Source organism: Pseudomonas sp. O39, assembly GCF_045447295.1.
Taxonomy (GTDB): domain Bacteria; phylum Pseudomonadota; class Gammaproteobacteria; order Pseudomonadales; family Pseudomonadaceae; genus Aquipseudomonas; species Aquipseudomonas antarctica_A.
On sequence record NZ_JBJGXV010000007.1, the window covers coordinates 1 to 57671 of the forward strand.

General features: G+C 60.0%; 47 protein-coding genes and 1 pseudogene (1 of these 48 running past the window's edge). 20 read left to right on the forward strand and 28 right to left on the reverse strand.

Annotation, left to right across the window (positions count from 1 at the left end; all coding sequences use genetic code 11):
• The first annotated feature begins 420 nt into the window (after window positions 1–420).
• The 6 genes from ACI77D_RS12335 to ACI77D_RS12360 all read left to right on the forward strand — a co-directional run bounded on the left by ACI77D_RS12335 (window position 421) and on the right by ACI77D_RS12360 (window position 12323).
• Window positions 421–6690 carry an amino acid adenylation domain-containing protein gene (locus tag ACI77D_RS12335; RefSeq protein ID WP_407016643.1) on the forward strand — a complete coding sequence of 2090 codons (6270 nt, stop codon included), beginning with the start codon at window positions 421–423 and terminating at the stop codon, window positions 6688–6690.
• Between the two features lie 1318 nt (window positions 6691–8008).
• Complete coding sequence (locus ACI77D_RS12340) at window positions 8009–8866, forward strand: McbB family protein (protein WP_407016644.1); 858 nt, start codon at window positions 8009–8011, stop codon at window positions 8864–8866.
• On the forward strand, window positions 8863–9669 hold the full coding sequence (locus ACI77D_RS12345; protein WP_407016645.1) for a SagB/ThcOx family dehydrogenase: 807 nt from the start codon (window positions 8863–8865) through the stop codon (window positions 9667–9669). Before ACI77D_RS12340 ends, ACI77D_RS12345 begins: the two co-directional genes overlap by 4 nt.
• Complete coding sequence (locus ACI77D_RS12350) at window positions 9656–10849, forward strand: YcaO-like family protein (RefSeq protein ID WP_407016647.1); 1194 nt, start codon at window positions 9656–9658, stop codon at window positions 10847–10849. Before ACI77D_RS12345 ends, ACI77D_RS12350 begins: the two co-directional genes overlap by 14 nt.
• 8 nt (window positions 10850–10857) lie before the next feature.
• On the forward strand, window positions 10858–11610 hold the full coding sequence (locus ACI77D_RS12355; RefSeq protein ID WP_407016648.1) for an ABC transporter permease: 753 nt from the start codon (window positions 10858–10860) through the stop codon (window positions 11608–11610).
• Window positions 11610–12323: an AAA family ATPase gene (locus tag ACI77D_RS12360; protein ID WP_407016649.1), complete on the forward strand. Its 714-nt coding sequence runs from the start codon at window positions 11610–11612 to the stop codon at window positions 12321–12323. Before ACI77D_RS12355 ends, ACI77D_RS12360 begins: the two co-directional genes overlap by 1 nt.
• 21 nt (window positions 12324–12344) lie before the next feature.
• On the opposite strand, the gene ACI77D_RS12365 is transcribed toward ACI77D_RS12360, so the two are convergent.
• From ACI77D_RS12365 to ACI77D_RS12375, 3 genes are all read right to left on the reverse strand, one after another.
• Window positions 12345–13862, reverse strand: a complete 1518-nt coding sequence (locus ACI77D_RS12365; RefSeq protein WP_407016650.1) for an ArnT family glycosyltransferase — start codon at window positions 13860–13862, stop codon at window positions 12345–12347.
• Between the two features lie 26 nt (window positions 13863–13888).
• Window positions 13889–15544: a lipid IV(A) 4-amino-4-deoxy-L-arabinosyltransferase gene (gene arnT, locus ACI77D_RS12370; RefSeq protein ID WP_407016651.1), complete on the reverse strand. Its 1656-nt coding sequence runs from the start codon at window positions 15542–15544 to the stop codon at window positions 13889–13891.
• A 189-nt stretch (window positions 15545–15733) separates the two neighbouring features.
• On the reverse strand, window positions 15734–16408 hold the full coding sequence (locus ACI77D_RS12375; protein WP_064453076.1) for a hypothetical protein: 675 nt from the start codon (window positions 16406–16408) through the stop codon (window positions 15734–15736).
• Window positions 16409–16682: 274 nt separating this feature from the next.
• Here ACI77D_RS12375 and ACI77D_RS12380 point away from each other — a divergent pair, with 274 nt between their 5' ends.
• The 4 genes from ACI77D_RS12380 (at window position 16683) to ACI77D_RS12395 (ending at window position 22462) form a co-directional block, all read left to right on the forward strand.
• Window positions 16683–17351 (forward strand): ABC transporter ATP-binding protein, encoded by a 669-nt coding sequence (locus ACI77D_RS12380; RefSeq protein WP_064453075.1) that lies wholly within the window; start codon window positions 16683–16685, stop codon window positions 17349–17351.
• A gap of 1 nt (window position 17352) precedes the next feature.
• Entirely contained in the window at window positions 17353–19815 is a 2463-nt protein-coding gene (locus ACI77D_RS12385) for an FtsX-like permease family protein (RefSeq protein WP_407016652.1), read from the forward strand.
• Window positions 19805–20869 (forward strand): lipocalin-like domain-containing protein, encoded by a 1065-nt coding sequence (locus tag ACI77D_RS12390; protein WP_407016653.1) that lies wholly within the window; start codon window positions 19805–19807, stop codon window positions 20867–20869. The genes ACI77D_RS12385 and ACI77D_RS12390 overlap by 11 nt, the downstream gene beginning before the upstream one ends.
• A gap of 150 nt (window positions 20870–21019) precedes the next feature.
• Window positions 21020–22462, forward strand: coding sequence for a hypothetical protein (locus ACI77D_RS12395; protein ID WP_407016654.1), 1443 nt, complete (start codon window positions 21020–21022; stop codon window positions 22460–22462).
• A 50-nt stretch (window positions 22463–22512) separates the two neighbouring features.
• On the opposite strand, the gene ACI77D_RS12400 is transcribed toward ACI77D_RS12395, so the two are convergent.
• Window positions 22513–23613 carry an SMP-30/gluconolactonase/LRE family protein gene (locus ACI77D_RS12400; protein ID WP_407016655.1) on the reverse strand — a complete coding sequence of 367 codons (1101 nt, stop codon included), beginning with the start codon at window positions 23611–23613 and terminating at the stop codon, window positions 22513–22515.
• 2 nt (window positions 23614–23615) lie between these two features.
• Window positions 23616–24287 carry a sterol desaturase family protein gene (locus ACI77D_RS12405; protein WP_407016656.1) on the reverse strand — a complete coding sequence of 224 codons (672 nt, stop codon included), beginning with the start codon at window positions 24285–24287 and terminating at the stop codon, window positions 23616–23618.
• A gap of 317 nt (window positions 24288–24604) precedes the next feature.
• Here ACI77D_RS12405 and ACI77D_RS12410 point away from each other — a divergent pair, with 317 nt between their 5' ends.
• From ACI77D_RS12410 to ACI77D_RS12435, 6 genes are all read left to right on the forward strand, one after another.
• Complete coding sequence (locus ACI77D_RS12410; protein WP_262665423.1) at window positions 24605–25528, forward strand: substrate-binding domain-containing protein; 924 nt, start codon at window positions 24605–24607, stop codon at window positions 25526–25528.
• A 63-nt stretch (window positions 25529–25591) separates the two neighbouring features.
• Window positions 25592–27100, forward strand: coding sequence for a sugar ABC transporter ATP-binding protein (locus tag ACI77D_RS12415; protein WP_064453068.1), 1509 nt, complete (start codon window positions 25592–25594; stop codon window positions 27098–27100).
• Window positions 27066–28058, forward strand: coding sequence for an ABC transporter permease (locus ACI77D_RS12420; RefSeq protein ID WP_064453067.1), 993 nt, complete (start codon window positions 27066–27068; stop codon window positions 28056–28058). The genes ACI77D_RS12415 and ACI77D_RS12420 overlap by 35 nt, the downstream gene beginning before the upstream one ends.
• Before the next feature lie 27 nt (window positions 28059–28085).
• Window positions 28086–29165, forward strand: coding sequence for an alcohol dehydrogenase catalytic domain-containing protein (locus tag ACI77D_RS12425; RefSeq protein WP_064453066.1), 1080 nt, complete (start codon window positions 28086–28088; stop codon window positions 29163–29165).
• A 1-nt stretch (window position 29166) separates the two neighbouring features.
• Window positions 29167–30699, forward strand: coding sequence for an FGGY-family carbohydrate kinase (locus tag ACI77D_RS12430; RefSeq protein ID WP_407016657.1), 1533 nt, complete (start codon window positions 29167–29169; stop codon window positions 30697–30699).
• Window positions 30700–30835: 136 nt separating this feature from the next.
• Window positions 30836–31561, forward strand: coding sequence for an SDR family oxidoreductase (locus ACI77D_RS12435; RefSeq protein WP_407016658.1), 726 nt, complete (start codon window positions 30836–30838; stop codon window positions 31559–31561).
• Here ACI77D_RS12435 and ACI77D_RS12440 read toward each other — a convergent pair.
• From ACI77D_RS12440 to ACI77D_RS12515, 16 genes and pseudogenes are all read right to left on the reverse strand, one after another.
• Window positions 31558–32562, reverse strand: coding sequence for a LacI family DNA-binding transcriptional regulator (locus tag ACI77D_RS12440; protein ID WP_064453063.1), 1005 nt, complete (start codon window positions 32560–32562; stop codon window positions 31558–31560). The two genes, ACI77D_RS12435 and ACI77D_RS12440, sit on opposite strands and share 4 nt — an antisense overlap.
• A gap of 58 nt (window positions 32563–32620) precedes the next feature.
• Entirely contained in the window at window positions 32621–33484 is an 864-nt protein-coding gene (locus ACI77D_RS12445; RefSeq protein ID WP_407016659.1) for a LysR family transcriptional regulator, read from the reverse strand.
• 40 nt (window positions 33485–33524) lie between these two features.
• Window positions 33525–34565 carry a hypothetical protein gene (locus ACI77D_RS12450; RefSeq protein WP_407016660.1) on the reverse strand — a complete coding sequence of 347 codons (1041 nt, stop codon included), beginning with the start codon at window positions 34563–34565 and terminating at the stop codon, window positions 33525–33527.
• Window positions 34562–34837, reverse strand: a complete 276-nt coding sequence (locus ACI77D_RS12455; protein ID WP_221295172.1) for a hypothetical protein — start codon at window positions 34835–34837, stop codon at window positions 34562–34564. Before ACI77D_RS12455 ends, ACI77D_RS12450 begins: the two co-directional genes overlap by 4 nt.
• Before the next feature lie 93 nt (window positions 34838–34930).
• The gene (locus ACI77D_RS12460; protein WP_407016661.1) at window positions 34931–36331 is read right to left on the reverse strand and encodes an amidase; all 1401 of its coding nucleotides are present in this window, start codon (window positions 36329–36331) and stop codon (window positions 34931–34933) included.
• The gene (locus ACI77D_RS12465) at window positions 36328–37596 is read right to left on the reverse strand and encodes a Zn-dependent hydrolase (protein ID WP_407016662.1); all 1269 of its coding nucleotides are present in this window, start codon (window positions 37594–37596) and stop codon (window positions 36328–36330) included. The genes ACI77D_RS12460 and ACI77D_RS12465 overlap by 4 nt, the downstream gene beginning before the upstream one ends.
• A 13-nt stretch (window positions 37597–37609) precedes the next feature.
• Complete coding sequence (locus ACI77D_RS12470; protein WP_064453058.1) at window positions 37610–38305, reverse strand: ABC transporter ATP-binding protein; 696 nt, start codon at window positions 38303–38305, stop codon at window positions 37610–37612.
• Window positions 38305–39054: an ABC transporter ATP-binding protein gene (locus ACI77D_RS12475; protein ID WP_221295169.1), complete on the reverse strand. Its 750-nt coding sequence runs from the start codon at window positions 39052–39054 to the stop codon at window positions 38305–38307. Before ACI77D_RS12475 ends, ACI77D_RS12470 begins: the two co-directional genes overlap by 1 nt.
• Window positions 39051–40061 carry a branched-chain amino acid ABC transporter permease gene (locus ACI77D_RS12480; RefSeq protein WP_221295168.1) on the reverse strand — a complete coding sequence of 337 codons (1011 nt, stop codon included), beginning with the start codon at window positions 40059–40061 and terminating at the stop codon, window positions 39051–39053. Before ACI77D_RS12480 ends, ACI77D_RS12475 begins: the two co-directional genes overlap by 4 nt.
• A gap of 1 nt (window position 40062) precedes the next feature.
• Window positions 40063–40922: pseudogene (locus tag ACI77D_RS12485) on the reverse strand (branched-chain amino acid ABC transporter permease).
• A gap of 68 nt (window positions 40923–40990) precedes the next feature.
• Window positions 40991–42193 (reverse strand): ABC transporter substrate-binding protein, encoded by a 1203-nt coding sequence (locus ACI77D_RS12490; protein ID WP_407016663.1) that lies wholly within the window; start codon window positions 42191–42193, stop codon window positions 40991–40993.
• 242 nt (window positions 42194–42435) lie between these two features.
• Entirely contained in the window at window positions 42436–43206 is a 771-nt protein-coding gene (locus ACI77D_RS12495; protein ID WP_064453054.1) for a FadR/GntR family transcriptional regulator, read from the reverse strand.
• A gap of 109 nt (window positions 43207–43315) precedes the next feature.
• Entirely contained in the window at window positions 43316–44071 is a 756-nt protein-coding gene (locus ACI77D_RS12500; protein ID WP_407016664.1) for an alpha/beta hydrolase, read from the reverse strand.
• Between the two features lie 103 nt (window positions 44072–44174).
• A complete protein-coding gene (locus ACI77D_RS12505) occupies window positions 44175–45590 on the reverse strand; it encodes an efflux transporter outer membrane subunit (protein ID WP_407016665.1) in 1416 nt (471 codons plus the stop codon).
• Complete coding sequence (locus ACI77D_RS12510; RefSeq protein ID WP_221296114.1) at window positions 45583–47556, reverse strand: MacB family efflux pump subunit; 1974 nt, start codon at window positions 47554–47556, stop codon at window positions 45583–45585. Before ACI77D_RS12510 ends, ACI77D_RS12505 begins: the two co-directional genes overlap by 8 nt.
• A gap of 1 nt (window position 47557) precedes the next feature.
• Window positions 47558–48730 carry an efflux RND transporter periplasmic adaptor subunit gene (locus ACI77D_RS12515; protein ID WP_064453051.1) on the reverse strand — a complete coding sequence of 391 codons (1173 nt, stop codon included), beginning with the start codon at window positions 48728–48730 and terminating at the stop codon, window positions 47558–47560.
• Between the two features lie 256 nt (window positions 48731–48986).
• On the opposite strand from ACI77D_RS12515, the gene ACI77D_RS12520 reads away from it, so the two are divergent.
• The 4 genes from ACI77D_RS12520 to ACI77D_RS12535 all read left to right on the forward strand — a co-directional run bounded on the left by ACI77D_RS12520 (window position 48987) and on the right by ACI77D_RS12535 (window position 53092).
• Entirely contained in the window at window positions 48987–49469 is a 483-nt protein-coding gene (locus ACI77D_RS12520; protein WP_064453050.1) for a sigma-70 family RNA polymerase sigma factor, read from the forward strand.
• Window positions 49470–49589: 120 nt separating this feature from the next.
• Window positions 49590–50927, forward strand: a complete 1338-nt coding sequence (locus ACI77D_RS12525) for a lysine N(6)-hydroxylase/L-ornithine N(5)-oxygenase family protein (protein WP_407016666.1) — start codon at window positions 49590–49592, stop codon at window positions 50925–50927.
• A gap of 66 nt (window positions 50928–50993) precedes the next feature.
• The gene (locus ACI77D_RS12530) at window positions 50994–52214 is read left to right on the forward strand and encodes a putative DNA modification/repair radical SAM protein (protein ID WP_407016667.1); all 1221 of its coding nucleotides are present in this window, start codon (window positions 50994–50996) and stop codon (window positions 52212–52214) included.
• A complete protein-coding gene (locus tag ACI77D_RS12535) occupies window positions 52211–53092 on the forward strand; it encodes a TIGR03915 family putative DNA repair protein (RefSeq protein ID WP_407016669.1) in 882 nt (293 codons plus the stop codon). The genes ACI77D_RS12530 and ACI77D_RS12535 overlap by 4 nt, the downstream gene beginning before the upstream one ends.
• Window positions 53093–53144: 52 nt before the next feature.
• Here the strand turns inward: ACI77D_RS12535 and ACI77D_RS12540 are convergent, their stop codons facing one another.
• The 7 genes from ACI77D_RS12540 to ACI77D_RS12570 all read right to left on the reverse strand — a co-directional run.
• Entirely contained in the window at window positions 53145–53585 is a 441-nt protein-coding gene (locus ACI77D_RS12540; RefSeq protein WP_262665393.1) for a hypothetical protein, read from the reverse strand.
• A 108-nt stretch (window positions 53586–53693) separates the two neighbouring features.
• A complete protein-coding gene (locus tag ACI77D_RS12545; RefSeq protein WP_064453046.1) occupies window positions 53694–54191 on the reverse strand; it encodes an Lrp/AsnC family transcriptional regulator in 498 nt (165 codons plus the stop codon).
• Between the two features lie 4 nt (window positions 54192–54195).
• On the reverse strand, window positions 54196–55035 hold the full coding sequence (locus ACI77D_RS12550; protein WP_197627573.1) for an ABC transporter ATP-binding protein: 840 nt from the start codon (window positions 55033–55035) through the stop codon (window positions 54196–54198).
• A 3-nt stretch (window positions 55036–55038) separates the two neighbouring features.
• A complete protein-coding gene (locus ACI77D_RS12555) occupies window positions 55039–55752 on the reverse strand; it encodes an ABC transporter permease (protein WP_064453045.1) in 714 nt (237 codons plus the stop codon).
• On the reverse strand, window positions 55749–56450 hold the full coding sequence (locus ACI77D_RS12560; protein ID WP_064453044.1) for an ABC transporter permease: 702 nt from the start codon (window positions 56448–56450) through the stop codon (window positions 55749–55751). The genes ACI77D_RS12555 and ACI77D_RS12560 overlap by 4 nt, the downstream gene beginning before the upstream one ends.
• Window positions 56451–56562: 112 nt before the next feature.
• The gene (locus ACI77D_RS12565) at window positions 56563–57342 is read right to left on the reverse strand and encodes an ABC transporter substrate-binding protein (RefSeq protein WP_064453043.1); all 780 of its coding nucleotides are present in this window, start codon (window positions 57340–57342) and stop codon (window positions 56563–56565) included.
• A 255-nt stretch (window positions 57343–57597) separates the two neighbouring features.
• Window positions 57598–57671 carry the 3' end of an ornithine cyclodeaminase gene (locus ACI77D_RS12570; protein WP_407016674.1) on the reverse strand. 973 nt of this gene lie beyond the right edge of the window, so the window shows 74 of its 1047 coding nt (coding positions 974–1047); its start codon lies off the right edge, out of view — the gene reads right to left on this strand; it ends in the stop codon at window positions 57598–57600.

The window sequence follows — 57671 nt, forward strand, 5'->3', positions numbered from 1 at the left end:
ACCTTGAACGTAACTCGGCGTTCGAGATTTTATTTAGCCATAGCGATTTGTCCTACGTATGTAGCGGAAACGAGGGACACAACCTGCCATAAAGTCCACGTCATTAATTCGACGTTTCTGACGGCGGATGCCACCCACGAAAAGCCACAAACGAATTTTAGGATTATTTAACCATATGATATTTAACGAAAAATAATTTCAGCTAAACACGCTGGAGAAAACCACAGCGGCCAGATATAGCCAATCTCCTACAACGCTTTAATCGATCCAGCAATGAACCATCAGCCAGACCCCGTTCTGTCCCCTCGGATGTCCGGGTTTAGGGTGACAGACAGGCCCCGACCCCCATGCTCAAATCCGGCAATTTCGGCGTAATGGGCCCCTGCGCGGCCAGTGCCTGACCCCCATGAGAAGGATCTTATGAAGCATTCCACCAGCCTGCCGCCCAGCTTCCCCCTCACTGCCGCCCAACAGGACATCTGGCTCGACCAACTGCGCGTGGGCAACTCGCCGCTGTACAACATTGGTGGGTATGTCGACTTCGCCGGCCCGATCGTGCCGGACCTGATCCAGCGTGCCGTCGAGCTGCTGGTAGCCAAGCACGATGCCTTGCGTACCCAACTGCACAGCGACGCCAACGGCTTGCCCCGGCAAACCTTCGCCGCCACGTTGAAGGTGGAGGTGCCACACCACGATTTCTGCGCATTGCCCGATCCGCAGACGGCCGCCCAGGCCTTGATGCAAGCGCAAATGGCGCGGCCCTATGCCATGGCCGGTGAACCGCTGTTTCGCTTTTTCCTGGTCAAGCTCGACGACGACCATTACCGCCTCGGCACCCAGGCCCATCACCTGATCCTCGACGGCTGGGGCTTCGGCCAGATGCTGCAATCCCTGGCTCGTCTCTATACCGACCTGAAGCAGGGTCGGCCACCGGAGCCGCATGCGCCGTCCTATATCGACTTTATCGACACCGACCAGCGCTACCTCCAGTCCGCCCGTTATGCCCGCGACCGTGCCTACTGGCTGGACAAATACAAGGTATTGCCCGAGCCATTGTTGGCACCTCGGCACAGCGCCCAGGCGCCAAGTAACACCCTGGTAGAGCCGTTCCCGGTGGCACTGCTCAACCGGATGGAACAAGTGGCCAACCGTTACCAGGCCTCGGCATTCCATGTACTGCTGGCCTCGATGTACGTGTATTTCACCCGCACCAGCCAGCGCGATGAATGGGTGGTGGGGTTGCCGATTCTTAACCGTTCCAACGCGCGGTTTCGCTCCACAGTAGGGTTGTTTACCCAAGTCAGTGCGGTGCGGTTTCAGTTCGATCAGCAACTACCTTTCAGCGCACTCGTGCGTGGCGTGCGTGACCAGCTCAAGCAGGACTTTCGCCACCAGCGTTTCCCTTTGAGCGAGATGAACCGTGAACTGGGGCTGCGACGATCCGATCGCGGCCAGCTGTTTGATCTGTCGGTGTCCTTCGAGCAAGACGACCATGACCTGCGTTATGGTCAGGTCCAGGCTCGCGCGATCAAGGTGTCCAACCACCATGAGCCGCTGCCGATTGCCATACACCTGCGCAGCAACCGTTACCAGGACACCGCGTGCCTGCATTGCGTGTACAACGAGGCGTATTTCAGGCATGACGAGGTACAGGCGTTGGCGCAGCGCTTCACCAGTCTGCTGGAGCAGGGGTTGCAGAACACCGCGTTGACGGTCGCCGAGTTTTCCCTGGTGACACCCGCCGAACAGGCCCAGCTGCAGCAGTGGAATGCCACTGCACAGCCCAATGCCACACCGCAAACCCTGCACCGGCGCATTGAAGCGCAAGTTGCGCGCGCTCCGGAGGCTATCGCGGCGGTGTACCAGGGGCGGCAACTGACCTATGCCCAACTTGATCAGCAGGCCAATGCGCTGGCTCATCAACTGCTGGAACACGGCGTACAGCCGGATGATCGCGTGGCGATCGTGGCCCGACGCGGGCTGGACACCCTGGTCGGGCTGTTGGCGATTCTCAAGTCCGGCGCCTGTTATGTGCCGGTGGACCCGGCCCATCCCGCCGAGCGCCTGAACTACCTGCTGCACGACAGTTCACCCGTGGCGGTGTTGACCCAGCATGACGTGCTGCCGCGCCTGCCCATGCTGGACGTGCCGGTGATCCGGCTGGATCAGCAAACCTGCGCCCTCAGTGACAGCCCGCGTGTGGCGGTCACACCATCAAACCTTGCCTATGTGATCTACACCTCAGGTTCTACGGGGTTGCCCAAAGGTGTGATGGTCGAGCACCACACAGTGTCGAACCTGGTGGACTGGCACTGCCGGGCGTTCAACCTGCACGCGGGCAGCCACACCGCCAGCGTGGCCGGGTTCGGCTTTGATGCGATGGCCTGGGAGGTCTGGCCGGCGCTGTGCGTGGGGGCGACGCTGCACCTGGCGCCGGCTCACGACGGCGCCGAAGACATTGACGCGCTGCTCGACTGGTGGCGCGCGCAGCCGTTGGACGTGTGCTTTCTGCCGACACCGGTGGCCGAGTACGCCTTCAGCCAGCGCCTGGAGCATCCGACCCTGCGCACCTTGCTGATCGGCGGCGACCGCTTGCGCACCTTCACGCGGGCGCAGACCTTCGATGTGATCAATAACTACGGCCCCACCGAAGCCACCGTGGTCGCCACGTCCGGGCGTGTCGAGGTCGGCCGGCCGCTGCATATCGGCGGGCCAGTCGCCAATGCCACGGTCTATTTACTGGATCAACAGCAACGGCCGGTGCCCATCGGTGTGGCGGGGGAGTTGTACGTCGGCGGCAAGGGCGTGGCGCGCGGTTATCTGAACCGTCCCGAGCTGAGCGCCGAGCGCTTTCTGCACGACCCTTTCAGTCAAGGCCGGATGTACCGCACCGGCGATCTCGCGCGCTGGATGCCCGATGGCAATCTTGAATACCTGGGCCGCAATGATGACCAGGTGAAAATCCGTGGTGTGCGTATCGAGTTGGGGGAAATCGAGTCGGCGCTGGCCAGCCATCCTGCCGTCAAGGAAGCGGTGGTGCAGTATCGCGAAGGTCAACTGCTGGCCTGGTTTATTGCGCAGCACAGCGTCGCCATCGAAGGGCTACGGGCCCATCTGCAAGCCTCGCTACCGGACTACATGCTGCCGGCGGCCTATGTGAAGCTGGATGTGCTGCCCCTGACCGCCAACGGCAAACTCGACCGCAAGGCGCTGCCTGCACCCACGCAGGCGGCGTTTGTCACGCGCTTGTTCGAGGCGCCGCGCGAGGGTGTGGAAACCCGACTGGCGCAGATCTGGGCCGAGCTGCTGCAAGTGCGGCAGATCGGGCGGCATGACCATTTCTTTGAGCTGGGCGGGCACTCGCTGTTGGCGGTGCAGTTGGTACAACGCATGCGTCAGGCAGGGTTGCATGCCGATGTGCAGGTGCTGTTCGGCCAGCCGACGCTCGCCGCGCTGGCAGCGGTCACGGGTGGCAGCGACGTGCACGTGCCTGCCAATCGGATTCCGTCAGGTTGTACCCATATCACGGCAGACATGCTCGCACTGGCTGAACTCGACCCGGACAGCCTTGAGCGCATTGTCGCCGGTATCCCCGGTGGCGCGGCGAATGTGCAGGAAATCTACCCGCTGGCGCCATTGCAGGAAGGTTTGCTTTACCATCACATTACCGACGAGCGCGACCCCTACCAGCAACATGCGATGTTCAGCTTTGCGCGTCGCGAGCAGTTGGACGCGTTTGCCCAGGCCTTGCAGCAAGTGATCAACCGCCACGATATCCTGCGCACCAGCCTGGTGTGGGACGCTCTTGAGCAGCCGATGCAAGTGGTGTGGCGCGAAGCTCGCTTGCCGCTCGGACCGCTCAGCGAACAGCATGCGCCGCTGGACTTGCGCCAGGCCCCGCTGATGGCGCTGGATTATGCCGAAGACCCGCACAACCAGCGCTGGATCGCCAAGTTGCGCTTCCACCACCTGGTCAATGACGCCACTTCAATGACGGTACTGGCGGACGAAATTCGCGCGCATATGCTGGGTCAACAGGCGCAGCTTCCCGCGTCGGTGCCGTATCGCAATGTCGTGGCGCAGAGCCGCTGCACTGAGCGACAGGCCGCTCACGAGGCGTTCTTTCGAGAGCAATTGGCGACTGTCGACGAGCCGACCCTGGCCTTCGGTATGCAGGAGCACCAGGTCGATCGTGCTGAGATCGAAGCCTTTGAATGCCCGATAAACGACGCCTTCAGCCAACGCCTGCGCGGCCAGGCGCGTGCTCTTGGGGTCAGCGCCGCCAGCCTGTTTCACCTGGCTTGGGCCCAGGTACTCAGGCAGGTGTCGGGGCGCGACGACGTGGTGTTCGGCACCGTGCTGCTGGGCCGTTTGCAAGCGGGCGAGGGCGCCGACCGTGCCCTGGGCATGTTCATCAACACCTTACCGTTGCGCCTGCGCCTGGCCGGGCAAACCGCGCTCGACGCGCTGAGTGACACTCACGCGCAGCTGAGTGCCTTGCTGGCGCATGAACAGGCGTCCCTTGCGCTCGCCCAGCGTTGCAGCAGCGCGTCGCCGCTGTTCAACAGCTTGCTCAACTACCGACACGCCAGTGCCGACAAGGATTTCAAGCTGGTGCCAGGCGTCGCTTTGCTCGGCAGTGAAGATATCCTCAGCTATCCGCTGATGGTCACGGTGATTGATGTCGCTAACGGCTTTGATCTCAAGGTCATGGCGCCCCGCGAGGTCGGCGCCGAACGACTCTGGGGCTATCTCGATACCGTGCTCAACGGGCTCGTGGACGCGCTTGAACACACGCCGAAAGCGCCCTTGCGCGAGGTGCAGGTGTTACCCGCCAGTGAGTTGCGCAGGTTATTGGTGGACTTCAATACGACCGAAACCGACTACCCCGAAAACCTCACCGTACACGCATTGTTCGAAGCCCACGCGCGCCACATTCCGCATGCCATCGCTGTGCAAGCCGGTAGCCGGCAATTGACCTACCGCGAGCTCAACGAGCGCGCTAATCAGTTGGCCTTCCACCTGCGCGAGCGCGGGGTGCAGCCCGATTCACGGGTGGCGCTGTGTGTCGAGCGCGGCCTGGATCTGGTGGTGGGGTTGCTGGCGATCCTCAAGGCGGGCGGGGCCTATGTGCCACTGGACCCGGGCTACCCGCGCGAGCGCCTCCTTTACATGCTCGAAGACAGTCGCCCCGTGGTGCTGCTGGTGCAGGCCGCTACCCGCGATCTGCCGGGCGAAGTGTCGATCCCGGTTCTCGACTTCGACCGTTGTGCCTGGAGCCAGGCGCCAACCGGTAACCCATTGGTGCAAGGCTTGACCGTCGCCAGCCTGGCCTATGTGATGTACACCTCCGGCTCCACAGGCACACCCAAGGGCGTGATGGTTGAGCATCGCGGCCTGGGCAACCTGATGCATTGGGCTTCCCTGCTGTGCCCGAACGCCGAGGGCGATGCGTTGCTGCAAAGGGCGCCGTTCAGCTTCGACGGTTCGGTGTGGGAGCTGTTCTGGCCGTTGACCAATGGCATGCGCCTGGTACTGGCTCGGCCCGATGGTCATCGCGACCCGGCCTACCTGGCACAGGTGATTCGCGAGCAGCACATTACCGTGATTCAGTTTGTGCCGGCGATGTTGCAGCAGTTCCTCGAACTGGAGGAGTCGGCCCTCTGCACCAGCCTCACTGACGTTTTGTGCGGCGGCGGTGAACTCTCCGAAGCGTTGGCCCGTGGCGTGCAGGCGCGCTTGCCCAAGGTGCGATTGCACAACGTCTACGGCCCCACCGAAGCAACCGTGGACAGCTGCGCCTGGACCCTGGAGCCGGATGCGCCGGTGCCCACCCGGCAATTGCCGATCGGGCGGGCGATCAACAATACCCGCCTGTACGTGCTGGATGAATACGATGCACCGGTACCAATGGGCGTCAGCGGCCAGTTGCATATCGGCGGTGTCGGCGTTGCCCGCGGCTACCTGGGGCTGGCTCAGATGACTGCCGAGCGTTTTATCGACAGCCCCTTCGTGGTCGGCGACCGTCTGTATCGCACCGGCGACCTGGTGCGTTACTTGCCGGATGGCAACCTGGAATTCCTGGGGCGCAATGACTTTCAAGTGAAATTGCGCGGCGTGCGCCTGGAGCTGGGCGAAATCGAGTCACGCCTCGCGGCGCACCCGGCGTTGCGAGAGGTGGCGGTGTTGATTCGCGATGAGCGTTTGGTGGCGTATTTCACCTTGCGCGGCCAGGCGCCGAGCCTGGAAACCTTGCGCGCCCATGTGCTGGAGCAATTACCCGAATACATGGTGCCGGCGGCCTTTGTCCAGCTTGAAGCATTACCCCTCAACCCCGCCGGCAAACTCGACCGCAAGGCGCTGCCGGAGCCCGGATTGGAGTCGGTGGTGAGTCGTGCTTATGAAGCACCGGTAGGCGAAGTGGAAACGTTGATGGCGGATATCTGGGCCGACGTCTTGAAGCTGGAGCGGGTAGGGCGCCACGACCACTTCTTCGAACTGGGCGGGCATTCCTTGCTGGCGGTAAACCTGGTGGCGCGCCTGCGCAAGGCAGGGCTGGCGGTGGATGCGCGAACCTTGTTCAGTCAGCCGACACTGGCGCAGTTGGCCGCGTGCACGGTGGCGCAGGTGTCACGCGTAGAGGCCCCTCAAACCGCGATCCCCCAACTCAACCGCCGCCGCCGAATCTGAAGATTGAGTTGAAATACAATTAATCGTGAGAGGGGGCTTGCTTCCGATTGCGGTGGTTCAGTTTGTACATGGGGCGCACTTCAATTCGCCAAATGCGGTGCGCTTGCTGTTCGGCAGGTGCAACTGCACACGATGGCTGCTGATCGATTGCAAGCTCTGCAGAGGGAGGGGCGCCAGCGTCGTCGGCAACATCACTTCCGGCGGCACGCTCACCGACAACTGGACCCGCGGGGTATGGCGAGCACAACGCAGTTGCCGGAATCCACAGATCATCGAGCCTGGCGCATTCACCCGCCTGGGCTAACTGAATCCATTGCTCTGGCCGCGCTCCCCAATCGGGTGTGCATAGGGGCATCAACCAGCGGAATTCAAGGGGCATCTACAAGCGCCATGCCTGCCGCTGCAACAACCGTTTGAGCGTCTGGGCCTGGCTGATAGACAGTCGCTGGTGCTGCCCCTGGTGTTTGCCTGGCAGCCCAGATCCTGTGGGGGACGTAGCCAAGTACCCTGTAGTAACCCACGACAAGACCTTGCCGGTGTCGCTTCCGGAGCGGTTTACTCGGTTCGGGGTTATTCGTAACGGGACGGAGTGTCGGTCGGGCGGTAAAGGACAGGTGGCGGTGCACATCAACAAGATGAATTGATTGCTTAGTGACGAAGTGGATTCCAATTAGGGGTGCATCTTTGTTCGGAAGGTCAGGTTGAGTTGAACCATTTGTCGGATTATTTCCTGATTTTTGTGAATGTGATCTTCTTCCTACAAAAAACGTTTGCGATAGAACTTGTTTGTTTTTATAGGTCGACAATGCGTAACGTATTAATTTTATAAAGTTTTGAAGTTGTCATCTAAGTTGAAAAGCGGTTTTAGTGTTTTATACAACCATTAAGCGTCCGATTTTTTTGAGTGAAACTTCCTGTTGTTGATAGTCAGGCTTCCTACATAAGGTTTTTGAAAGTGTTGCCATTTTTTTAGGTAGGGCTAGAGTGTTTTTGTCGCTTGTTAATAAGTGGCTCACGATCAACGCAGGTACGGAAGTTGGAGAGTTGAAATGACCAATGAAGAGTTTGGAGAGTTTATTTTTAGTTTTGATGCGGAGTATGGTTTTAACCCGTATGCAGGTAATGCCGGTGCGTCTGGCAGTCAAGGAGGCTGCGGTGGTAGCGGAGGGTGTGGCGGCGGCGGTGGATGTAACGGAGGAAGTGGTGGGTGTCATAATTCGATAACGGAGCATCCAACAGCGGCTGAGTAGATTCAGTAATCACTCACCTAAAGAGGTTTTCTGGCGTACTACAGAAAACCTCTACAGGAGATCGTGCTATGAATATAATCATACCCAATTATGAGATCCTAAATTTTGAAACGGAAAGCCTAGTCATTTCTGAGCTTGGAATGTCGAAAGTCCACTCGCAGCCGTTGCTGAAAGCATTACGTAAACTAAAGCTGTCGAAGGTGATGACGAGAGTAGAGTTTGATGAGGTACTAACGGAAAACGGCCTGAGTAAAAATAAGGCGTTTGAGTTTCTAGAAAGAATTATTCCTTTTAAGTTTGTGGAGGAAGTGTATTTTGAAGGGACGATAGTTGTCCATGACTGGCAAGGTCAGGTTGATGTTGAAGCGTTGATTAAGAAAGATGTTTCTGGCAGTCTGGAATTTAAGTCGTTTTCAAGTGGCATGGTTGAGCGGGTCCGGGGTAAGAGATGCTTCATTGTTTTGTTGTGTCATTCCTATGAATATGAAAGTGTTAAAAGTTTATATTTCGAACTCGCGTACGCATCGCCCGAAAGCGCCATTAGCGTGTGCTGGCAAATGGGTAACTTTTTTTGTATGGGGCAGCCCTATATTGCAGAGATAGGAAATCCTTGTCATTTCTGTACCGTCGACAGGCTTAATAATAATGAGTCGATGATGCCGGGCAAAAATAGTTGGGCGAGTGTTCTGGCTTTTTGTAGGAAAAAGCATGTGAGTGTCCCTGCCAAGTCGCTTAGCCTTTATCAAGAGATGATCGTTGTCGGTGCGGTTATCAGAATGATAAAATTTTTCACTCAATACAGTGACGGTTGTAAATACCAGGACAATATTCTGCATGGCGCATACCTTCAATTAACCGATGGCCAGATTTTCGAAGAGCCTAATTCGCACTGGTACATGTGTGATTGCTTGAGGGGAGAAAAGTGAAAAATATTCCTCATGACTACTATTTAAGATTCATAGAATCCGCAGTGTATGATGAAGTGCTTGAATTTCATTGCAAAGGCAATTTTACGTTTCATAAGGCGATCAAGGATCGCACCTGTCTGCATCGGTTGGATGAAAAGCACCTCGGGCAACTAACAGGGAATGAATTGGCTTTTTATCCAGACTTGGATTTGACAGTGACGTTCACCTTGCCTCAGGAAGAAAGAGTTAAATCGTTGTACAGAAATGAATCGTGTGAACGGTTTTTACCTCTGCCTTTAGATTTTACGGATGTTGAAAAATTGATGTGTCCATTGCTTTCAAGGAGGAATGATTCACACAAAAGAGGATATCCAAGTGGCGGTGCACTTTACCCTGCCGAAGTTTTTCTCTGTTCACTGACTGAGGAGAATTCTAACTGGCCCTGCGCTGGGAAAATTTTGCATTTACTCCCGAGATCCCGAAAATTTGAAGTGATGCAGATTGACACGGACATCGAAGCGCTAAAAGCGGCCCTGCTGTCTTCTCCCCATGACATCGGAACACCCAGCCTTGCGCTCATTTACGTAAGCTATATGCCGAAAAATTTGTTCAAGTATCGGTACCGTGGGTACCGGATGGCACTTATGGAAGTTGGCTCAATTTATATGCTTGTGGAACTGCAAGCTAAAAAGCTGGGGCTGGCGTGTCGGCTGTGGTCTGCGTATACAGACTCGATGCTTTGTAAGGTTCTCGGGATTAACCCTGCTTTGTTCTTTCCAATGTGCGTTCACTTTATAGGTAAACAGCATGAGACTTATTAATGCAATGCAGAAGCCAGATCTCCCCGGAATACTATTATTTCAGCCTGCGTGCGTGCGCTCCTTACCTAATACTGTAGAAGTGTCAGATGCCCTGTCCGCGAACGGGTCTGGTGTGGGGGATGGTTCGAATTCAATTAAAACAGGTTTGGGTGAGTATTTTGAGCGTCGTCATTTTTACAGAGAAGTTCTTCCAAGACGACGAGGTTGTCTTGGTGAATTTTTAACAGAGCCTGAGGTGTGTCGTTTTGCAGAAGCATTTATTCAGACGGCGTCCAGGAAATTTTCAATCGGGGAAATTGAAGAGTATAACTTTGCTTTGACTGAAGTGGTTAGGGCGTCGGACTTTACTAAGTGTTTTATTCCTACCGCTTGTATTTCGCTCTCGTCGTATGGTGCAGATGAGGATAGCGTGCTTTATCCCCTGCGAGATACATGTGGGTGTAGCTTTCACTGGCATTCAGATGTCGCCTTCTTGGGAGCAATTAAGGAATACTTTGAACGCCAAATGCTTATCAGGTTCTGGCTGACGAAGAAATGCCGCTCTCGAGTTTCTCTTGCTCACGTGAGTGAAATGCTAGTGGGGAGAAGTGTTCAGTACTTATGTAGTGCTCTGGCTGCTTCAGGAGAAATAAGCTTTTTTGATATATCCGATGCCAGGTTTCCTGGCGTTTGTATACTGGTTGTTTATGGGCAGAAACAAACTCAGCGTCACGTAAAATATTGTGCCGGGATGTCCTATTCGTCGGACCTGCCTGTCGCCTTGGAGAAGGCGTTGCTTGAACTATGGCAAACGTTTCGGTTTATGGACTTGTTCAAGGCGACTGATTCGGAAGAGGCGATGCTTGAAGACTCCTATATTCGTTATTTCCTGAGTTGCAATACGTATAAAACCTATCAGGAGATTACCGACGTTCTAGAGTGCGGAGGTGTGGCGTCTCAGCACCCATTTACCCTTCCCGGATTCTTGTCGATACTCAAACAGTTGGATATTTTGGGTTATTTTTATTCAAGGTTCGAGGAGGTCAATGGAGTAGGTTGTGTTTTTGTTAAGTTTGTCTCTCCTGACGTGTTCCTTCATATGAATAATTCGAAAAATTTCAATTTAAAGAATAAATATTCGAGAGGGTTCAAGTCCTCGATACTGCGCTCCCGGTTGGAAAAGATGGTCCCGTTTCCGTGAGGTGAATAATGAGTCCGTATTCCTTGTTCAAGCCCGTTAGGCTGGCTGCGCTATTTGTGAAGGAGCAATTAAAAGAGCCTGTGGCATTGTTTTGGACAGTGATCTCTCCCGTAGTGACCTACTATCTGATCATGTACACGAGGGCGCCAGTGAGTGAGGCGCCAAGCGATTACTTTTCCAGCACCTCATGGTTTTATGCTTTTGTGTCTTCAAGCGTAGCATTGTTTGGTTTGGCGTTTTATATAGTGGGCCGAAGAGAAAGTGGTTTTCTGCGGTCTTTCGTTTATACAGGTCGCACGAAAATTATCTTTCTTGTTGGGCAGTTCCTTGCCTATTCGGTTGTTTCGATAGTGTACTGCTCTGTTTTCTACGTGCTGACACGCAATGCCTCTGGTGTTGCCGGTAGTGCTGGGGTTGCGGAGTATCTAGTCGTTATTGGGCGATTTTATGTCTGTTTCCTGATGTTCTCTATACCCTCATTGTTGCTGACATTGGTCCCTCTAGGGTTTCAGAATGCGAGTACTGTTTTTTCCATGTTGTCTCTGGCGATGTTGGCGTTGGGAATAGTCAGTCTCAATTCCTCCAGTCCAATGCTTGCTTACGTCAAATTTATTAACCCTATGTGGTGGGCAAATAGGGTGATGTTGGCTGGGGTCGCGGAATACTGGCTTGTTGTTTTGGTGGTTTTCGTTTTATTGGTGTTTTTATTTGTGGTGATGGTTCGATTTTTAATAATTAATCCAGTGTGGAGTCGTTATTGATGGCGCGACTTATCGTAAGCTCACTTCATGTCAGGTATGCCAGTCATGTCGTGTTCCAAAGCGCTTCGTTGGGAGTTGAAGCCGGTATGATCTCGGGTTTGCTGGGTCCTAACGGCTCTGGCAAAACCACCTTTTTTGATGTGATTTGTGGTCTCAAGAAAATAAATGGCGGTGAGATAAACAGCTCCTTCTCCAAGCTGCTTTACCTGTCGCAAATCGTCAGCACACCGCCCGTATTTCGCATGTTCGATATCTTCAAAATGACCATGCTTTTTTGCTCCGACAAAAAGGTCACCCAACAACATGCGCTCGATAAAATCGAAAAATGGAGCCCTGGTATCGCAGAACGATACTGCGAAATCTGGAACAAAAAGTCCTCTCTTTGCAGCTACGGGGAAAAACGTTGGTTTTTCACCCTTTCCCTGCTTTGTGCCAGCGCGGACTTTGTGATTCTGGATGAGCCTACTGCAGGCGTGGATCCTGAATTTCGCTACCACATCTGGAGATGTCTGGAGGGCGCGGCGGCGGAAGGGGTTGCGGTGTTGGTTTCATCACACAACGTTGATGAAATTGTTGCTCATTGCGATGACTTTTACATGCTGAGTCAGCAGCGTTTCGACCGCTTCACTGACGCGCAGGGCTTCATGAATGCTTATGGTGCTAACAGTTTGGATGAGGCGTTTATTCACGCGGCAAGCCTGCCAAGAATTTAAAGCAGGCTTTGTCAGGTGCTGTCAGTTACCCATCGGTACAAACGCCACGCTGCCGCCTGAGCGCTTCTTGAACATCCGCTCGCCATTATCTGGCTGAGTAGTGACCACCGTGTGATCTTTGCCCAGGTAGGCCAATGGCGTCGGGTCGTCCTTGGAATACTGCGCGACGATAATGGTGTGCTGCGGGTCGAAGCCCTGGCCGCTGGTTTGTTCCAGCCAGGCCATCAAGGCAGCGCTGTCGCCCTGGCGTGGGAAGTCCTGGGTTTCGCTGACGTAGTAGAACGGTTTGCCGCCGTTCTGCAGGTACATCGGCAGCTTGTTGTCGACTTCCACCAGCACCATCTGCCATTGGTTCCACGGTGCGCTTTTGACCGCTTCGGCTTGTACATCCTCGGCGAAGCGGGTTACGCCGCCATTGCCGGTGGTCCAGGGGTAGATCACACCCAGCACCAGCATCAAAAAGCCCGCGGTAATACCAAAGCCTTTTTGCCAGCGTGGCCAGCTGGCGGTTTTTTTCTCCAGACGCTCACTCAACCACCAGGCGGCCAGCAACTGCGCGAAAGGCACCAGTGGCAACACGTAATAGCTGCGGCGGCTGCCACTGGCGGTGAAGAACACAAACAGCAGGCCCAAGCCCCATACCAGCCAGCGCACGTTTGGTGGCGTCTGGCGCCAGTGGCGCACAGCCAGCCACAAACCGAGCAACCAGCACGGCGCCCATGGCAGGGTGTAGGCAGGCAGGTAGATCAAGTAGGTATAGATCGGCCCCATGTGGTCGAACGGGTCGAAGAAACGTACGACGTTTTCCTTGAACACCAGTTCGAGGCCGCTTTCGCCGTAAGTTGGCGCGCCATAGAAGTGGGAAAGCACAAAAGGAATCGCGTAGAACGCTGCAGCGATCAGCATGGCCAGCAACAGGCGCAGGTTCAGGTGACGCTTGTAGCGGTGTTCGCTGAGCAGGTGCGGTAACAGCACCAGGCCCGGCAGCACAAAGCCGATCAAGCCTTTGAACAGCGACGTCGCAGCCAGCAGCAGGAAAAATACCGTGTAGCGCCCCAGCCGGGTGTCATCCGGCCCACGCCAGTACCACCAGACAGCTGCCAGCACACCACACACAGTGAGCACATCGGCGGTGGCCACCCGTGCCCAGAACAGAAAGTAGAAGGTGGTGGCCAGCATCCAGCCGGCAATCAGCCCGGTGCCTTTGCGAAACAAGCGTTCGCCAATCAGATAGACCAGCCAGATACTCAGCCAGGCCCCAATGACCGACGACAGGCGCAGCGACCACGGGCCGAGCCCGCCCATCACGTTGGCGAAACCGGTGATCAGCCAGTAAGAGGGCAGGGGTTTATCGTAATAGGGCGCGCCCTTGAGGTACGGGTCGAAGTAGTCACCGCTCTGCAGCATCTGCAGAGCGATGTTGGCCCAGCGGGTTTCCGGCCCCCACAAGTCGCGACTGCCCAGGCCCAGCAGCAGGAGTAACGCCGAGACGCCAAGCAGCAACACCAAGGCGCCGCGTTCGGTTTTCCAGAAGCTCATGGGCTTTTCTCACAGCAGACGTAACGTTAAGGAAGCTTCGGATAGATGATCAGTAACAGGGCGCCCTTGCGATACCGCTTGCCTCCCGGTGGTAGCTGGCCTTCTTCACGGTGTTCGCTGGTGCTCTTGACCCGCATCAGCACGCCCACAGAGCCTTGCTGGCGCGCCTCGGCGAGCCAGGTCTGGACGCTGTCGAGGTCGACCTTGCGCTGCACCGAATCGGCATACGTCAGGCCATAGCGCAGTTCGCCTTCGGTGTCATAAAACGACACTTCAGGCCGACGCAGGCGCCAGGACAATGCCGACGCCGAGCCCAGCTCGTTGCTTAGCAGAGCATGGGTTTGTTGCAATTCATCCAGATGCTCAAGCACGAACTGATCAGGCATTTCGGTATCGGTGATCATTGCCGGCATACCTGCCGGCAACAACGCCACCAGCAAACCGATGCCCAGTGCCGGTGTCGCCCATAAGGTCAGCGGGCGAACCGCTTGCAGCAGGTTGGCCAGGATCCAGGCCAACAGCACGATGAAGGCCAGGGACAGGCTGAACATCTCGGCGTGACTGTTGCCGTACATCGGGTTGCTGATTTGCAGGTAGATCAACCCCACCATCGCCACCAGGCCGATCACGGCGTTAACGAGGCCATTGATCAGGATCGTGCGTGTTTTGCCTTGTTTGATCAGGTCAGTCAGCGCATGGCCCATCAGCAGGGCCAGGGGCAGCAGGCACGGCATGATGTAGGTCGGCAGCTTGCCGCGGCTCAGGCTGAAGAAGGCCAAGGGCAGCAGCATCCACAAGGCGATAAAGACGATGGGCGGCTGGGCTTTTTCTTTCCAGGTTTTGATCAGGGTCGCCGGTAACAACCCGGCCCACGGCAAGCATGCCACGACCATGATCGGCAGGAAGAACCACCATGCGCGTGCGTGCTGTGCGTTGTCGGCCGCGAAGCGACGGATGTGCTCATGCCAGAAGAAGAAGCGCCAGTAGTCCGGTTCCTGCAAGTGAATGGCCAGGGCCCACGGTACGCAGACCAGTGCGGCGACCACTATCGCCAATGGGCCATACCGCAACAACTCGCCCACGCGACGCTGCCAGAGTATGTACGGCACGGCGATCAGCACGGGCAACAGCCAGGCCAGAAAGCCCTTGGTCATAAAGCCCATGCCGCAAGCAACGCCCAGCACTGCCCAGGCGCCCAACCGGCCACGCGCGGTTTGGCTGTCCAGCGCAAACCACAGCGCAACCAGGCTGAGGTTGACCCAGAACGTAAATTGCGGATCGAGGTTGGAATATCCGGCCTGGCCGGCTACCAGCCCGAAGCTCATGTAGAGCAGGGCGCAGGCGAAGCTTTTGCGTGGGTCGTTCCACAAGCGGCGAGCGATGAAGTAGGCCAGTACGACGCTCAGCCCGGTGGTCAAGGCCGAGGCGATACGCACGCCGAACAGGTTTTCGCCGAACACAGCCTGGCCCAGGGCGATCAGCCAATAGCCGGCGGCGGGTTTTTCAAAATAGCGCACACCCATGAAATGCGGTGCGACCCAGTTGCCGCTCAGGAGCATTTCCTGGCTGACCTGGGCATAGCGGGTTTCATCCGGGATCCACAAACCGTGCAGGCCCATGGGCAACAGGTAAAACACCGCGAAGGCCAATAGCAATAGCGGTAGGGGTTTCAATCGGGTCATGAAAACGTCGCTCCCTGACGTTTAATGGCTGCATAGGAGGGTGTACAAGTAATAACGGAAAGCATCACAAAGTTCACTAAGTGGCTGAAAATATTCATGACGTCCTGAAGTAACGGGCGCAGCTAAACATGCCAGAAGAGGGCTGTCGCCTTGCTGAACATGAATGTTGCGAAGTGTGTCGAAAAGTGTCTAGAGCTTCTTCAGCACGTTAGCCCACGCCACGCTGTTGATTTTTCCCAGCGTCTCGAACTTGCCGTTTGCCAGCACCCGCACAAACAAGGCACTGCCATACTCGGAAAACCTCGCACGGGGGAAACCCAAGGCTGTTTCGAAGTCGGAGATACAGCCGCTGTGAGTGACAAATACCAGATTGCGTCCAGGCTGTTTGTGGCTGAGCAATTCTTCGCCAATGGCTTTGCCGCAAATGGTTTTTTCGCTGGTGGTCAACTCGGCCTTGCCGAACATGAAGTGCGAAGTCTGTGCCGTACGCAAGGCCGGGCTGGCAATCACGTCGCTGTTTTCCATACCCAGGGCCTTGAAGGCCTTGCCCACTTCTTGAGCACGCTGGGTGCCCAGAACGGTGAGGCCTTCAGGCGCTGCGAAGCACGGGTTGGGCGAACGGTCGCAGCGCTCTTCATGACGCACCAATACGATCAATTCGCCTTTGCGCCATGCGGGCACTACTTGTGAGTTCAGCAGGCGATCGCCAATGCCAAGATCACGCGGAGATGCTGGCCACAACATAAACCCGGCGAGCAGCAGCACGATGACTGCAAGGCCTGCCCACCACTTTTTGAATCCTTTGAAATAGCCACGGCGCACGCGCGGTTTGGTCAGGGTAAGGTCAACCACATCATTCACCATGGGCACTGTAGGCAGTGTTTTATTAAGTAGGCGCAACGCATCGACGCAATCCCGTAGGGGAGTGAGAGGCTGTCACAGGGCTGCTGTCTTTTCGCTGAACATCTCGCGGTTATAAGAAGTCGCGGTTGGCAACTAACAAGTTGCCGAATTTCGACGCTTGGAGGGCAATTTAGAGGGGCGAGGGTGGGCAAGCGGTGAAATCCATGTGAAAAATTTGCGTAGGGCTGACAGTCAGCCGTTATTCTCGTTCGGAGTCCTTCAAACGAGCGTTCTTATGTTGCAGGTGCAAGGTGTGCTTAAAAGCTATGTCACCCCGCAAGGCCCGTTGCCAGTGCTGGCGGGCGTCGACTTGTACCTGGGTGAGCGTAGCAGCTTGGCGCTGATGGGCGAGTCGGGCAGCGGAAAAAGTACCTTGCTGCACCTGGTGGCCGGGCTCGATCGGGTGGACGGCGGCCGTATTCAGGTGGGCGAGCAACGTCTGGATCAACTGAGCGAGGCGCAACTGGCCCGCTGGCGTCGTACCGAAATTGGCCTGGTGTTCCAGCAGTTCAACCTGATCGGCAGTTTGCGTGTCGAGGACAACCTGGCGTTCCAGGCCCGCTTGGCAGGGCGCTTTGACCCGCAGTGGCAGGCGCAGTTGGTTGAGCGCCTGGGCCTGGGGGACTTGCTCAAACGCTATCCAGAACAGCTGTCCGGCGGCCAACAGCAGCGGGTTGCGGTGGGGCGTGCGTTGGCGTCGCGCCCCGCTTTACTGCTGGCCGATGAACCCACCGGCAATCTCGACGAAGCCACCAGTGATGATGTGCTGCAATTATTGCTGGACCTGCTGCGCGACAGCCCGACCAGCCTGTTGATGGTCACCCACAGCCCGCGCATCGCTGCGCGCCTGGACCAGCAGGTGGTGTTGCACCGTGGCCGTGTCGTGCCTGCGGACGCGTGTTGAGATGGCGGTGTTTTATTGGACGTTGCGCGCGCTGCTGAGCCATTGGCGGCGGCACCCGGTGCAGTTTTTCAGCGTGCTGACCGGGCTGTGGCTGGCCACTGCGCTATTGACCGGCGTGCAGGCGCTCAACAGTCAGGCGCGAGACAGCTACGCGCGTGCCAGCCAACTGATTGGCGGTGAGCCGCAGGCCAGTCTCACTGCGCCGGACGGTGCGAGCTTCCCCCAAACACTGTTTGCCGAACTGCGCCGCGCCGGGTGGCCGGTGTCGCCGGTGGTGCAGGGGCGTTTGGTGCTCAAGGGGCAAGAAGAACAACGCCTGCAATTGATGGGCATCGACCCGTTGTCGTTGCCTGGCGGCGGGGCCGTGGCGGGACAGCGGTTGAGCCAGGCCCAGAGGGTTGCGTTTTTCAATCCGCCGGGGCGTACCTGGATCGCCCCGCAAACTTTGTCGGCCCTGGGCTTGCACGAAGGTGAGCAACCGCTGACCACAAGCGGGCGAGCGTTGCCGCCGTTGCAGGTGCAGCAGGACATGGCCCCCGGCGTGTTGTTGACCGATATCGGCTTTGCCCAGCCCTTGCTGGAGATGCCCGGGCGACTGTCACGCTTGCTGCTGGACAAGGCGTTTGCTGCCAGCCACCCCACTCCGCCGGCCACGCTGCAACTCAAACAGGGTGAGGAAAACAACCTCGCGCGCCTCACCGAAAGCTTTCACCTGAACCTCGACGCCCTGGGCTTTTTGTCCTTTGTGGTGGGGCTGTTTATCGTCCACGCGGCCATTGGCCTGGCGCTGGAGCAACGGCGTGGGCTATTGCGCACCTTAAGGGCTTGTGGGGTCAGCGCTCGGATGCTGATCCTCAGCCTGGGTGTCGAACTCGGCGTGTTGTCGCTGCTGGGCGGCGTGCTCGGTGTCGCGAGCGGTTACCTGTTGGCCAGCCTGTTGCTGCCGGATGTGGCCGCCAGCCTGCGCGGTCTTTACGGCGCTGAGGTGCCGGGCCAATTAAGCCTCAGCCCAGGGTGGTGGTTGGCTGGGTTGGGCTTGAGCCTGCTGGGCGCGCTGCTCGCAGGCGGCAGTAGCCTGTGGCGCGCGGCGCGTTTGCCCCTGCTGGCGCTGGCCAATGCCCAGGCCTGGCACGATGCCCATGGGCGCTGGTTGCGGCGTCAGGGCTGGGTGGCGGGGACTGCGCTGGTCATCGCCTTGCTGGCGCTGTGGTTGGGTGACAGCCTGGCCGCCGGGTTCGTGCTGATGGCCAGCCTGTTGCTGGGGGCGGCGCTCGGCCTGCCGGTGGTGCTCAATGGTGTGTTGACGGTGGTGCTCGGGCGCAGCCGCTCAGTGCTGGGCCAGTGGTTTCTCGCCGACTGCCGCCAGCAACTGCCTGCCTTGAGCCTGGCGTTGATGGCATTGCTGCTGGCGTTGGCGGCGAATATTGGTGCGGGTTCCATGACCTCGGGCTTCCGCCAGACGTTCAACCACTGGCTGGAACAACGCCTGACTGCCGAGTTGTACCTCAACCCGCAAAACCCGGCCCAGGCCGAACAGCTCACGACCTGGTTGGCGCAGCAACCGCTGGTGCAAGCGGTGCTGCCTACGTGGCAGGTCGCGGTGCAATTGCAGGGCTGGCCGGCGGATGTATTTGGGGTGGTCGACGACCCGACTTATCGCCAGCACTGGCCATTGCTGGAGGCCGCGAGCGCGCCTTGGGACCGGTTGCTGCAAGGCGATACCGTGATGCTCAGTGAGCAATTGGCGCGCCGGTTAAACGTGCGGCTGGGGGACGCGATTGCTATCCCCACACCTGCCGGCCAGTGGTCGCCCAACGTGGTGGGGATATACGCCGACTACGGCAACCCCAAAGGCCATCTGCTGGTCAACGCGCAGCACCTGTTGGCGCATTGGCCGACGCTGACACCGGCGCGTTTCAACCTGCGGGTGCTGCCGCAGAACGTGCCACCGTTGGTGCGTGAAATACAGCGCGTATTTGCCCTGGAGGACAACCGCATCGTCGATCAGCAGCAACTCAAAGGCTGGTCGAGCCAAGTGTTTGAACGCACCTTCGCCGCCACCGCCGCCTTGAACAGCCTCACCCTCGGCGTGGCCGGTGTGGCGTTGTTTATCAGCTTGCTGACCCAGAGCCAGAGCCGTCTGGGTCAACTCGCGCCACTCTGGGCGCTGGGGGTGACGCGGCGGCAATTGATGCTGCTCAACCTTGGCCAGACCTGGCTGCTGGCCGTATTGACCCTGGTGCTTGCTTTGCCGTTGGGCCTGCTGCTGGCATGGTGCCTGGACGCAGTGATCAATGTGCAGGCGTTCGGCTGGCGTCTGCCGTTGCAGGTGTTCCCGTGGCAGCTTGCCCAATTGTTGGGGCTGGCGATGCTCGCCACCCTGTTGGCGTCGGCCTGGCCGCTATGGCAGTTGTACCGCAGCCGCCCGGCTGATCTGCTGAGGACCTTTGCCAATGAAGATTAAAGCGCTGTTGTGGGCAACGGTATTGCTGTTGAGCGCGTGCGACAAAGTGCCCGCGCCGCAAGAAAGCTTCGCGGGCCTTGGCAGCGATGCGGCGGACTTTGCCCAAGTGGTGCCGGGTAGGGTCTTCAGTTTCCCCGAGGACCATGGCCCGCATGATGGCTTTCGCATCGAATGGTGGTACGTCACTGCCAATCTCAAAGACGCGCAAGGCAATCTGTTCGGCGTGCAGTGGACGTTGTTTCGCAACGCGTTGAAGGCCGGGCCTACGCAGCCGGGCTGGCACGACTCGACGATTTGGCTGGGCCATGCCGCCGTCACCTCCGCTACCCACCATTACGCTGCCGAGCGCTACGCCCGTGGCGGTATTGGCCAGGCGGGTGCTCAGGCAGTGCCGTTCAATGCCTGGATCGATGACTGGAATTTCGTCACCCGCCCAGGCGCGGCAAGCTCGTTGGCGGATATGCAACTCAAGGCCGGCGGCCCGCAGTTCGCCTACGACTTGCACCTGACGTCGAGCCGTCCACTGGTGCTGCAAGGTGACAAGGGCTACAGCCGCAAATCCGATCAGGGGCAGGCGTCCTACTACTACAGCCAGCCGTTTTTTGCGGCGGCCGGCAGCGTCAGTATCGACGGTAAAACCTACCAGGTCAGCGGCCCTGCCTGGCTCGACCGCGAATGGAGCAGCCAACCCCTGGCAGCCAGCCAGACCGGTTGGGACTGGTTCTCGCTGCACCTGGACCGTGGCGAGCAGTTGATGCTGTTTCGCGTGCGGCAAAAAGACGGCGCGGGTTACCTGACCGGCACCTGGATCGACCAGCAGGGCCAAACCCAGACCCTGCACAATGCCGATATCCAGCTCACACCGCTGGCCACCACCGACATTGACGGGCGAGCTATTCCCACGCGCTGGTCGCTGAAAATACCCGGTAAACAGCTGGATATAACCACCCAGGCCGTCAACCCGAAAGCGTGGATGAACCTGAGTATTCCGTACTGGGAAGGGCCGGTGCAGTTTGACGGTGGCGTGGGGTATTTGGAGATGACGGGGTATTAACCGCGCTTGTTCTCTTGCCAGCAGGCAACGAGTCCATATCAATATAAAAAACACTGTACATGCATACAGCTATGACCTACAGTCCATCCCAGGTGACCGGATGTCACCGGTCACCCGAGCTTCAATTTTTTAACTATGGATGGATAAAAAATGAAACCCACAAAAGCCCTGATGCTGGGCGCGGCCATGATGGCCTCCTGCTTCATTTCGGCCTCTGCCCTGGCCGAGCAAACCCTTCCCCAACTCACCCCCGGAACGGTCAACCAAGGTGTGATCGATGCGCTGAAACCTGGCGGCACACTGACTGCAGTGCCGATCTCGGACGAGCTACGGCAAAAGTTCCTGGACGCCAAAAATGGCAAGGTAAACGCAACCCCCAAGGCGGCCAAGTCGGCGCCGTTCAACACCGCCGTCAGCGCGTTGAAAAAACCGAGCCAGGCCAGCCTTAAAAGTGCTGCTGTCGCCGCCTTTGAACCGCTGTTTCCCACCCTGGAGATCAACACCCTTTACACCATCACCGAGGTGCAAACCGGCCAGGAATTTCCCTACCACTTCAACCTGCCGAAAAACGCCCGGGTGCTGGTGCAGTTGATCAATCAGAGTGCCGGCGCCGATATGTCGCTGACCCTGTTCCGTGATGACGGCCAGGGTAATCCGCAGTTGATCGACACCTCCGACAACCCGGGCAATGCCGATGAATACCTGGGCGGCGTGCTGCCTGCGGGGGACTACTACTGGTACATGGTGGCCAAGACCGCGAACAACGCGCAGTTCAGTTTCGGCGTGGCGGCGGACACCAACATCGATGCCTTTGAGCCCAATGACAGCGCGCAAACCGCCTTTGTGCTGCCGGACTCGATGAACAAGGTGACCGGTAACCTCGACAACGCCAACGACGTCGATTACTTCGACTTCAAGGCCGTGCGTGGCCAAAGCGTGAGCATGTACCTGGCGGGCGATGAGAGCGGCAGCCGCAACCAGTGGATCTTCGACCGCTTCGATGGCACCAATTGGGTCACTGTGCCGGCCGGTTCCACCTCGACTTACCCTATCGTAACGCCGGGCGCGACCGTCAAGGTGCGGGTGCGTGCCAACCCTGCGGTGACGCAGGACCCGACCAAGCAGTACGCATTGAGCCTGGGCTCCACGCCACGGTTGAACACGTCGGAGGTGAAGGGCGACAACATCGTGCGGGTGCCGGCATCGATATTCTGGATGGCGACCCAGGCTGGACGCACGTTGAACTGGAGCACCAATTGGTCCGACTCCACTGGCGCGCCTCTGTTGGGGGTCACGCCGGTCCTGCGCGTCGACAAGCGCTTTGATGGCGCCGAGTTCCACTGGACCGACTTCAAGGCCAGCACCAACAGTGCGGGCACATCCCAGGCCAGTGCCGCGCTCGGTGAATGCTTCGGCGAATACCGCGTGCAATACCCGGACAGCAGCACCGGTGTGAAGTACAACTGGGAAACCACCTTCAACTTCGGCGGCTGGCGTATCGAGTTGGCAGAGTTCCCGGGGGTGGGTGTCGGCGGTGACAATGTGCCTTATGTGACCTTTGGGCACATCTGCACGCAGAACATCATCCACTGATACGCTGAGTCATGGAAAAGGTGCAGCCTGATTGGGCTGCCCCTTTTTTGTCAGTCGCGAGCCAGCGCCTGTTTCAACGGCAAGCGCGCCATGCTCGTGCTTTTCAACGAACCGAGGTACAACCAATCGCCATATTCCCGCGCGGTGGTAATCGGCGAGTAATTGCCCGGGCTGCCATCCTGCAAGTTGGCGATGACCTGGCCGTTGGTGTCCAGCCCGAGCACGAAGGCTTTGTGCTCGATGGGTTTGGGCACCACCATCAACGCCCGCACCATGACCTTGCGCAAGAAGGGATAGCCGGCGAAACCATCCAGCAATGGATTGCGTGGCGAATACAGGGCGACCCAGAAACGGTCGCGCCCGTTGAAACTGAGGTTGTCCGGCAAGCCTGGCAGGTTGTCGGCAAACAGATCGTGGCTGCCGGCTCGAGCGCCTTTGAGCCAATAGCGGCTGATGCGATAGGCGCCGGTTTCATTGACCAGCACATAGTTTTCATCCGGGCCCAAGGCCACGCCGTTGGCGAATTGCAGATGGTCGAGCAACACCTGGGTGGTCCCGTTACTGAAGTCATACCGCAGCAGGCGGCCGTCGCCGCCATGCTCGATCACGGCTTCGCCATCCTGGCCGTAGCCCCAGCGGCTTGATGCATCGCTGAAATACCCATAGCGCCCGCTGGCGTCGATGGTCACGTCATTGGTAAAGCCAAACGGTACGCCGTTCGCGGCGCTGCTTAACGGCGTGAGTTGGCGATTGGCATCGAGTGCAAGCAAGCCCTTGACCCCGTCAGCCACGATCAAGCGCCCATCCGGGTGAAACGCCAGGCCGAGGGGCCGGCCGCCGGTGTTGGCGAGCACTTCCAGGGTATGGCTGTCGGGCGATGTGCGGATGATGCGCCCGTCATGCAAGCCGCTGATCAGAAACCCCTGGGCATCCAGCAACAGGGCTTCAGGGCCGGGAATGTCTTGTGCGCCAATCTTTTGCACGGCCTTAAGCCGCTGGTTCTCGGCGTAGGTGCCTTCCTTCATCGACGGCGCCTTGGGCGCAGACCAATTCACCGGTTGCACGTTGGTCGGCATCAACAGCAGAAAGGCGATCACCGCAAGCGCAAGCACGAACAGTAAATGGCGCAGGTTTTTAGGGCGGTCGCTCATGACTATTCCTGGTTGTCGTGGGCGTTCGGTTCCCAGTGCAAGGTGCCGAACAGGTAATCCATCAGCGGTAGAACGATATTGAAGTTGCGCCCTTGCATGAGCTCGCGACGGTGATGCAGAGCGTGCAGTTGGTGCATCTGGCGAATCCACGGTAGGCGCGCCACTGGATGGTGGGCGGGCAGGTGTTCGCAGGCATGGAACACTTCATAGAGCAAGTAGCCGAGGATCATGCACCCGGCAAACAGCCCGGCCACATTAGGGCTCAGCTGCTTGAGCAGCCACCACGCGGGGAGGGTGATGGCCAGGCTGTGCAGCACGATCAACCAGGCGGGAAACAGAATCACACGCCAGTCTTTGGGGCTGTCGAAGGTCATGTGGCCGGGGGTGAAGAAGCTGTGATGATCGCCGGTGTGGCGTGCGTAGAACAGGCGGGCGAAGGGGTGTTTGTGGTGCCCGAGGTGGCGGTGCACGAGATAGATGCAGAGGTTGAAAAACACCAGGGTCAGGGGGACGGTCAGCCACTGGAGTGGGGTGATGTGTTCGGTGGAGCACCAGGCCAGGGTGATGCAAAAGAGGCCGTAGCCGAGGACAAAACTTGCATGCAGCCATGGGTTGTAATGGCGGTTCACTTCGCTGCGGTAGCGGGTGCGAAAGGTTTCGGTGGGGTGTGCCATGGCGGGAAGCTCGGTATTTTTTTGTTGGAGGCTGAGCTTAGTTGGTGCGCGAGATTGTGCGAGTTTTTGCGCAGTACACGTAGCCTCTTTGGGAGCTGGCTTGCCTGCGATGGCATCCACGCGGGATGCCTGATGCACCGGGGTGTCGGCCTCGCGGGCAAGCCATCTGTCACATTTGATCTCGTTCGATTTGGAGTGCCATTCGGCCCCGAGTGACCAATGGCCTCTTGCACAGCCCCCATTTACTTGCTAGTTTCTCGCAAAATGTTAACGATAACATTTGCTCTAAAAATAAAAACAAAACAGAGAACCACGCCATGAAAATGCTCCCGAAAACCCTGTGTTTACTGGCTGTCAGCATCACCCTCGGCAACGCCGCTCCCGCTTTCGCCGACGCCGCCAAGCCCATCCGCATCGGCGCCTCCTTCCAGGAGATCAACAACCCTTATTTCGTCACCATGAAAAACGCCCTCGAAGAGGCCGGCGCAACCATCGGTGCGAAACTGATCATCACCGACGCCCGCCACGACGTGTCCAAGCAGGTCAGCGACGTCGAAGACATGCTGCAAAAAGGCATCGATATCCTGCTGATCAACCCGACCGATTCGGTCGGCGTACAGTCTGCGGTCAAATCCGCCCACGCGGCCGGTGTCGTGGTGGTCGCAGTAGACGCCCAGGCAGATGGCCCGCTGGACTCTTTCGTCGGCTCGAAGAACTTCGACGCCGGTTTCCAGGCCTGTGAATACCTGGCCAAAAACATCGGCGACAAAGGCAATATCGCGATCCTCGACGGCATCGCCGTGGTGCCGATCCTCGAACGTGTACGCGGTTGCAAAGAGGCCGTGGCCAAGCACCCCGACATCAAGATCGTCAGCATCCAGAATGGCAAGCAGGAACGTGACCAGGCGCTGACCGTCACCGAAAACATGCTGCAGGCCCAGCCCACGCTCAAGGGTATTTTCAGCGTGAATGACAACGGCTCCCTCGGTGCACTCTCGGCCATCGAAGCCAGCGGGCTGGACGTGAAATTGGTCAGCGTCGACGGCGCGCCGGAAGCGATCAAGGCGATCCAGAAACCCGGCAGCAAATTCATCGCCACCTCGGCGCAATACCCCCGCGACCAGATCCGCCTCGCCCTGGGCATCGCCCTGGCCAGGAAGTGGGGCTCGCAAGTACCCGCCACTGTCCCGGTGGACATCACTTTGATCGATCAGGCCAAGGCCAAGGACTTCAGCTGGTAATTCGCCCAGGCCCCACGCAACCCGTGGGGCTTAAGGTCACCTACTGAATACGAGGTCGGCGGTATGAGCAGTCTTCTGAAGCTGGAAAATATCTGTAAGCGTTACCCGGGCGTACAGGCCCTCAAATCCATCAACCTGCAAGTGGAGCGCGGCGAGATCCATGCGCTGCTCGGGGAAAATGGCGCGGGCAAATCGACCCTGATGAAGATCCTCGGCGGCGTCGAGCATCAGGACGAAGGGCAAATCCTGATCGACGGCCAGGCGCGGCAGTTCGCGACCTACCGCGATGCGATTGCCGCCGGTATCGGCATTGTGTTCCAGGAATTCAGCCTGATTCCCTACCTCACGGCCGTGGAAAATATCTTCCTCGGCCATGAGTTGAGCAACCGCTTCGGCCTGTTGCGCAAGCGTGAGATGGTCGAAGCATCCGAGGCGTTGTTCAAGCGCCTGGGCGTGACGATCGACCTGCAATGTGCGGTCAAGCACTTGAGTGTGGCCGAGCAGCAGTTTGTCGAAATCGCCAAGGCCCTGGCCCTGGATGCGCGCTTGCTGGTGCTTGATGAGCCGACCGCTACCCTCACGCCCAGCGAAGCCGAGTTGCTGTTCGACATCATGCGCGAGCTCAAGCGCCAGGGCGTGGCGGTGATTTTTATCTCGCATCACCTGGAGGAGATTTTCCAGGTGTGCGACCGCATCAGTGTGCTGCGCGACGGCGGCAATGTGGGCGTGACCGATGTGGCCGACAGCGATATCGACCACCTGGTCGAGATGATGGTGGGCCGCCGCTTGGAATGCAGCTTTCCACCCAAGCCGACTACCGAGCGCGGCCCGCTGTTACTGGAGGTCAAGGACATCCAACTGGTGCGCAACGGCCCCCACAACAGCTTCCAGCTGCACAAAGGCGAGATCCTCGGCTTCGCCGGGCTGGTGGGCTCAGGCCGCACCGAACTGGCGCTGGGCATGATGGGCGCGCTGCCGTCAGTGAGCAAAGACGTTTGGCTGCGCGGCGAAAAAGTCACGCTGGATGACCCGGCGCAGGCCCTGGCCCAAGGCATCGGCCTGCTTCCGGAAAGCCGTAAGAGTGAAGGGCTGATCACTGATTTCAGCATTCGCGAAAACATTACCCTGAACAATCTGCCGAAATACCAGAACGCGAGTGGCTTGATCGATAAGGGCCGCGAATGCGCCAGCGTCGACAGCCTCATGACGCAGCTGTCGATCAAAGCCCCCAGCGGCGAAAGCCGGGTGTTCAACCTCAGCGGCGGCAACCAGCAAAAGGTGGTGATTGCACGCTGGATCAACCACCACTGCGACGTGCTGGTGTTCGACGAGCCCACACGCGGCATCGACGTCGGCGCCAAGGCACAGATCTACGCACTCATGCGCAGCCTCACCGAACAGGGCTACGCAATCATCATGATTTCCTCCGAACTGCCGGAAGTCATCGGCATGTGCGACCGCGTCGCCGTGTTCCACAAGGGCGCCATCGTCAAGGTACTTGAAGCGTCCTCCGTCAATCCTCAAGAGGTCATGCGCCATGCAACAGGGGGCTCAAGTGAATACGTCCATTAACACCGGCGACACCGGCCGACTGCGCCTGAACCTGGCGCGGCTGGTGCGTTCGCCGGCGTTTTATCCCTTTGTCGGACTGGTGGTGGTGACCCTGGTGATGATCCTCGCCAGCGACACGTTCCTCACCGCCAGCAACTTGTCGAACATCGCCCGCCAAGTGTCGATCAACGCGATTATCGCGGTGGGCATGACCTGCGTGATTCTCACCGGCGGCATCGACCTGTCGGTGGGGCCGGTGATGGCGCTGTCCGGCACCCTGACCGCCGGCCTGATGGTCGCAGGCCTGCCGCCGGGCTTGGCGATTGGCGCCGGGATGTTGATCGGCGTGGCCTTTGGCATTGGCAACGGGCTGTTCGTCGCGTACCTGCATATGCCGCCGATCATCGTCACCCTGGCGACCATGGGCATCGCCCGTGGCCTGGGCCTGATGTACACCGACGGTTACCCGATTTCCGGACTGCCGGAGTGGTTCGGCTTCTTCGGTCGCCAGAGCTTGTTCGGCATCGAAGTGCCGATCCTGATCATGCTGATCACCTACTTTGCCGCCTACGTGTTGCTGCAACACACGCGCATCGGCCGCTACATCTACGCCATCGGCGGCAACGAAGAAGCGGTGCGTTTGTCCGGGGTGCGCGCGGCGCGTTTCAAGTTGCTGGTGTACGGCATCAGTGGCCTGACGGCGGCGATTGCCGGGCTGGTGCTGACCTCACGCCTGATGAGCGGCCAGCCGAATGCCGGCGTGTCGTTCGAGCTGGATGCGATTGCGGCCGTGGTGCTCGGCGGAGCCTCGATTGCCGGCGGGCGCGGCGTGATCGTCGGCACGTTGCTCGGCGCGATGTTGCTTGGCGTATTGAACAACGGCCTGAACATGCTCGGCGTCTCGCCCTACGTCCAGAGCGTGATCAAGGGCGCAATCATCTTGCTGGCGATCTTTATCAGCCGTCAGCGCCATAAATAAATGCCTCTCAAGACAGGATCGAACACCATGGACAAGCACATCGAAATGCAAGCCGTCGTCTGCCACGGCCCGAAGGACTACCGCCTGCAACGCATCAGCAAACCCCAGGCACGCCCCAATGAACTGGTGATCCGCATCGCCGCCTGCGGCATCTGCGCCAGCGACTGCAAATGCCACTCGGGTGCGGCGATGTTCTGGGGCGGTGACAACCCGTGGGTCAAGGCACCCGTGGTGCCGGGCCACGAGTTTTTTGGCTACGTGGTGGAAGTGGGCGAGGGCGCTGAAGAGCACTTTGAAGTCGCGGTCGGCGACAAGGTCATCGCCGAACAGATCGTGCCGTGCGGCAAGTGCCGCTTCTGCAAGTCGGGTAAATACTGGATGTGCGAGGTGCACAACATCTTTGGCTTCCAGCGTGAAGTGGCCGAAGGCGGGATGGCCCAGTACATGCGCATTCCCAAGACCGCCATCGTGCACAAGATTCCGGAGTCGGTGTCGCTGGAAGACTCGGCGCTGGTGGAGCCCATGGCTTGCTCGATTCATACCGTCAACCGAGGCGAAATCCAGCTGGATGACGTGGTGGTGATCGCCGGTGCGGGCACCCTCGGGCTGTGCATGGTCCAGGTGGCCGCGCTGAAGACCCCGAAAAAACTGGTGGTGATCGACATGGTCGATGAGCGCCTCGAACTGGCCAGGCAATTCGGCGCCGACGTGGTGATCAACCCATCCCGCGACAATGCCCGCGAGATCATCAACGGTCTCACCGACAACTACGGCTGCGACGTGTACATCGAAACCACCGGCGTACCGGCCGGCGTGACCCAGGGCCTGGACCTGATCCGCAAGCTCGGGCGCTTTGTCGAGTTCAGCGTATTCGGCGCCGAAACCAGTGTCGACTGGTCGATCATCGGCGACCGCAAGGAGCTGGACGTACGCGGCGCGCACCTGGGCCCCTATTGCTACCCGATTGCCATCGACCTATTCGAGCGCGGCCTGGTCACCTCCAAAGGCATCGTCACCCATGACTTCCCGCTGGATAACTTTGCCGAAGCGTTCGAGTTGGCCAACTCGACGAAGTCGATCAAGGTGCTGTTGAAGCCGGTGCTTTGAGATGAACTACGTCATGGGTGTCGACATTGGAACCCAGAGCACCAAGGCGCTGCTGGTGGATGGTCAAGGCACGATCATCGCGCAGCACAGCCAGGGGTATCGCGTGGATACCCCGAAAGTGCGCTGGGCCGAGCAATGGCCGCAGGTCTGGCTCGATGCGGTCGAGGCCTGCGTGGCGCAGTGCATGGCCAGGGCCGGCGTGGCAGCGGAGCAGGTCAAGGCGCTGTGCATCAGCAGCCTGTACGGCGGCTCGGGAATTGCGGTGGATGCGCAAATCACACCGCTGCACCCGTGCCTGATCTGGATGGACCGCCGTGCTGGCGAGCAGGTGGCCTGGGTGCGCGAGCATGTCGACCTTGAGCGCTTGTTTGCGGTCACCGGCAACTCGGTGGACAGCTACTACGGCTTCACCAAGATGCTCTGGCTCAAGCAGCATCAGCCGCAGGTGTGGGCCAATACGCGTTACCTGCTGCCGCCGAACAGCTATATCAATTGGTGCCTGACCGGTGAGTTGGCGGTGGACCATAGCAGCGCCGGCAATATCGGCGGCGTCTATGACGTGGCGCAGCGGGGCTGGTCCGAGGAGATGCTCGCGGCGCTGCAGATTCCCATGGCGATGATGCCCGAGCGGCTGGTGTATTCCGGTGAGGTGGTGGGCGGGCTGTTGGAGAGCTGGGCCCTGCGCCTGGGCCTGCAGGCAGGCACACCGATCCTCGCCGGTGGCGTGGACGCGGCCATGGCCACTCTGGCCGCAGGCGTTACGCAGCCGGGCAATCACGTGGCGATGATCGGCACCAGCATGTGCTGGGGTTATTTGAACCAGCACGTCGATGCACGCCACGGCCTGGTGAGCATGCCGCATGTCTACAACGGCCATCAGGACTTGTACATCTTCGGCGGTGCAATCACCGCCGGGGCATCGGTCAGCTGGTTTCGCGAGCAGTTCTGCCAGGCCGAAGAGCAACAGGCCAAGGCCAGTGGCCAGGACAGCCTGGTGTTGCTGGAACAGAGCGCGATGAAGATCCCGGCAGGCAGCGAAGGCTTGTTGTTCCTGCCGTACCTGATGGGCGAACGCAGCCCCGTATGGGATGACCACGCCAGCGGCAGTTTTGTCGGGCTGAACCTGTATCACAGCCGCATTCACCTGTACCGCGCGGTGCTGGAGGGGGTGAGTTTTGCCCTGCGGCACAATATCGAAGCCGGCACCCAGGGCGCGCAATCGCTGGACCCGCGCCTGATTGTGGTCGGTGGCGCGAGTCATTCGGATTTGTGGATGCAGATTATCGCGGACATCACGCGGTACCCGGTTTACACCATCGTTCAAGAAGTTGAGGCGGCGATGGGCGCCGCGTTGCTGGCCGCGCATACGGTGGGGTTGGTGAGTGATGGGGAGATGGAGAAGGGCTGGGTGCAATTGGAGCTGCGCGCGCAGCCCAAACGCGAAAATATCATGACCTATGACCGCGCGTTTGGCGAGTATTTGAAGCTGTATCCCGCGCTGAAACCGATCATGCACAGCTTGCAATCCGACTAATTCAACACGGTCCGAATGTGGGAGCTGGCTTGCCTGCGATAGCGGTGTATCAGTGGCAAATGGGCTAACTGACCCACCGTAATCGCAGGCAAGCCAGCTCCCACAGTGGACCTTAATTGTCTATGGAAGAGTGACCATGACCACCACCTTCAACTTCACCCACCAGCGCATCCTCGTCACTGGCGCCACCAGCGGCATTGGCCATGAAATTGCCCTTCAGCTCATCAACAGCGGCGCCGAAGTCTTCGCCCTCGGCCGAGACGCCGAGGCCTTGGCCAAGTTGGACTGCAACACCTTATGCGTGGACATCGCCGACAGCGCCGCCCTCGACAACGCCCTGCACGACCTGCCGCCACTGCACGGCCTGGTCAACTGCGCCGGCATTTCCCGTCTTGAACCCGCCGCCGCCATCAGCGCTGCCGCGTTCGACCAGGTGATGAACGTTAATGCCCGCGCCGCCGCCCAGGTCGCGAGCCGGGTCGCTGCAAAAATGATCGAGGCAAAGATTGCCGGCAGCATCGTCAATGTCTCCAGCCAGGCCTCGCTGGTGGCGTTGGATGATCACCTCAGCTACTGCGCCTCCAAGGCTGCACTGGACGCCATCACCCGCGTGCAATGCGCCGAGTGGGGCCGCTTCGGCATTCGCGTCAACAGCGTCAACCCCACAGTTACCCTCACGCCGATGGCCGCCATGGCCTGGTCCGACCCGGCCAAGCGCGACCCGGCGCTGGCAGCCATCCCCTTGGGGCGTTTTGCTGAGACGCTGGACGTGGCGCTGCCGGTGCTGTTCCTGCTCAGCGATGCCGCCGGCATGATCAGCGGTATAAGCCTGCCGATCGATGGCGGCTACACCAGTCGCTAGCCGTTTTCCAACTGGCCGGCGATGACCACCTTGTCCCGTGGCTTGTACGGGTCTTCCAGGCGGTCAAGCAACAGGCGTACCGCGCTGCTGCCGGCCAGGGAGGCGTCGTGGGCCACGCAGGCGATTGGCACGCCAAAGATATCGGCGAAGGGCAGGCGGTCGATGCCGCAGATGGTCAGGCTTTCATGGGGGATGTTGTGCATGCGCAAGGCGCGCAGGGCGCCGAGGGTGATCAACTGGTTAAAGCCCATGATCGCGTCCGGCGCGCAGTGTTCGGCGAGGTAGTCGAGGGTATGCAGGTAAGACGGCATCAGCGTGTAGTCGCCGGCCTGTACTTCGACCTGAATGTGGGGGTGTTCGGCCAGCACTTCGCGCAGGCCCTTGAGGCGTTCCACGGTGATACGTGAATGTTCGGGGCCGGTCAGCACCAGCAGGCGCTTGAGGTCGGGCGTCTGGCGCAACAGATAGTGCGCGGCCTGGATACCGCTGTGGTAATTGTCGAGCACCACGCGGCTGAACGGGCTGTCGTGGAGTGTACGGTCGAGCAACACCACTGGAGTCTTGCCGTTGCCCAGGCGCTCCAGGTAATCGGGCTGGTAGCTCGGCTCATCGGAGACCGGCGACAGGATGATTCCCGCCACGCGGTAGCCCAGCAACGTGTCGACGGCTTTGCTTTCCAGCTCGGCCAGTTCGTCGGTGTCCACCAGCATGATGGTGTAGCCGTGCTGTTTCGCCTCGCGGGAAATCGCCTTGATCATTTCGCTGTAGAACGGGTTGTCCACCGAGGCGGTGATCACGCCAATGATCAGGCTTTCACTGCGTTTGAGCCCACGGGCGAAGGCGTTGGGCACATAGTCCAACTCCCGCGCGACTTCGAGGATGCGCGCCAGGGTGGCGGGTTTGACCTGATCAGGTTTGTTCAGCGCCCGCGAGACCGTGATGGTGGTCATGCCGACCCGTTTGGCAATGTCGCTGATGGTGACAGACTTTTTCTTGTTCATCGGTAAGGCTGCGAAAGGAAACACCCGCAGGCTAGCACGCGCAGTGGTGTACGGTGATTCAAATCAGCGGGTCCCAGCGTTGTGACCAGTCACCTTCGGCTTTGACCACATCGCGCAGCAGCGCCACCGCCTGCTGCAACACTGCACAATCGCGTGCGCGTGAGTACACCAGGTAGGTCGGGAAACTGAATTCCGGCGCCTTCGGCACCCGCTGCATCACGCCGCTGTCCAGGTAGCTCTGCACCACGCGCGTGCGGAAATACCCGGCACCGCCATTCTCCAGGATGTACTGCAACGCCAGCGGCCCGAGGTTGAAGCTCCGCGCGGCACGGGCTTTGTCGGGCAGGGCAGCATCATGTTGCTGGCGAAAACCCGGGCCCCAGTCGATGTAGACGTACGGGGCCGGCTTACTCGCCAGTTGCACCAGGATCAGTTTTTCTTCCAGCACCTGTTCCACCTGCAACCCCGGCCAGTACTGCGGTTGGAACACCAAGGCCGCATCGAGCACGCCCAGTTCCAATTGACGCAGCAGGTAGTCGCCTTCGCGCACTTCGGTGCGCAGGGCGTGCCCCGGGATGTGTTCGCGCAGGGCCTGCGCCCAGCCGAGCATCAGCGGGTTGCACAGGCTCACCTCGCCGCCGATATGCAGCACATTGCGGTAGCCATCCGGTAGCGGCAGGTCACGCTTGGCGGCTTCCCAGGTTTGCAGCAACTGGTTGGCGTAGACCACAAAGGCTTCGCCATCGGCGGTCAGCCGCGCACCGGCGCGGTTACGCACAAACAGCGTGCTGCCCAACTGGCTCTCGAGGTTTTTTACGCGTGCGGTGATGGCGGTCTGGGTGACGTGCAGTTTCTCGGCCGTCGCAGCCAGGCTGCCGCAGCGGGTGATTTCGAGAAAAGTGCGTGCCAGTTCGATGTCCATGCAGGTCTCGCTGGTTGCTCAAGCCCGGCAGTGTAAGCCTTCAGGCGGGCGAAAAGATCAGTTCGACATCAATGCGATGCCCCTGGCGCAGGATGTACTCCTGCAAGGCCTCTCGATTGCGGATGAGGTAGCCGGGATCATAGACGAAACAGATTAAATGTTGGCAGTGCGGATGTTCCGCATAGCGGGCGATATCGACAATCAGCTCCTCACCCAGCTTTTTGTCCTTCAGCCCAGCGCGGGTCATCTTCACCTCAATGGCGACTTGCAGGTCATGCAGCAGGAAGTCCATACGCGATGAGGCGCCTGCGCAGCTGGGCACGGGCTCTTCGGCACGCACGTCGGCGATGTGCAGGCTCAGGAGTGCGCGCAGAAGGTCTTGCACATCCGGTTCGTTTTTCACCGAAAGGCCTGTTCGGCCGTTCTGTCGCTGGTTCAGAGCAAGACAGAAACGATGGAAGTGATGCAGCAGTTGCCGCACGGTGTCGAGCGGCGAGGGGGCAGGTGCGTTCGGCTCATCATCAAAAAAACGCGCCAGTTGGCGCTCTTCAAACGCGAGGATAGCCGCCGGTTCTTTCAGCCTCGTGTAGATCAGCAACAACAGCAAGATGGTTTCGACGAGGATGAACAGCAACAGCCCTGGCAATGCCGGACGTATGGTGATTTGCGGGTCGTAACGGTATCGGGGGAGCGAGTTGCCGGTTTTTTCGGCCTGTGGGAGCAATTGGAACCTAAGGCTGACATACACCCAGAGATTGCCCCGGTCGGGCACGATGAAGCCGGAGAGCACGTCCAGCCGTTCCTGGCTCGGCTCACGGTTGTATGCATTCAACTGATCGAACAGGACGGAGGTATTCTGCCGAAACTCATCGGACGTCATGAGGGAGTAGATCGCCGGGTTCGTCTGGTCGGCGGGCTCGAACACTTCACGGATTAACAGCGCATAGTTGATCGCGGTGCTCACCATGATCAGTACCAGCAGCAGGCTTGTCCTGTTCTTGTTACGTCGGGTACTGAGAATCATCAGGGCGAGTGCCTGCGACGGCGTGGTGCACCAGATCGACTTGAGCCAGTTGATCATTGGATGCCGATCGACCAGTGACGGGTCGTCTGGTCTTCGTGACGTTTGTCGATATCGGTTTCGTATTGGCACTGCGGGCCTTCGCAACTGTATTCGAGCTTCAAAGGCGGCAAGGTCTGCATGGGGAACAGCGATTTGGGTTGGGGTGTTGCATCAGACGGTACAGCCTTGGGTTCAGGGGCTGTGTAGGTCAGGTCCAGCGCCGCGTGGCAGGCCATGACGGGCAGAAGGGTGAGCAGCGCACTCGCCAGAACGGTCCTTGTGAATACCATTTGAAACAATCCGCGCAACAAAAAATGAGGCGCGAATTATAAGCCAAACGCGACCGGTGATGCACACGGCAATCCCCGGTCGAAAAGCGCAGTTCAGAGCATGCGCGGTGCTTCAAGGTGTTCGGTGGGGAATGCCTTGGCATACACCTGGCAAACCCGCAGCACCTGCTCATCGGCAAACCGCGCGCCCACCACATGCAAACCCACCGGCAAGCCATTCGCCGCCAACCCGCACGGCACCGATGCCGTCGGTTGCTGTGTCAGGTTGAAGGGATAGGTAAACGGCGTCCACTCCATCCACTCATGCATGCCCGAACCCGGTGGCACGTTGTGCCCGGCCTCGAACGCAGTGATCGGCATCATCGGCGAGACCAGCACGTCGTAGTGCTCATGAAAGGCCGCCATCCTGGCGACCAGTGCCGCGCGGGTTTCGAGGGCAGCGCTGTAGTCGCAGAGGCTGAGCTGTTCGCCGCGTTGCGCAATGCGCAGCAAGCCCGGGTCCAGCAGCTGTTTTTGCGCCTCGCTCATCGGCCCGGTCAGGCGTGCGGCACCGGCGGCCCACAAGGTGCTGAACACCTCCAGTGGGTCGCTGAAACCCGGGTCGATCTGCTCGACATGCGCGCCCAACTGCACCAGGCCCTCAACCGCTTGGGCGACCACCTTGGCGACGTGCGGATCAACATCCACGTAGCCGAAGGTCGGGCTGTAGGCAACACGCAGGCCCTTCAAGTCCGTACTCGGCGTGAGCCACGGCGAGGTTCGCGGCGCACCGATCAGGCCATCGCGCGCATCCGGTTGAGCGACGGTTTGCAGCATCAGCACGCTGTCTTCGACGGTGCGGGTCATCGGCCCCAGGTGCGACAGGATTGTCATGGAGCTGGCCGGCCATTGCGGTACATACCCAAAGGTCGGCTTGAGGCCGAAGGTGCCGGTGAATGCACACGGAATTCGGATCGAGCCTCCGGCATCGCTGCCCTGGTGCAGTACGCCAAGGTTCAGCGCCGCCGCCGCGCCGGCACCACCGGACGAGCCGCCCGCTGTGGTGCGGGTGTCCCATGGGTTACGGGTGATGCCGTACAACGGGTTATCGGTGACGCCTTTCCAGCCGAATTCAGGGGTGGTGGTCTTGCCCAACAGTACCGCGCCGGCTTTGCGCATCAAGGCCGAGAAGGGCGCGTCCACGTCCCATGGGCCTTCGGTTGAGGAGGTGCGTGAACCCTTGCGGGTGGGCATGCCAATGGTCAGCGTGAGGTCTTTTATTGATGACGGCACCCCATCCAGTGCCCCGCACGGTTGACCTTTTATCCAACGTTGTTCCGACGCCCGCGCAGCCTGCAATGCCCCTTCAGGGTCAACATGGCAGTAGGCATTCACCACCGGGTTGTAGCGTTCGATACGCAACAGCGCGTCCTCGGTGACTTCCACCGGCGACAGGGTTTTGTCGCGAAAATACTCCAGCAGTTGCACTGCCGTCAGTTGGCCAATCTCACTCATGCCAGGTCCCCCTGGGCTGCGTTGACCATGGCGCGCAGCAATACCGCGCAGCCCGCCGCCAGGTCATCCGGCGCAGCGTTTTCGATTTCGTTATGGCTGATGCCGCCTTCGCACGGCACAAAGATCATCCCGGCCGGGCCCAGTTCGGCGACGAAAATCGCGTCGTGCCCGGCGCCGCTGACAATGTCCATATGGCTCAGGCCCAGGGTGCTCGCGGCGTCACGCACGGCGCTGACGCAGGTCGGGGCGAAGTCCAGTGGCGGGAAGTCGGCGGTCGGCGTCAGTTCAAAACTCAGGCCGTGGCGTTGGGCCGTGGCTTCGATCACACCGCGTACCTCATCCACCATCGCCTGCAGGGTGTCGGCATGCAGGTGGCGCAGGTCGATGGTCATGTGCACCTGGCCGGGAATCACGTTGCGCGAGCCCGGGTGCAGGTTCAGGCAACCGACGGTGCCACAGGCGTGGGGCTGTTGCTGATGGGCGATACGGTTGACCGCGCTGACCACCTCGGCGGCGCCCACCAGGGCGTCCTTGCGCAGGTGCATCGGGGTGGGGCCGGCGTGGGCTTCGACGCCGGTGAGGGTCAGGTCGAACCACTTCTGGCCGAGGCAACCCATGACCACGCCAATCGTGGTGGCCTGGTCTTCCAGTACCGGGCCTTGCTCGATATGCGCCTCGAAATATGCGCCCACCGGGTGGCCGAGCACCGCACGCGAACCGGCATAGCCGATGCGCTGCAATTCGGCACCCACCGACAGGCCTTGCTCGTCCTGTTTGTCGAGGGTGTCCTGCAAGTCGAACTTACCGGCAAACACCCCGGAGCCCATCATGCACGGCGGGAAACGCGAGCCTTCTTCGTTGGTCCACACCACCACCTCGATCGGCGCTTCAGTCTCCAGCTGCAAGTCATTGAGCGTGCGGATCACTTCCAGCCCGGCCATCACCCCGTAGCAGCCGTCGAACTTGCCGCCGGTGGGTTGGGTGTCGATATGGCTGCCGGTCATGACCGGGGGCAGGGCGGGGTTACGCCCGGCCCGGCGTGCAAAGATATTACCGATGGCGTCGACACTGACGCTGCACCCGGCCGCCTCGCACCATTGCACGAACAGGTCGCGGGCCTGGCGGTCGAGGTCGGTGAGCGCCAGGCGGCACACGCCGCCTTTAACGGTGGCGCCGAGCTGGGCCAGGTCCATCAACGATTGCCACAGGCGGTCGCGGTTGATCAGCGGGGCGTTGCTCTTGAGTGGTTGCGCAAAACTGTTCATGTGCGATCTCCGGTCAGGCACTCAGGGCCAGGTAGCGATTCTTGATCGTCGGGTCGGCGCGGAAGGCGGCGGCGCTGCCTTCGTACACCACGCGGCCCTGTTCGAGCACGTAATGGCGGTCGGCGAGCTTGTCGCAGACCACCAGGTTCTGTTCCACCAGCAGCACCGGCAGGCCATCGTCCTTGACCTTGCGCAGGATCTTCACCAGCTCGTCGACGATCACCGGGGCGAGGCCTTCGGTGGGCTCATCGAGAATCAGCAACTTGGGGTCGTTGAGCAGGGCGCGGGCGATAGCGAGCATCTGTTGTTCGCCACCGGACAGGGCGTGGCCGGCGTTTTTACGGCGTTCCTTGAGGCGCGGGAACATGCCGTAGACGTCGTCCATCTGCCAGCGGCTGGTCTTGCGCACGGCGATGCGCAGATTTTCCTCTACGGTAAGCAGGCGGAAAATCCCGCGGTTCTCCGGCACCAATGCCAAACCCTGGCGAGCGATTTCAAAGATTTTTTGCCCGACCAGCGCTTGGCCGTTGAAGTGAATCTGGCCCTGGCGTGGGCAGATAATGCCGAGGATGCTGCGCAGTGTGGTGGTCTTGCCGGCGCCGTTGCGGCCGAGCAGGGTCACCAGTTCGCCGGGGTTGACGGTCAGCGACACGCCTTCGAGCACGTGGCTCTTGTCGTAGTAGGAGTGGATATTCTCGACGATCAGCATCAGGCGGCTTCTCCCAGGTAAGCGGTGCGCACGCGTTCATCGGCGCGCACGAATTCCGGCGTGCCTTCCACCAGGATCTGCCCGTGGCTCATCACCGTGATGCGTTGGCTGATGGACATGACGATGCTCATGTTGTGTTCGATCAGCAGCACCGTGTGGTCGCGGCCGAGGTCGCTGATCAGTTGGGTCATGATCGGGATGTCATCGATGCCCATGCCCGAGGTGGGCTCGTCGAGCATCAACAGTTTTGGTTTGGAGCAGATCGACATGCCCACCTCCAGCACCCGCTGCTGGCCGTGGGACAATTCGCCGGCCAGGGTGTCGGCGCGGGCAGTGAGCTGCAGGCGTTCGAGCACTTGGTCGGCCATCTCCAGGTGTTCGCGCTTGCTGTCCACCCGACGCCAGAAATTCAGCGCCTTGGCACCGTCGCGGCCTTGCGCCGCCAGGCGCAGGTTCTCGCGCACGCTGAGGTTCTGGAACAGGCTGGTGAGCTGGAACGAGCGCGCCATGCCCAGGCCGACGCGGGCGTGAGCGGGTTTACGCATCAGGTTCTTGCCGTCGAAATGAATCGCCCCGGCGGTGGCCTGGCGTTCGCCGGTCAGGCAGTGGAACAGGCTGGTCTTGCCCGCGCCGTTAGGGCCGATGATGGTGTGGATGGTGCCGGCTTCGACCTTGAGGTTGACCCCGTTCACCGCGTGGAACGCGCCATAGGCCAGTTCCAGGTCTTTGGTTTCCAGCAGGATGCTCATAGTCCTTCCTCCTTGACGACTACGGCGGTTTTGCGGCTGCCACGTACGCGTTCGAACAGCGACGACAAACCGCCCCACAACCCACCACGCATGAAGATCACCACCAGGATCAGAATCACCCCGAGCAGCATCAGCCAGCGCGGCCACAGGTCGGAGAGGAAGTCTCCCAGCAGCACGATGGAACCGGCGCCCAGCAACGAGCCGAACAGCGAGCCGGTGCCGCCGACGATGGTCATGATCAGGATGTTCTCGGACATCGCCAGGTCGATATTCGACAGGGGTACAAAGTGCAGCAGCATGGCGTACAGCGCGCCCGCAATCCCGGTGACCGCGCCGGACAGCACAAACACCAGGATCTTGAAATGGCGCGTGTCGTAGCCGATGGCCGAGGCGCGGGTCTCGTTTTCGCGGATCGCCATCAAGGTGCTGCCGAATGGCGACGCGATCACGCGGCGTGCGCCGATAAAGATCAGCAGGAACAGCACTGCGACAAAGCCGTAGAACGCGCGGGCGTCGCTCAGCGACAACAGCACGGTGTCACCGATGCGGATTTCCGGGCGCGGTACGCTGAGCAGGCCGTTGTCGCCGCCGGTCCAGTCGCTGAGGGTGTAGGCGACGAAGTAGGCCATCTGGCTGAACGCCAGAGTCAGCATCACGAAGTAAATGCCGGTACGCCGGATCGCCAGGGCACCCACCAACAGCGCCAGGAAACCACCGGCCACGGCGGCGCCGAGCAGGGCGGTGAACAGACCCAGTTGCAGGTGGATCATCAACAGTGCCGCGCAATAGGCGCCCGCTCCGAAGAAGATGCCTTGGCCAAACGACAACAGCCCGGTGTAGCCCAGCAACAGGTTGCAGGCCAGGGCGGCCATGGCAAAGATCAGGATCTCGGTGGCCAGGGTCGCCGACGGTAGTATCAACGGCAGGCCGATCAGCACCGCCAGGACCCATAGCAGCATGGCCTTGGACTGGGTCTTGGCGAACGGCAGGGGGTTTTTCTCGCTCATGTCAGGCTCTCCCGAACAGGCCGTAAGGACGCACCAGAATCACCACGGCCATCGCGCCGTAGATCATCAGGCTCGCGCCTTGGGGCCAGAGTGTGGTCATCAGGCTTTGCACCACGCCTACCAGTAAACCGCCGACCAGTGCGCCGCTGAAGGAGCCCATGCCGCCGATCACCACCACCACGAAGGCGACCCCGAGAATTTCCGGGCCGACGAAGGGTTGGGCGCCACGCAACGGAGCGAACAGCACGCCGGCGACGCCGGCCAGGGCCACGCCCAGGGCAAAGGTCATCGAAAACAGACGGAAGATATTGGTGCCCAGCAGCGATACGGTTTCAGTGCTTTCACTGCCCGCGCGCACCAGGGCGCCAAAGCGCGTGCGTTCCAGCAGCAGCCACAGACCCAGGCCCACCAGCCCGGAAAACACGATCAGAAACAGGCGGTAGTAGGGGTAGACGAAATCACCCACCACCAGCACGCCGCGCAGCAGTTCCGGTACGGCGACGCTTTTGCCCACCGGGCCCCAGATCATCACGCTGGCTTCCTGGATGATCAGCGCAATCCCTAAGGTCACCAGAATCTGGAACATGTGCGGCAAGTGATAAATCCGCTGGATCAATAATCGCTCGATGACCCAGGCCAGTGCGGCCACCACCAGCGGCGCGATCAGCAGCGCCAGCCAGAAGTTGCCGGTGAGGCTCACGGCGGTGTAGCAGATGTAGGCCCCCAGCAGGAAAACGCGCCGTGGGCGAAGTTGACGAAGTTGAGCAGACCGAAAATGATCGTCAGCCCGACCGCGATCAAAAAGTAGATCATCCCCAGCCCAAGGCCGTTGAGTATCTGGAACAGGTAAAGATTAAGCATGCAGAAACCCTCGGACAGGTGGCCGCGGGGGCGGCCCTGTCGTGTGCAACCGGTGATGGTTCAGCGGATCAGCCGAGCACGCAGCTCGTGGCTTCCACCGGCGGGAAGGACTGGCCGGCGCTGAGCACTTTGGCCAGGTCGTCCTTGTCGGCCATGTCGGCGCTGGCTTTGCCGATCATCAGGTAGTAGTCCTTGATCACCTGGTGGTCACCGGCGCGGATTTGCTCCTTGCCGGTCGGGCCTTCGAAGCTCAGGCCTTGCATGGCCTTGGCGACGGTCGGGCCTTCGAAGCTGCCGGTAGCGATAATGGTGTCGAGCATGACCTTGGTGCTGATGTAGTCGGCGGCCAACGGGTAGGTTGGGTTGATGCCGTACTTGGCCTGGGTCAGCTTGACCAGTTCACGGTTGAGCGGGCTGTCGACCTGGTGCCAATACTGCGCACCGAGGTACACGCCTTCGAGCACATCGCTGCCCAATTCCTGGAATTGATCAAGGCCGGCAGACCACACCAGCAGCACTTTCATGCGCTCCTTGATGCCGAAGTTCACCGCCTGGCGCAGTGTGTTGGACGACTGGCTGCCGAAGTTGAGCAGCACCAGCACATCGGGTTTGGCCGCGATGGCGTTGGTCAGGTAGCCGGAGAACTCTTGCTCCTGTAATGAGTGATAGCTGTTGCCGACGTGTTCCAGGCCGTTGTCCTTGAGCACGGTTTTCGCGCCTTCGAGCAAGGCTTCGCCGAATACATATTGCGGGGTGATGGTGTACCAGCGCTTGGCGTCCGGCAGCAGCTTGATCAATGGCACGATGGTTTCGCGGATCGCGCCGTAGGTGGGTACCGACCAGCGGAAGGTCGCCTTGTTGCAGTCCTTGCCGGTGACTTCATCGGCACCCACCGGGGTCATGAACACGCCGCCGACCTTGTCTACTTCCTTGGCCACCGCCAATGCCGATGACGACAGGGTGCAACCCTGGAAGAACCGTGCGCCATCCTGCTGGATCGCCTCCTGCACCTTGCGCACCGCCTTGCCGGCGTTGCCTTCGGTGTCGATGACTTTGTAGTTCAGTGTGCGGCCGAGAATCTCGGGATGCTGCTCCACCGCCAGCCGCGAACCCATGTCGGCAAACTTGCCATAGCTGGCAAAGGCGCCGGACATGGATTTGAGGCCGTAAAAGGTAAAGGGCTCGGCGGCGAATGCAGAGCGCACGCTCAGCGGAAGGCTGAGCGCGGCGGCGGCGGTAAGACTGGCTTTCAACAACGTACGACGCTGCATGGGGTGACTCCCTGGATTAGTTATTGGCAGGAGCGGCAATGGCGATACGGTGGAGCTGGCCTGTGGGCAGGCCTGTTATTGAATTGGGTGAAACGGTCTGACGATTGAAGCTCGGTCAAATGTGGGAGCTGACTTGCCTGCGATGGCATCAACTCAGTTCGACTGATGAACCGGGGCGCCTGCATCGCAGGCAAGCCAGCTCCCACATGGATTGGGTTTGCACAGGGGGATTGATGGTGTTCTCAGTGGTTGTGATCAAACTCCAGCAAAAAGTGCGGGCTGACCTCGCCTTCAAGGGCGCTCATATGGTGTTCGGCGTCGCACATGTGTTCATGCATCAAGCTGCGCACCGCGCTTTCATCCTCCGCACGAAAGGCGATCAGCAACTGCTTGTGGTAGTCGAGGTTGGCCGCGTCGAACTGCTTGCGCTTGGGCTTGTAGGCTTTTTTCAGCACCACCAGGTCGCGCAGCAGGTCGTTGAGAAACTGCGCCATAAAGCTCAGCAGCGGGTTAGGGCACGCGTTGGCCAGCAGATTATGGAACTCCAGCTCCGCCAGCCGTTGTTCGCGCTGGCCGGCTTCGCTGTCTTCCGGCGCGCTGCAAAAATCCACGTTGTCTTGCAGGGCCTGGTAGTCGTCTTCACTCAAGCGCCCGAGCACCGACACCGCCAGTTCCACCTCGATGACCTTGCGCAGTTGGTACACCTGCTCGCCGTCCAGGTGCTGGAAGTGCAGGTAGTTGCGCAAGGCGCGGCTGGCCGGTTCAGTGCCGGCCTGATTCAAGTAAGCGCCACCGCTGGGGCCGGTGCGCGTGCTCACCAGGCCTTCCACTTCCAGCGCCTTGAGCGCTTCACGCGCTGACCCTTTGGAGCACTGGAAGCTTTCCATCAGCTCACGCTCGGTGGGCAGGCGGTCGCCGGGCTTCAGGGCATCGGTGACGATGGAGCGCTTGACCGACTCGACAATCACGTCGGAGAGCTTCTGTCGTTTGCGTCGTAGCGGACGGCTGAGCATGGTGGTCTATTGATCCTATTAATGCGGATAAATAGCACTTAATAACGATTGGGCAGGAGCGTCAACGCAGGGTGTCGTTTTCGAGGCGAACAGGTCGTAAACGCGGTGATTATTCCCAGTTACCAAGGTCGAGGCAGCGCGTTGAGGATGGCGGCTGTTTGCCGGACACCAGAAAATCACCCACCCACCGGTTGACGCACCCGGCGGCAACGGGTTTAGCCGACTCCTTGAGCAGCAGCTGCTCGACGCCGGCAGCGACCGGTTCACCGTGCTCGGCGTTGACCAGGACCATGCGTGCAACGCGTTCCGGAAACAGCGCGGCATACCGGCCACCGACCCGGGTGCCTTCAGCGTTGCCCAGGTAGTTGAGCTGGGTGTCGCCCAATTGCGCGCGCACGAACTCCATATCACGTGCGGCCTGCTCGACACCGTTCTGTTGGCTGAGGTCGCGGGGGCTCAATTCGATGACGTCATATCGGTTGACCAATGTGCGATAGGCCTGGGTGGCGTAGGACTCCCAGCGGCTGACCAAATGGACGGCGAAGGTCGTGCCCTGACCCTTTTGCGGTGCCCCCGACTGGATGAACACCATGCCCTCACGGCTGAGCGGTTGCCGGGCGCCGACACGGGTCAGCGATAGGCGCACATTGCCACGCTTGGGGTCGGCATAGTCGCGAGGCACGTTTACCCTGCCGCACTGGGTTCGGTCCAGCACCTCTGGGTCCGGCCGTTCGAAGGCGGGGAAGGGGCAGTCCAGCAGCCAGTCAATTGCGCTGGGCACAATCAAGGGCGCGGCAAGCGCCCGGGTTGCTATCAGCCAGAGGCAGATGCACACCAGGCTTCTTACTAGAACGCTGGGTTTCATCAAGAGGTTCCGGGCAGCCGTTTTAAGGCGGCTTTTTTACCAAGGACCTTGGGTCAAAGAATGTAGGGTTGATAAACGTTTTGTGTAGGAATGTGGAGTTTTGTTATCGGATTTTGGCATCCCAGCCGCCACCCAGGGCTTTGTACAGCGCAATGCTGGCTTGCAGCCGTGACAATCGCAGTTGCACATTCGCGTCCTGGGCCGCATACAGCGTGCGTTGGGTTTCCAGCACGGTCAGCAGGTCTTCGGCACCGGCCTGGTAGCGGCTTTCGGCGATCTTGAAGGCGGTCTGGGCCTGTTGCAGTTCCTCGGTTTGCCACTGACGCTGCTGGTCCAGGTGGGTGATGCTGCTGAGGGATTTTTCCACATCGGCAAAGCCGTTGATGATCGCGCCACGATAGGTTTGCAGCAGTTCGTCCTGACGCGCGCGCGCCTTGTCGCGTTCGGCGCTTAAACGTCCATTATTGAAGATCGGCGCCACCAGGCCCGAGGTCAGGTTGTAGAACGGACTGCGCAGCAGATCTGCGGCCTTGTAGGACTCCGAACCCAGCGTGGCGCCCAAGGTCACAGTGGGCAGCATGGCCGAGCGGGCCACGCTCACATCGGCACTTGCCGCCGCCAGTTGTGCTTCGGCCTGAGCCAGGTCGGGGCGGCGGCTGAGCAGTTGGCTGGGCACGCCCGGGCCAATGACCGGCCAGGTCAGCGCCTGGAACGGCTCGCTGCCCAGGTCCAGGGCCTGCACCGGCTGCCCGAGAAGGGCCGCGAGGGTGATCAACGATTCTTCGGCCACTTGCTGAATCAGCGGCAACTGGCGTTGCTGGCTGGCCACCAGACTCTTTTGTTGCGCCAGTTCCAGTGCGGTGGCTGAGCCCGCGTCGTAGCGGGTTTGCACGAGGTCGAGCACATGGCGTGCATTCGCCAGGTTGAGCTCGGCGATCTGTTGGCGTTGGCGAGCAGCAAGCGTTTGCGCATAGCGGTCGGCCACGTTGCTGAGCAATGTCAGCTCCACGGTGGCCTGGTCGAATTCACTCGCTCGCAGGCTTTGCAGGGCGCTGTCGCGGGCGGCGGCTCGCCCGCCCCAGAAGTCCACTTCATAACTGGCGGTAAGGTTGGTGCCAAAGCTGTCGACGGTTTTGTTGCTTTCTGTGGCGTCCAGCGAGGCGTTACCGCTGCCGCGCAGCAGTTTTTCGCGGCTGGCGGTGAGGTTGAAGTTCACTTCGGGTAACAATGGTGCCCCGGCAATGACCGCACTGGCCTGGGCCTGGCGCACCCGTGCCATGGCGGCGGCCACGTCATGACTGTCGCGGCGAGCCTGGTCGATCAAGCGGTTGAGTTGCGGGCTGCCGAATTGCGTCCACCAGCGCTGGTTGGTCGCCTGCGCTGCCTCCCGCTCGGCATATTGCCACGCCGCAGGCGGCGCAATGCCGCTGTCGACGTCGTACGGAATGCCTGCGCAGGCGTTGAGCAACAGGCACAGGCTAAGCAGCGACAGGTGCGGTGTGATGGATCGTTTATTCACTGGTCAACGCCTTAACCGGATCGAGCCGGGCAGCTTTACGGGCCGGCATAAAGCCGAATGCGACACCGGTGACCAGTGCACAGCCAAATGCGCCGAGTACCGCCACCAGGGAAAACTGCACGGCGACTTCTGCCAGCACCAGCACGCCGCCTACCAGCAATGCGAGGGCAATGCCGAACAGGCCGCCGACGACCGAGAGCATCACTGCCTCGGTGAGAAACTGGCGCAGAATGTCACGCTGGCGCGCCCCGGTAGCCATGCGGATACCTATTTCGCGGGTACGCTCGCGCACGGTCATCAGCATGATATTCATCACCCCAATCCCGCCCACCAGCAAGGAAATCGCAGCGATCGAGCCGAGCATCAGCGACAGCGTATTTTGCGTGCGTGCCTCGGCCTGGATCATCGCCGCGTCATTGGTCAGGTGGTAGTCGCGCTTGTTGTTGTGCAGCGTTTGCATCAGTTGATCGATGGCTTGTTCAGCCTCATGCACCTTGCGCGCATCGGCGGCGGCAATCACCACGTATTCGGGGTTATAGGTGCCTAACAGGCGCACGCTGGCGGCGGTGTAGGGGATGGCAACGCGGTCGTCGCTGTCTTGCAAACCGGAGCTGGAGCCTTTTTCCGCCAGCACGCCAATCACTTGGAACGGCACGTTTTCTATCAGAATGTATTGGCCGATGGGGTCGATAACGCCCTTGAACAGCTTTTCGCGTACGCGATGACCGATCACTGCCACCGTCGCCCCGGAGCGCTCGTCGGCCTCGGTGAAGTAACTGCCCTCGACCACCGGCCAGTTGAAGATGTCCGGGAAGTTGGTGTCATTGCCGCCGACATAAGCCATGTAGTCGACATTACCGAAGCGCACACCGGCATAGTTGCCATTGACGGGCATGATGCGCTTGACCTGCGGCAGCGTCGCCAGGGCCGCGACATCGTTGAGGGTCACGATACCCATCGGTGTACGCGGGTTGGGCGAAGACCCGCTGAGGTAGATGATGTTGGAGCCGAACGCCCCCATCTGTGCCATTACCTGGCGTTTGCTGCCTTCACCCACCGCCAGCATCACCACCACCGACGCCACGCCGATGATGATCCCCAGCAGCGTCAGCGCGGTACGGAACCGGTTGATCCACATGACCCGCCAGGCTGCCAGTACAGCGTCCATCAGTTCGGCTTTCCAGGCGCCGTTATGTTCGGCGCCGTCGGCGAGGCGCTGGCGCAGGTCGACGGCTTGTAGCGCGTCGCTGTTGGCCGTGACGGGCACATGGGTTTCGCTCAATGCCGAATCGCGGATGATCAGGCCGTCGCGAATCTCGATGATGCGGTTGGCCCGCGCCGCGACTTCGCGGTCGTGGGTAATCAGGATGACCACATGGCCCTGGCTCGCCAGTTCGTCCAGCAGGGCCATTACTTCGGCGCCACTGTGGCTGTCGAGCGCGCCGGTGGGTTCATCGGCGAGGATGATATGCCCGCCGTTCATCAGTGCGCGGGCAATCGACACACGTTGTTGCTGGCCGCCGGAGAGTTGATGCGGGCGGTTGCCGGTGTGATCGGCCAAACCCAGGCGGGTGAGCAGGGCCTTGGCGCGGGCGTGGCGTTCGGTTGCACTGATACCGGCATAGATCGCCGGCATCTCGACGTTTTCCTGGGCCGAGCCCGAAGGGATCAAGTGGTAACCCTGGAACACAAACCCAAAGGCTTCTCGGCGAAGCCAGGCCAGTTCGTCGCTGCCCAGATGCGCGACGTTTTCCCCCGCGAACCGGTATTCGCCTTCAGTGGGGCGGTCGAGGCAGCCGAGGATATTCATCAAGGTGGATTTGCCTGAGCCGGAAGCGCCGACGATGGCGACGAATTCCCCGGCATGGATCGACAGGTCGATCCCGCGCAATACATCGACCTGCGGGCTGTCGCCGCCGCCGTAGGATTTGCGGATGTTCTTGAGTTCGATCAGCGGCGTGGTCAAATCAGCCCCCACTGCCGTTGGCCGGACCGATCAACACATGATCGTCTTCGTTCAGGCCTTCCAGCACTTCAACCCGCAAACGGTCGCTGATACCCAGGCGTACTTCGCGTTTTTCGATGGCGCCGTTTTTGGCCACGACCCGGGCAATCGGCTTGTCGGTGCCGGGGCTGCCGAGCAGGGCTGCTACCGGTAGGGTGAGGACGTCCTTGACCTGGCTGGCGACGAAAAATACTTGAGTGGTCATTTCGGCCATCAGCGCGTTATCGGCGTTGTCCACATCCAGCAGCACGGTGTAGAGCACCACGCGGCCACTGCCGGTTTTGCTCGTACTGTTTGGGCTGCCATTGCCCTGGCTGGTTTCATTCAGCGGCTTGGGCGGTATCGGCAGAATCTGGCGTACGGTGCTGGTCCAGCGCCGGCTGCCGCCGCTGAGGGTGGTGAAATAGGCGGTCATGCCGGGTTTGACGTGGCCAATATCGGCTTCGGAGACCTCGGCCCACACGGTCATCGGCGATAGCCTGGCGATGCGCAGGATCAGTGGCGTCTGTTGTTGAGCGTTGAGCGTCTGGCCAACCCGCGCGTCCACCGCGACGACTGTGCCGGCCATCGGTGCGAAGATGCGCGTGTAGCCCAACTCGGCTTCGTCGCTGCGCAGGCTGGCCTGGGCCTGGCGGATCTGCGCCTGGAACATCCCGACGCGCGCCTGGGTGGCGTCCAGCTCGGCCCTGGCAGTTTGCACGTCTTCTTCGCGGGTGGCGTTCCCGGCCGCGAGGCGTTGCTGGCGTTGGTATTTCTGGCGCGCCAGTTCGTGCTGAGCCTTCTGCTCCTGCAACTGAGCCTTGAGGTTTTCGATGGCGTAGCGGCTGGCGTCGAGTTTGGCCTGTTGCGTGGCGGGGTCGATTTCCACCAGCAATTGGCCTTCCGAGACCTGATCCCCGGCTTCGACATGGATCTTGCGAATCTGCCCGGACGCCTGGGCGCCCACATCGACGTACCGGCGCGGTTGCAGGGTGCCCAGTGCCGTGACGCTGTTTTCAATGTTACCGCGCGTTACGGTGACCGTGGCCAAGGTGTCGCGGCCTGGCGGCAGTACCTGCCAGGCGGCCAGCGCAATGAGGGGAATCAGGCACGCGACAGCAAGCAGGGCGCGTCGGGCGGGGCGAGGGCGTTTCATGCGTTGGTTCCAGCCAGGAAGTTTGGACCGCAGTTGCGGAGGGCTGACTGTTATACGAGAAAATCGCCCGAAGATTTAGGTGCTTACATATGCCGTAACAGCTCCGTCGAATAAAAAAATCGTGCGTTGATGCGAGACTTCTTTAAAAGTAGATGAGAATTACTATAAATTGCACGCACTCAAACTGCCACTATCCGCTGGCTGTCGTCTTTAGCATTCAAGGATCTGATGCCGTCTTCCCAGGCGGTCGGGAGTCATGTTGGAAAACTACTATCGCGAGCTGGTGTGTTTCCTCAACGCCAAGCTGGGCAACCGTCAGGTGGCCGAGGATGTGGTGCATGACGCTTACGTCCGGGTGCTGGAGCGCGCCAGTGACACGCCGATCGAACAACCGCGCGCCTTTTTGTACCGCACCGCGTTGAACCTGGTGATTGACGGGCATCGGCGCAACGCCTTGCGCCAGTCCGAACCCCTGGAAGTGCTGGACAGCGAAGAACGCTTCGCCACCGGTTCACCCCATGCCAGCCACGATCAGGCCCGCCGCCTCGATATGCTCGAGCGCGCCCTGGCCGAGCTGCCGGTGACCTGTCGCGAGAGCTTCCTGCTGCGCAAGCTCGATGGCCTGTCCCACCCGCAAATCGCCGAGCACCTGAGCATTTCCCGCAGCCTGGTGGAAAAACATATCGTCAACGCCATGAAGCACTGCCGGGTGCGTATGCGCGAGTGGGACGCGCACTGATCAATGATTAGTTAAATTTTATTTCACTGTCCTCGTTTCCTATCAACACATGACCTGTTGTTGAGGTCTTGCAAGGTATTCCCGCCCCACCGCCAAGGGGCTTATCCAGAGGACACTGGAATGACACAGGCAATTGCTTCGCCCGCGGTTCACGACCTGATCGGTATCGGTTTCGGCCCATCGAACCTTGCGCTGGCCATCGCCCTGCAGGAGCGCGAAAAAGCCCAGGGCAAACTGGATGCACTGTTTCTCGATAAGCAGGCCGACTACCGCTGGCACGGCAATACCCTGGTGACCCAGAGTGAACTGCAGATTTCGTTCCTCAAGGACCTGGTGACCTTGCGCAACCCCACCAGCCCTTACTCCTTCGTCAACTACCTCAAGGCCCACGACCGCCTGGTGGACTTCATCAACCTGGGCACTTTTTACCCGTGCCGCATGGAGTACAACGACTACCTGCGCTGGGTTGCCGGGCAGTTCCAGGCCCAGGCACGCTATGGCGAGGAAGTGCTGGCCATCGAGCCGATCCTGCATCAGCAACACGTCGAAGCGTTGCGCGTGATCTCCCGCGATGCACTGGGCGAGCAGCATGTGCGCACCACGCGCTCGGTGGTGGTCAGCGCCGGTGGCACGCCTCGTGTGCCGCCGGCGTTCAAGGCGCTCAAGGACGACGGCCGGGTGTTCCACCATTCCCAGTACCTGGCGCGCATGGCCCAGCAGCCATGCGTTGAAGGCAAAGCGATGCGGATTGCGATCATCGGTGGTGGCCAGAGCGCGGCTGAAGCCTTCATCGACCTCAACGACAGTTTTGCGTCGGTGCAGGTCGATATGATCCTGCGCGGTTCGGCACTGAAGCCAGCCGATGACAGCCCGTTCGTCAACGAAGTGTTTTCACCGGCGTTTACCGATCTGGTGTTCCAGCAAGTCGGCGCCGAGCGTGAGCGGCTGGTCGCCGAATACCAAAACACCAACTACTCGGTGGTGGACCTGGACCTGATTGAACGGATCTACGGTATTTTTTACCGCCAGAAAGTCTCCGGCGTTGCCCGACAGGCCTTCCGCACCATGACCGTGGTCGAAAAAGCCACCGCCGGGCCGCTGGGCATCGAGTTGACGCTGCGCAACAACGCCAGCGGCGAAACCAGCCTCAGCCATTACGACGCAGTCATCCTGGCCACCGGCTACGAGCGCCAGATGCACCGCGAACTGCTGGCGCCGCTGGAAGCCTATATGGGCGACTTCGAGGTGGCCCGCGACTATCGCATCGTCACGGACGAGCGCTGCAAGGCGGGGATCTACATACAGGGTTTCAGCCAGGCCAGCCATGGCTTGAGTGACACGTTGCTCTCGGTATTGCCGATTCGTGCCGACGAGATTGCCGCGTCGCTGTATGAAAACGATCGCAGCCGGGGCAAGGGGCGTTCGGTGCAGGATTTGCTCCTGGCCACCGCCAGCTGACAGGCTGCACTTGTGACAGGCAGGGCTGCCTGATACTGTACAAAAAACCAGTATCGGTAGCCCTCCATGCAGTTGATCGAAAAACTCAGCATCCTTGCCGACGCCGCCAAGTACGACGCTTCCTGCGCCAGCAGTGGCGCGCCCAAGCGCAGCTCCGAGGGCAAGTCGGGCCTGGGCTCCACCGATGGCATGGGGATCTGCCACAGTTACACCCCGGATGGGCGCTGTGTGTCGTTGCTCAAGGTGTTGCTGACCAACTTCTGTCTCTACGATTGCCAATACTGCGTCAACCGCCGCTCCAGTGACGTGCCCCGCGCGCGTTTCAGCCCGGAGGAGGTAGTCACCCTGACCCTGGATTTCTACCGGCGCAATTGCGTCAGCGGGCTGTTTCTCAGCTCCGGCATCATCCGTTCGGCTGACTACACCATGGAGCAACTGGTGCGGGTCGCCAAGCTCTTGCGCGAAGAGCATGACTTTCGCGGCTATATCCACCTCAAGACCATTCCCGAAGCCGACCCGGCGCTGATCGCCGAGGCCGGGCGCTATGCCGATCGGTTGAGTGTGAATATTGAACTGCCCACCGATGCCAGCCTGCAAACCCTGGCGCCGGAGAAGCAGATCGTGTCGATCAAGCAAGCGATGCAGACCATCTACACCGGCGAACAGACCGTCCTCAACGAACCGCGCGCTCCGCGTTTCGCTCCGGCTGGGCAGAGCACGCAGATGATCGTCGGCGCCGATGACACCGACGACAGCACCATCTTGCATGGCGCTGAGGCGTTGTATGGCAACTTCAAGTTGCGCCGCGTGTATTACTCGGCGTTCAGTCCTATTCCCAACAGCCCGAAAAGCGTGCCCCTGGCGGCACCGCCACTGATGCGCGAGCACCGTTTGTATCAGGCGGACTTTCTGTTGCGCAGCTACGGTTTCAGCGCCAACGAACTGTTTGAAGGCGCAGGGCACCTGGCGCTGGATATCGATCCGAAGCTGGCCTGGGCCCTGGAACACCGCGAGGTATTCCCGCTGGACTTGAACCGCGCCGAACCGACCCTGATCGCGCGTATCCCCGGCATCGGCCTGCGCACCACCCAGCGTTTGGTGGACCTGCGCCGCGAACGCAAGATCCGCTTCGAAGACCTGGCGCGCATGCGCTGCGTGCTGGCCAAGGCCAAGCCGTTTTTCATCACCAGCGATTACCACCCGCAACAGGCTGAAAGCACCAGCGTGCTGCTGCGCGAACAACTGCGTGACCGCCCGCAGCCACAGCAAATGGGGTTGTGGGGATGATCAGCCTGGAATGCGACAACCTCTTCAGCACCTGGCGCGAACAGGCACGCTGGCTGCTCAGCCATCAGGTCGACCCCAGCCAGGTGAGTTGGGGCGAGGCCGAGGTGGCGGACCTGTTTGCGACCGACGAGCCGATCCCTGAGCAGCTTGGCCCATTTCAGGCGCGAATTCCCAAGGCGCTGTTGGAGCTGTTGGAATCGGCCGCTTGTTACCACGGCGATCAGCGCTGGAGCTTGCTGTACGAGGTGCTGTGGCGGGTCAGCCATGGCGACCGCACCGCAATGCTCGCGGGCGACAAACTGGGCAGCGAGTTGCAGCGGCGAATCAAGCAGGTCAGTCGTGAAGCCCATCACCTGCATGCCTTTGTGCGGTTTATCGCGTTGCCGGCAGAGGCGGGCAGCGAGTTGCCGGAATATGTGGCGTGGCACGAGCCGGCCCATGACATTCTGAAGTCAGCCAGCCAACACTTTGTCGGGCGCATGGGCCGTCATCGTTGGATGATTGCCACTCCGCTGGACGGGGTTTATTACGACGGGGAGCAGTTGATTCATCAGCGCGAGTGCCCCGATGCGTGGCGGCAACTGGCGCAAAATGTCGAAGACCCGCACAGCGCCATGTGGCTGACCTACTACAGCCTCATCTTCAACCCTGCGCGGTTGAACCCCAAGGTGATGGAAGGGCACCTGCCCAGCCGGTTCTGGAAGAATCTGCCGGAGGGAAAATTGATTCCGGGGTTGATCAGCGAGGCGCGTACGGGGAAGCAGAAGGACGGGCAGGCGAAGCTTGTAGGCGCAAAGCCCGGTAAGCGCATTGCGAACCCTATCAATGTGGGAGCTGGCTTGCCTGCGAGGGCGGTGGGCCAGTCAAATCAAAGTTGACTGATAAACCGCCATCGCAGGCAAGCCAGCTCCCACATGGGGTTTGTGTTGTTTAGTTCGTGTGCGGGGTCGGGCTTTCAGCGGGAGGGCTGACGAACTGCTTCAACGGCGAATCGAAGTCATCAGTTTTAATCGGCGGGCGATAGTTTTGAGTACTGGCGGGCATCACATTCTTCAGTGCGTAATCTGCGCCGGAAGGTTGAGTGCCTGAAGCAGTGGGTTTGCTTGCAACGCCAGGTAGCTCTTTCAGGCAGTTTTCTTTCTCGATCCCGTCCGGGAAATCACGACAAGCCTGTTCGCGGTTTTTGCGAATACACTGTTCGCGATCAGCAGGCACCAGGCGATTCTGACACGAAGCTCCCGACAATATCCCCATGGCCACCTTGAACCAGGTGGCTGTAGCGTCGCTGCCGGGTGGGGCTGCCTGGGTGGCAGTAGAGACGAGGCAGGTGAGTAATGCGCAGATCAATAATGATGTTTTGATGGTGTTCATCCTTGAGGCCGCCAATCAGAAGAGTGGTTTGTATAACACCGTGGTGTTTCAAGCTGCAACATGATGATCATTCCCACGCTCTGTACGATCTGCAGCGATGGACGGTGTTTAAGCCAGCTCAGTTGCGGTGTTTTTAACCACCGCCAACTCCGGATGCGCCACTAATTTATCAATGTGCAACTCGTCGTTGTTCAACCAGGTCTCCGTCAGCACGCGGTAGTGCTCCATGTCCCGGCAGCGCATGCGCAGGCTGTAATCAAACGGCCCACTGATCAACTGGCATTCGAACACCTGCGGGCAGGCTTTGACGCACGCTTCAAAGGCCTTCTGCGCCGAGCGCCCGCTTTGATTGGACAAGGCTACCAGCACCAGCAGTGACAGCCCCGGCGAGACCATCTGCACATCGATGATCGCCCCATACCCGCGAATCACGCCGCGCCGCTCCAGCTTGCGCACGCGCTCCAGGCAGGGCCTGGGCGTGAGGTGCACCAGTGACGAGAGCTTTTCGTAGGTGATACGCCCCTGGTGCCGCAACACGTCGATGATGGCCTCATCGATGCGATCCAGCGCAGAGGAAGAATGGGGTCCGTTGGCCTTGGTATCCATGAGTTCACTTCAAACGATTGGAAAGAAATTGCTGCAAACGTTCGCTGCTGGGGTGGTCGAGGATCTCGGCGCCGCCTTGTTCTTCGACTCGGCCCTGATGCAAAAACAGCACTTGGCTGGACACCTGGCGGGCAAAGCCCATTTCGTGGGTGACCATCAACATGGTACGACCTTCCTCGGCCAACGTCTGTATGACTTTGAGGACTTCTCCTACAAGTTCAGGGTCCAGCGCGGAGGTCGGTTCGTCGAACAAAATGATTTCCGGCTCCATCGCCAGCGCCCGTGCGATGGCCACGCGCTGTTGCTGGCCACCGGACAGAAACGCTGGGTATTGATCCGCCACACGGCCCGGCAAGCCGACTTTGTCCAAGTACATTCGTGCACGTTTTTCAGCCTCCGCTGCGCTGACATTCAGCACCCGGCGGGGGGCCATGGTGATGTTTTCGAGCACGGTCATGTGGCTCCACAGGTTGAAATGCTGGAACACCATGGCCAAGCGCGTGCGCAGGTTCTGCAGTTGCGCCTGGTGCGGCGCGCGGGTGCCGGCGCGGCCTTGCTGCATCTCGATGCTGATGCCGTCGAGGGTGATTACCCCAGCGTCCGGTTGTTCGAGAAAGTTGATGCAACGCAGCATCGTGCTTTTGCCCGAACCGCTGGCGCCGATCAGGCTGATCACATCGCCCTGGCGCGCATTGAGGGAAACGCCCTTGAGCACTTCGTGGTCGCCGTAGCGTTTATGAATGCCTTCGACCTGGAGTTTGACGGCTGCCGTTACCGCCTTGGCGGACGGCGCGGTGTGTACATCTGCGGGATAAGTGGCCAGGGCCTGCGCGGACTGATTCATGGGTTAGCCTCGGGTAGGAACAAGAAAACGCATCCAGCGACGTTCGGCCAGTCGAAACAGGCCCACCAGTGCAAAGGACAGCAGCATGTAGAGCAGGGCGGCGATACCGAAGGCCTGGAACGTCAGGAACGTTTCGGCGTTGGCATCGCGGGCCACCTTGAGGATGTCGGCGACGGTGGCGGTAAACGCCAGCGAGGTGGCGTGCAGCATCAGGATCATTTCATTGCTGTAGGCCGGCAATGCACGGCGCAGCGCGGCGGGCACCACCACAAACAGGTTCAGCCGCCAGCCATGCAAGCCGTAGGCGCGTGCTGCTTCGATTTCACCATGGGGAATATTGCGGATCGCCCCGGCGAAGATTTCCACGGTGTAGGCGCAGGTGTTGAGCACAAACGCCAGCAGGGTGCAGTTCAGCGCATTGCGGAAAAACTGGTTGAGCAGGGCGTTGTCCTGCACCACCTCCAGGCTGTACAGCCCGGTGTAGCAAATCAGCAACTGGATATACAGCGGCGTACCGCGAAACAGGTAGGTGTAGACCTCAACCGGCCAGCGCAGCCAGAAGTGCTCCGATACGCGGGCCAGCGCCAGTGGGATCGACAGCACAAAACCCAGGATCACCGAGATGACAAACAGCCACAGCGTCATGGCGACTCCGGACAAGCCGGCGCCGTCGCTGAACAGGTAGGCCAGGCCGTATTGCTGGAACAGTTCGATCATCGCGCCATCCCCTTGATGCCGAGGTTGTAGCGCCGTTCTAGACGCTTGAAGATGCGGTTGGAAAGGGTGGTGATCACCAGGTACACCACGCCGGCGAGGATCAGGAAATACAACGGCTCGTTGGTGCTCTTGCCTGCGTTTTGTGCGGCCTTGACCAGGTCCGACAGGCCAATGATCGACACCAGCGCGGTGGACTTGAGCAGCACCAGCCAGTTATTGCCCAGGCCCGGCAGAGCAAAGCGCATCAACTGCGGGAACAGCACCAGGTGGAAGCGCTGCCAGCGGCTCAAGCCGTAGGCGGTGGCGGCCTCAAGCTGCCCGGCCGGCACGCTGAGGATCGCGCCGCGAAAATTTTCGGTGAAATACGCACCGTAGATAAACCCTAGGGTGATCACCCCGGCGGTAAACGGGTCGATTTCAAAATAATCCCAGCCGAACACTTCGCTGAGGTCGTTCAGCCACAGTTGCAGGCTGTAGAAAATCAGCAGGATCAGCACCAGGTCCGGCACGCTGCGGATCAGCGTGGTGTATAGCGTGGCGGGCACGCGCAGCCCTTTGACGCTGGAGAGCTTGGCGCCGGCCGCAATCAGGCCCAAGGCGAGGCTCAGGGCCAGGGCCAGAAATGCCAGCTTGACCGTCATCCAGGCACCCTGGGCGAGCATGGGGCCGTAGCCTTGCAGGTTGAGGAATTCGTTCATGGGGGGGAGATCTCGATGGAGCACAGAGATTTACTGTGGGAGCTGTTTTTTTGTGGCGAGGGAGCTTGCTCCCTCGCCACAAAAAGCCAACTCCCACAGGGCTGGCGTTGACTTACTCGTTGTAGATATCCTGATCGCCGAAGTACTTCTTCTGGATCTGTGCGTAGGTGCCATCGGCCTGCACGGCGGCGATGCCTTTGTTGATCAGCGCGCGCAAGTCTGCGTCGTTTTTGCGCAGGCCCATGGCGATATCCAGGGGTAGGGTCGGGTCCTTGAAGGCCGGGCCGGTCTTGAAGTCGGCGCCTTCAGGCTTGGACAAGAAGTTGAGCTGGGCTTCGAGCTTGTCGGTCAGGGTGGCGTCGAGGCGGCCATTTTGCAGGTCGGCGTAGTTCTGTTCCTGGGACTGGTACGCCTTGATCTGCGCGCCGAGCTTGGCCAGGTGCGCGCGGGCATAGGCTTCTTGCAGCGAGCCTTGCAGCACGCCGACCTGTTTGCCTTTCAGGGATTCGGGGGTGTCGCCGAAGTCGGCGCTTTTGCGGGTGATCACCGAGGTCGGGCTGAGGAACAGCCGGTCCGTGAAGTCGATGACTTTTTCGCGCGCCGGCGTCACGGCCATGGATGACATGATCGCGTCGAACTTGCGTGCGCGCAGGGCCGGGATCATGCCGTCGAATTCGTTGTGCACCCAGGTGCATTTCACTTCGAGCTTGGCGCAGATGGCGTTGCCCAACTCGATATCAAAGCCTTGCAGGCTGCCGTCGGCGGCCACGGATTCGAAGGGCGGGTATTCGGGGAATACGCCGAAGCGGATTTCTTTCCAGTCCTGGGCGTGGGCGGCGCTGGCGCACAGAGGCAACAGCAATGCAGCGAAGAGTGATCGCAGTGGAGTCATGGGGCGTCCCTATATTTTGTAATTGATGTCAGGGCAGTGAAAGGGTGCAGCGTGCATTCATTTGCTGACTCTTTGGTCGGGCTCAGAATGCTTCATGGTGGTGCGTTTTTTGTGTCGTTTATCCGGTGCATAAAGCGCGAATTGCGCTGTTAAAAAGCGCAATGCAGCGGAATCGGCTGCTGCACGCGCAAAATCGGCTTTTTGCGGGTGAGGTTCTGGCCTGCCATCGGCGCAAAGCGGCAGACCAGAGCGGTCTCAGGCGCGCTTTTTCTGCTGTGCGCGCGGCTGTTGGGCCAAGCGTGCAAACAAGTCTTTCGGGTCGGCCAGGT

What these genes read in the sequence shown, in the direction of transcription:
- ACI77D_RS12335 (WP_407016643.1), top strand. Translation starts at nt 421, where the DNA reads ATGAAGCATTCCACCAGCCTGCCGCCCAGCTTCCCCCTCACTGCCGCC.
- ACI77D_RS12340 (WP_407016644.1), top strand. Translation starts at nt 8,009, where the DNA reads ATGAATATAATCATACCCAATTATGAGATCCTAAATTTTGAAACGGAA.
- ACI77D_RS12350 (WP_407016647.1), top strand. Translation starts at nt 9,656, where the DNA reads ATGAGACTTATTAATGCAATGCAGAAGCCAGATCTCCCCGGAATACTA.
- ACI77D_RS12355 (WP_407016648.1), top strand. Translation starts at nt 10,858, where the DNA reads ATGAGTCCGTATTCCTTGTTCAAGCCCGTTAGGCTGGCTGCGCTATTT.
- ACI77D_RS12360 (WP_407016649.1), top strand. Translation starts at nt 11,610, where the DNA reads ATGGCGCGACTTATCGTAAGCTCACTTCATGTCAGGTATGCCAGTCAT.
- ACI77D_RS12365 (WP_407016650.1), bottom strand. Translation starts at nt 13,862, where the DNA reads ATGAGCTTCTGGAAAACCGAACGCGGCGCCTTGGTGTTGCTGCTTGGC.
- arnT (WP_407016651.1), bottom strand. Translation starts at nt 15,544, where the DNA reads ATGACCCGATTGAAACCCCTACCGCTATTGCTATTGGCCTTCGCGGTG.
- ACI77D_RS12375 (WP_064453076.1), bottom strand. Translation starts at nt 16,408, where the DNA reads ATGGTGAATGATGTGGTTGACCTTACCCTGACCAAACCGCGCGTGCGC.
- ACI77D_RS12380 (WP_064453075.1), top strand. Translation starts at nt 16,683, where the DNA reads ATGTTGCAGGTGCAAGGTGTGCTTAAAAGCTATGTCACCCCGCAAGGC.
- ACI77D_RS12385 (WP_407016652.1), top strand. Translation starts at nt 17,353, where the DNA reads ATGGCGGTGTTTTATTGGACGTTGCGCGCGCTGCTGAGCCATTGGCGG.
- ACI77D_RS12390 (WP_407016653.1), top strand. Translation starts at nt 19,805, where the DNA reads ATGAAGATTAAAGCGCTGTTGTGGGCAACGGTATTGCTGTTGAGCGCG.
- ACI77D_RS12395 (WP_407016654.1), top strand. Translation starts at nt 21,020, where the DNA reads ATGAAACCCACAAAAGCCCTGATGCTGGGCGCGGCCATGATGGCCTCC.
- ACI77D_RS12400 (WP_407016655.1), bottom strand. Translation starts at nt 23,613, where the DNA reads ATGAGCGACCGCCCTAAAAACCTGCGCCATTTACTGTTCGTGCTTGCG.
- ACI77D_RS12405 (WP_407016656.1), bottom strand. Translation starts at nt 24,287, where the DNA reads ATGGCACACCCCACCGAAACCTTTCGCACCCGCTACCGCAGCGAAGTG.
- ACI77D_RS12410 (WP_262665423.1), top strand. Translation starts at nt 24,605, where the DNA reads ATGAAAATGCTCCCGAAAACCCTGTGTTTACTGGCTGTCAGCATCACC.
- ACI77D_RS12415 (WP_064453068.1), top strand. Translation starts at nt 25,592, where the DNA reads ATGAGCAGTCTTCTGAAGCTGGAAAATATCTGTAAGCGTTACCCGGGC.
- ACI77D_RS12420 (WP_064453067.1), top strand. Translation starts at nt 27,066, where the DNA reads ATGCAACAGGGGGCTCAAGTGAATACGTCCATTAACACCGGCGACACC.
- ACI77D_RS12425 (WP_064453066.1), top strand. Translation starts at nt 28,086, where the DNA reads ATGGACAAGCACATCGAAATGCAAGCCGTCGTCTGCCACGGCCCGAAG.
- ACI77D_RS12430 (WP_407016657.1), top strand. Translation starts at nt 29,167, where the DNA reads ATGAACTACGTCATGGGTGTCGACATTGGAACCCAGAGCACCAAGGCG.
- ACI77D_RS12435 (WP_407016658.1), top strand. Translation starts at nt 30,836, where the DNA reads ATGACCACCACCTTCAACTTCACCCACCAGCGCATCCTCGTCACTGGC.
- ACI77D_RS12440 (WP_064453063.1), bottom strand. Translation starts at nt 32,562, where the DNA reads ATGAACAAGAAAAAGTCTGTCACCATCAGCGACATTGCCAAACGGGTC.
- ACI77D_RS12445 (WP_407016659.1), bottom strand. Translation starts at nt 33,484, where the DNA reads ATGGACATCGAACTGGCACGCACTTTTCTCGAAATCACCCGCTGCGGC.
- ACI77D_RS12450 (WP_407016660.1), bottom strand. Translation starts at nt 34,565, where the DNA reads ATGATCAACTGGCTCAAGTCGATCTGGTGCACCACGCCGTCGCAGGCA.
- ACI77D_RS12455 (WP_221295172.1), bottom strand. Translation starts at nt 34,837, where the DNA reads ATGGTATTCACAAGGACCGTTCTGGCGAGTGCGCTGCTCACCCTTCTG.
- ACI77D_RS12460 (WP_407016661.1), bottom strand. Translation starts at nt 36,331, where the DNA reads ATGAGTGAGATTGGCCAACTGACGGCAGTGCAACTGCTGGAGTATTTT.
- ACI77D_RS12465 (WP_407016662.1), bottom strand. Translation starts at nt 37,596, where the DNA reads ATGAACAGTTTTGCGCAACCACTCAAGAGCAACGCCCCGCTGATCAAC.
- ACI77D_RS12470 (WP_064453058.1), bottom strand. Translation starts at nt 38,305, where the DNA reads ATGCTGATCGTCGAGAATATCCACTCCTACTACGACAAGAGCCACGTG.
- ACI77D_RS12475 (WP_221295169.1), bottom strand. Translation starts at nt 39,054, where the DNA reads ATGAGCATCCTGCTGGAAACCAAAGACCTGGAACTGGCCTATGGCGCG.
- ACI77D_RS12480 (WP_221295168.1), bottom strand. Translation starts at nt 40,061, where the DNA reads ATGAGCGAGAAAAACCCCCTGCCGTTCGCCAAGACCCAGTCCAAGGCC.
- ACI77D_RS12490 (WP_407016663.1), bottom strand. Translation starts at nt 42,193, where the DNA reads ATGCAGCGTCGTACGTTGTTGAAAGCCAGTCTTACCGCCGCCGCCGCG.
- ACI77D_RS12495 (WP_064453054.1), bottom strand. Translation starts at nt 43,206, where the DNA reads ATGCTCAGCCGTCCGCTACGACGCAAACGACAGAAGCTCTCCGACGTG.
- ACI77D_RS12500 (WP_407016664.1), bottom strand. Translation starts at nt 44,071, where the DNA reads ATGAAACCCAGCGTTCTAGTAAGAAGCCTGGTGTGCATCTGCCTCTGG.
- ACI77D_RS12515 (WP_064453051.1), bottom strand. Translation starts at nt 48,730, where the DNA reads ATGAAACGCCCTCGCCCCGCCCGACGCGCCCTGCTTGCTGTCGCGTGC.
- ACI77D_RS12520 (WP_064453050.1), top strand. Translation starts at nt 48,987, where the DNA reads ATGTTGGAAAACTACTATCGCGAGCTGGTGTGTTTCCTCAACGCCAAG.
- ACI77D_RS12525 (WP_407016666.1), top strand. Translation starts at nt 49,590, where the DNA reads ATGACACAGGCAATTGCTTCGCCCGCGGTTCACGACCTGATCGGTATC.
- ACI77D_RS12530 (WP_407016667.1), top strand. Translation starts at nt 50,994, where the DNA reads ATGCAGTTGATCGAAAAACTCAGCATCCTTGCCGACGCCGCCAAGTAC.
- ACI77D_RS12535 (WP_407016669.1), top strand. Translation starts at nt 52,211, where the DNA reads ATGATCAGCCTGGAATGCGACAACCTCTTCAGCACCTGGCGCGAACAG.
- ACI77D_RS12540 (WP_262665393.1), bottom strand. Translation starts at nt 53,585, where the DNA reads ATGAACACCATCAAAACATCATTATTGATCTGCGCATTACTCACCTGC.
- ACI77D_RS12545 (WP_064453046.1), bottom strand. Translation starts at nt 54,191, where the DNA reads ATGGATACCAAGGCCAACGGACCCCATTCTTCCTCTGCGCTGGATCGC.
- ACI77D_RS12550 (WP_197627573.1), bottom strand. Translation starts at nt 55,035, where the DNA reads ATGAATCAGTCCGCGCAGGCCCTGGCCACTTATCCCGCAGATGTACAC.
- ACI77D_RS12555 (WP_064453045.1), bottom strand. Translation starts at nt 55,752, where the DNA reads ATGATCGAACTGTTCCAGCAATACGGCCTGGCCTACCTGTTCAGCGAC.
- ACI77D_RS12560 (WP_064453044.1), bottom strand. Translation starts at nt 56,450, where the DNA reads ATGAACGAATTCCTCAACCTGCAAGGCTACGGCCCCATGCTCGCCCAG.
- ACI77D_RS12565 (WP_064453043.1), bottom strand. Translation starts at nt 57,342, where the DNA reads ATGACTCCACTGCGATCACTCTTCGCTGCATTGCTGTTGCCTCTGTGC.